Raw genomic sequence first — 57,671 nt, forward strand, 5'->3', positions numbered from 1 at the left:
TGCCGTAGCGCGCCAACGCGGTCTCAATCCGGACGGGCGGCTCATGGTCGTTGAGATGGCCGTCGATCACCGCGTCCCGGTACGAGTAGGTGAAGATCGGCTCGCCAAAGATCTCGGTGGTGTGCAGCGCGGGCGTGGCGGTCAGGCCGATTTTCACCGCGTCGAAGTAGTCGAGCACGCGCCGGTACTTCGAGACGTAGTCGGCCTCGTCGCGGAAGCTCAACTCGGCGTCGGAGAGTTCGCGGTCGAGCAGGTAGCCACGGTGGCATTCGTCTACTACGATCAGATCATATTGGTCGATGGCGGGGGCCTGCGCCGGGTCGTCGGTGAGCAGGACGCGCTTCACCAACCCTTGGATCGTGCAGATGTGCAGCTTCGTGTCGGCGTCGGGCACTACGTCTCTGAGACCCTTCAAACCGAAGATGTCAGAGAAGGTCTTGCCGGTAACAACCTTTGTGGTCGAGAATTCGCCCTCGGTCTGGTCGCCCAGCGCCGAGCGGTCCACGACGAAGCAGACGCGGTGGAAGCGCTTGGTCGAGAGCAGGCGGTACAGTAGCGCGATGGCGAGCTTGGTCTTGCCTGAGCCGGTCGCCATCGCCACCAGCATCGTGCGCTGATCCGCCTCAAGGCTCTCTTCGACCTTAGCGACGGCCGCCTTCTGGTAGTCGCGTAACGGGAAGCCGAACACCATCGGCTGGTCCTTGAGCGCCTGGGTCGCCGCCTCGACATCAACGCTGAGCTTGCCTAGCAGGCCCTCCGGCGTTGGCCAGTCCACGAGCGCGCGGCGCAGGTTGGACGGACGGCGCACGTCGCGGAACCACACGCCGCTCTGCGTCTCGATCTGTCTAAGGTACACGCGGCCGTTGGCGGCGAACACGAAGGGCACCCGGTAAGCGTGCGGCCCGTCCTGCCACGGCGCGCCATCGACGAGGGTGATCTCGCCAGTCTCCTGGATGTCGCGGGCGTAACGCTCCGCCTGATCGATGGCGCTCGACACGCTGATGTTCTTGCGTTTGGCCTCGACCACCCCGACCGGCGTTAAGCCAACGAACAGCGCGTAGTCGGCCCGTCCTTTGACGATGGGCCACTCGGCAATGGCCATGTTGCGGCCTTTAACGGGCCGGGTGCCCTCGCTCCAGCGCAACCGCTGCGTGTCGGCCTCCCAGCCGTTGTCTTTAAGCTGCCTGTCAATCAGAGCGCGGGTGTCGGCCTCGTCGAGGTCGATCTTCTCGGCCGCCTTCTCGCCGGATATGACGAGGGCCTGAAGGGTCGCAACAGGGGTCTTTTCTGCCTGAGACTGAAGGGCCACGAGCCTGGAGGCCAACTCGGCCTTCTCGATCTCGCCTTCTTGGGCGAGCGCCTCCCAGACTGCTCGATCCTCGCTCTCGCGACGCAGGCGCTCAGACAGGCTCTCACGCTCACGCGCCTCTTGCTCGGCGAGAAGCCGGGCTGCCTCTGCTGCGCCCTCGCTATTGGCGAGGCTCAACCGCAGTGCGGCGATCTCCTCGCGCAGGGTCGCGGAAGCATCGACCGGCGGTGGCGGCGGCAGAAACGGGCCGGGCTTGAAGTCGGGCTGCTTGCCGTAAGTGCGGTGGAACCAGATCGCGATCTGACGGGCGAATTTTAGGCCCGACAGCGCCTCGGCGTGCGTGCCTTTGACCTCATGGGCCGCGTCATTTCCGAGCTTACGCAGGCCGTGGAACAGGTCCGCGGTCTCGTGGGGCAGGACACGCTCGTAGGACAGGCGCGACAGAATGGACTCAAAGCTGTCGCGACGCTCGGGCTGGTACAGGCCCTGGCGGGCGGCGATCTCCTTGGCCAGGAGTTCGGCGAACTGCCGCAGCTTGATAAGGGCCGTCGAGGGATCAGTTCGGAAATAGCTCTCCGCGAGCGCGGGCAGCGCCTCAAGGTTTTGCCCGTACCCTCCCATGAAGCCGAAGTTGGCGGTGCTGGCCATCGCGCCCTATTGCCGATCCCGATTGGTTGGCACCGTAGGCAACCCATGGCGGCCCCTTCAACGTGTGGTTGGTGCTGCTTGTGCGATTGACGGGCAAGCGAGGCTTCTCTGTAACGGTGGTGGGCAACCCGCCATTTCAGTACGCACACCCGCCATGCGTCGTTCGCTGAGCGGGCGCACTTTGCTCCGGTGACTATGGTGCCGATGCGACGCTGTGACGAGGTTTCTATTGTCAGCGAGGACGGCGTAGAAGTGGGGCCAAGGCTCCACCATGCGCAAGCCGCGTTCGCCGCCCAGGTGGCGCGCGAGGCGGCGCTTACCGTTGTTGCCCGCGCCGCTGAGTGCGACTGCGATCTTTTTTAGCCGACCCGCATTTTGAACCAGAAAGCTTCGTACCAATCAGAAAAGATGAACATTGGTGCCGCGGGTAGCTCGTCGTGATTGGCACTCGTATCAATCCGCCAAGCCCAAAGGTGCCCGGCTTTGTGATCGACATGCTTGCGGCACCACTTCTCGCCCTCGTCCAGCAAGCGCTGCATAGGGCCCGGCTCAAGCCGAACGGCATGCCCGCCAGGGATCGTCCACACGGGATCGCCGGGCTGCCTCGCTGCCTGCGCTTCAGCTTCGATGCCAGCCATGAGCCGGTCCAAGAATGCCGGGCGCATCATTGCCGCACCTCCTGTAGGCCGCGTCGTGCGATCAGCGCCTTGTGACCACCCCGTCGGTCTAGCTCGCCGCAGACCAGCGACAGATCGTAGTCCCCGCAGTCAGTCAGCCCTTCCGTTGACCCGAGGGCACGGAGCATGTGGTCTCGTACATCGCGGCCGAGGACGCATGGCGGGAATGGCGTGAGCCGCACGCCATGGACGTCGGCGTAGGTGAGTTCGGAAACCGAGCCAAGGTACACGATACCCAACAGATTGGCAGTCCAAACCCCCTGAGATACCCCCTCGGATTGTACGACGAATGCCGGCATCCAAGCCGCGTAGGACCACATCTCGCCCCAGCGCTCATCGGCCCGCTGTCGGTGGTCGCACGCTCGCGTTGCGGCGCGTCGGATGCGGTGGACCTCATCGTATAGCTCGCCGGGCGCTCCGCATGCCCGTGTGACGGCTTCGACGCGCCGCAGCCGGTGCGACGTCAGGCACCCATCGGTCCAGGTACCCAGCCCATCAGCGATGCGTCGAGCCCGGTAGCGCCGGCAGCGATCGCACGCGGGTGATCCACACCACACTCGACGTCCCGTCGCTATCTGTGTTCCGCAAGTTTCGAGTTTCGTCCGCAGATGGTTATTCGTGTACTCAGACTTCAAAATTCGTTGTGTCAAGCCCGTCATAAATATCCTTGATGATGCGGAAAGTGTCTTAGGATACTTACCTTCCGCTCAGAAGGACATTTATATCATGAAAATACGAGATATCATAAACGTCGTTGATATCGACAGTTGCCCGGCGGATGTATTCATTGCCATGCTTCGAGATATGCAAGCAATGCCAGAGATCGAGACTCTGGCTGATCGCGAGGCGTTCATGGCGATCATGTACGGCGACGAGGCCGAGGATCTGCGGATTGAGCAACAGCGCGAGGATCTGCGAAAAACCCGTGCCCAGGCCGACAAACTGCGAGCAGATGCCGACCGCGCCCGTGCAGAAGCCGATGCACGGCGTGCCGGCGGATGATGACATATAAAACCGATCCTTTCGGGGCCGGGTTGTTGTGCTGAGCAGTTAGGATATGAAGTCGGTCAAGAACCGTCGCGAGAGGTTTTCATGTCTGCCAAAGAACCGCACTATGCAGTTAAGTTTGCTGAACGATACGGGTCAGCCACGGATGCCTATCTAAATGCTCAAACGGCTCTAGCGCGGTTAGAAGAACTGATTGAGGACGCAACTGATCTCAAGGGCAATTTCGACAAATGGGTCCCAACAGATACACGATGGGCTCCGTGGGTTGGCGGTGAAATTATTTCTTATTACTGGGTAGGATTTGTGACATGTCTTGAATGGCATGCACGATCCAGGTTGGTCGATTTACTTACATTCAAGCCTTCAGCCGCTAAAACAGACGATCTAAGGGTTATCAAAGAAAAAGTAGTCATCGAAATGTTCGCTGCGAATGTGACTTTGCCATCAATCGTCGGCGCCGTCACTAACGTGTCAAATTTTGATGATTACATGAATATCTTTTCTAGAATTTTCAAGTCATTTGATGAAAATACGAATGCTTGGGATGCGCTTAAAGCTCAACGTCAAAATACAGGCGCACCGTGGGTGGATGAAAGTGAGTTTGATGATCTTGTCAACCTGTACTTTTCGCGCAATGATCTGGTGCATGAGATAGGCATTACTAGGTTAGGTCATATTAACGTCAGGGATCGGTTAGATCCAGATGAGGCTATCAGACTCGGGAAACTTGTGCAGCGTACTATGCTTGCCATAGAAGCTTTGATCACAGCTAAACTGCCTCCGGAATTTCCTAACCTTTTAGACTCATCAGGTAACCCTACGGATGTACTGGTTCGGATAGAGCAAGAAATAGTAAAATATGAGGATAGAATTGGTCGTTTGACGACTGCTTTTACGGACAGTCCAGTAGATAAAGATGAAAATTGGGAGCCGGCGAAATCAGCTTCTGCGGAATATATCATCAAAGAAAAGACATTTCTTGATAATGCCCAGATTTTACATAATCGGTATGTGGAAATGCGCGAGCCTCTGAAACTTGCTCTCGTTAGGGCAAGGCATGCTTATTTGAAACAAGTTGTTGACATGGTTGGTGAAGTTTGGGATGTGGACGATGCGTCGGGAGGAAATCCTTAGCAAAATTCAGAAGACGGGCACCAACCGCATCAACTGATTGCCCCGACCAATCGCCCGATGTCCCGCGTTGTACGTCGTATCTCGGGTCCGTAGGTAATACCCCAGCGTGTGGTACGTCGGATCGTAGACTCGGGTGGTGTCGCCTTCTTCGCGCAGGTGGGCGACAACGCGGCCCTGGTGATCCCGGATCGTCGTGGTGCTGCTCATGCCGCCCACCGTGCAAGGGCAGCCTCAGCCTCGGCCCTGTTGTCCCGGATGCGATAGATTGTCTGCCGCGTCAGACTCGTGGCCTTGGCGATCGCCTGGACGGCCTCGCCCATTTCGAGACGGGCAACGACGTCGCTGAACTGCGATCGGCTATAGGAGGGCTTGCGGCCGAGGTAGGCGTCATCTCGCTCCTTGGCATAGGCGATGCCGGCTTTTTGCGCTTCTCGTGTTGCCTCGGCCTGGGCCTGCGCAGTTGCGGCCATGAAGCCAATCAGCGCGTCCCGGACAGCCATCTGTACGGGATCAGTGGTGCTGCCGTCGAACGTCATCCCATTGATGACGGTCTTAACAATGACGCCGCGGTCCATGAACTCACGGATCACCGACGTCACATCCTGGTAGTTGCGGCCGAGCCTGTCGACCCAACGACACAAAAGCACGTCGCCTGCCCGAAGCATGTCGAACAGGCGCCGGCCCTGCGGGCGTTCGGCCAGGACAGTCGAGACGCCCGAAACCCCTTCATCCGATACAACCACATCGATCTTGAAGCCTGCGGCCTCAGCCTGCTTACGCTGGTGTGCGATCGTCTGATCGGCAACACTCACGCGGGCGTAGAGGACGGTCTGCATCGGGCTAATTCTCGTCCGTTGATACGATGTCCGTATAGATGCATGTACGTTAGAGGAAAGCAACCCATACGGACGCTATTTCTCGACAGAACACCGTGTACGCTACGGCATACCCCTACCGACAAACGTGCCCATGCGTGAGGTGCAGGTTTTGAAAGGTCGTTCATGCGCGAGGACATCGACGATCCGCTTGCGCGTCTACGTGAACTAAGCAGTGATACCTACAAGCCCCCACCTGCTCCAACGATCGATTTCGACAAGGAACCGCTATTCGCCGCACTCTCGCGTGCGACCCTGGAAGGTCCTGAGTACGAGCTTCTACCTGGGTTGTTCCTTCGACCTACATACGCTCATATTTTTGCCCCCCCAATGGTCGCCGTAGCCGCTCCACCACGATCAGAGAGCCATAACCCGGGTCCCTGGTATGCTCTACAGAACGAATACGCAGCCGAAACCGCTCAGATACAGGTCTCGCTCGCAGTAGGAGCGCGGCCCCTCGGCATGCCAAGACTTGAAATTCTGAAGCTGACCGTGGCTGCAATTCGACTTGTCTCAAGCCAACCAGTTTGTTTGCCAATCTTGGCGAATGTACCTTTCGAGGAAGCCCGTCAGCCGTCTGGACCAGTTCATGTTTGGAGGTTCGAGCGGCCACTGGCCATTTCCGGTCAGCCTGTAAATCTTACCCCGTCGTTCAATAAGTCGCTGGCTGGCTTCCTCCCCAATCTTACCGTGGTCCAGTCAGATCCAGACCTAGAGCGAGCCTTCATCTTGGCTGATGGCCTTTGGTGGCTTCCGACCCCCGAAGCACAGTTGATTACGATCTGGACTGTCATCGAAATGTTGATGCGGCCTGGGCGTCGAGATACCACAAAGAGCCTCGCTCGGGCGGTTCGCGCATACGTCGGCCGAGATCGAGCATCCGGCGATCGCTTGTACCAGGACGTTGCCCGGCTTTATCGGGCAAGAGGAAGCTCCGTGCATGCCGGCCTGGGAGCGACAATGTACGACGTACGCGACTCGTACATGATCCTGCGCGAGATCCTACTTCGCGCGTTTCTCTCTCGGCAGAGGCCCCCCAGGCCTGCGGACATTACCCCACTTTGGTGATGCCTCCGTAGTAGCTCACGTTCCAAATCCCAAGATCAGCCGATAGGAATAACTTCCCGGGTGATCTGGAACATCCCGCATGGGCAAGTTCATGCCGGTACGATTGCAGCAGCGTAGTGTGCCAGTACAGGCACACATAATCAGCTTGCGTATTCGTCGACATCGTATTGCTTTTGATCTCATTGACACTTTGCAATCGTTCTTATGGAATGCAAGCGAAGCAAGGAGACTTTGAATGTCAAACGACGCTTATGACGATGATCCTTTTGATGATCCTGTTCGCGAATTGAAAGTACAGTTCGCGCTTGTGTTTGTGGGTTGTTTGATATCGAATGGATGTTCGTTCGAGGTATAGGAGGCTTCGAAGATACGGAATTGGGAATGACAAACTACATCATTTTCCTGGTTCATGGAGGAAAATTCAATTTTATCGGGTTTATACTGAAAGCCCTTATACCAACTGGTGGTTTTGGATGGTTAATCGGCATGCTTGCGATATTCGGGCGCATGGCCTTTAAGCTTTTCACCCACAGATAGGTCCCGGCATACATGAGGTGGTACTGCCGAAATACTTCGGCAGCATCAATGCTCCGTTGGCCAATCGTACGGCGTGACGGCTAGCAGCTTCTCGACGCGGGCACGCACCAGAACCGCAGCCTCGGGGTGCCGACTACCGTCAGACGCCCCGCCGAGAGGGTGACGACGACTTCCGCGGGCCATGCTCTGATCACAACCGCGTCGTGCTCGTCGTCGTAGCGGTAGCGTTAGGAGACACCCTCGGCGGGGCCATCCGCGCTCCAGTCCGCCAGCAGGTTTAGGATGCGCTCCCGCCACGCGGGATCGACAGGGGTGAGCGGTACGAAACCGGGAGCGTGCGTGCATCCAAGCTATCCGATCGCGCTAGCCTGCCAAACAATTCCACCTGGGAGCAGCCCGAGGCATAGCGAGAGCCTGTCGGCCCCCGCCACTTGCGCCTGTAGCTCGTGTTCCCGGCTGGTAGCCTCGTCGAAGACGCGGGCGAGTCGCGCGCGGGTCGCCACCTCGCCCACTAGACGGTCAGCGCGTTCGCATTCTTCGACCCGCTCAGAACGCTCTGGTTCGACGTCCGCGCGAAGCTCCGCGGCCCGGGTTTCCAGCGCTTGGATCTGGATTGGGAGAGCCGCTGCCATCTCATGCCGATGGCTGGTGCGCACTGGCTACTTTCCGCGGCCGACCTCGGCCTCGATAGGTCCCCGCCTCCATCTTCTTAGCTTGGTCCTCAGTACGCCGACGACGCCCGCGTTCGACCTCTGCAAGGCGAAGACGCTCAGCGCGCTCGTCCGCCGTCTCGTTAATTGTGGCATTCTCGGATTTCCTGGCGCGCCCCGCACTCTTGCGCTTGACGTCCATGACGCCAGCTTCGAACACCGGCACCAGCATCACGTCGGTGAAGCCACCTGCAAGCATTCGGGCTCGCAGGCGCTCAGCCTGCCCGTCATCGTAGACGTGAATTTCGTAGCGCCCACTGTATTCCGGGTCTCGGATTGCGCCACGAGTAACCATCTGGAAAATGTCCTCGTCTTCGCGAGCCGCGCGGACGGCTTCGCGGTCGAGGTTTAGAGCCTCAATGAGCGCCGTGTCAGCGGGTGTGGCTTTGCACGAGTAGACGACGGCGCACTCCTCGAACTCGCGCAGAACGTTCGTTCCAGCGGTCTTAGGCCTGACCTCCAGTCCGGCGAACCGATGTCGCAGGTACGGCGCCGCCATCTGGTTCGCTGTCCAGTAGCCCTGAAAATTTATGGTACTGAGGTGCTGCGCGATAGCCGCGATGCAGGCGCTGCCTTCGCTCCTCTCCCACCAATTCGTAGAGCCCGAATGGCGGGTGTAGTAGCGGATCTCAATCTGCGGCTGACCGATGCGCCGATTGCCCACGGGAACCGTGTTGATGTGAACGCCACCTGCCCGGCGTGTGGCGTAGTCGAGCAGGCTTCCGGTGTACCCCGTTGCGGCGATTGTCACAGAGCGAGCACCTTGAAGCTCGGCCAGCGTCCAGATCGATCGCCACCGGACGCGACGCTTCGAGACCCCAGCGTCCGCCCAGACGGCGATATTGACCTCGACGATGCGGCCGCGCGAGGCAGCCAACCGGTGCAATTCGACGAGTTCGCGACCGACATCGCCTCGCACCTGCCGGATACCGACGCGCTGGACGTCCTTGCGAGGAGCCAGCCTGTACCATCCGTCTTCGCTGCTCGGGACGAGGTCGTAAAATGCCGCGAGGGCGGGCCAAGAGGCGCCGAGACCAATCTCGCCGGACATGATCGCCGTATCAATGATCTCGTCGACGCAGACGTGCCAGCCCGCGATGTCGCTCCGCTCCAAGCCAAGCAACCCAGCGTGCGTCGTGACGATGATCGTGTGCGGGCTCGCGGCTCGTGCCAGGGCATCTCGCAGGCGGCGATCGACGCCCGAGCGGTTCCGGGGCTGATCAGAATGAATAGTCTCAATCGTCAGGGTCTTGCCATGGGCCGCTGCCAGTTCCCGGAGGTGTGCTGCATGTTCCTCCGTAAGATCGATCCGCGGCGTCGCCAGAACGTAGAGCGCGGGCGCAGCGACCATCTCCCGGTTCCGTCTTGATGACTTCCCGCAGCCGGGCGCTCCAGTGTAGTTCGTGAAGGTAGTCTCGCCCACTTGTGGTGGGCGATCGATGAAAGAAAAATCCGTCCGGTGCATGTCTCTTAAATGAAAACGTGGATCGATTAAATCTAACACGTCATGCAAGGGCAGCGTATATCAATGAATTATTGACTTGTAAGAAGGCGCGAAGCGCTCGCGCGCCGTGTTTGTCGGGTACGGGCTTTGCCCGTGCCCGCGAGGACGAGTGCGCACAGCGGCGGGACGCGGTACGCGTCTCCGCCCTGTTCGAAAGCTAATCCGTCATGCCGGGATCAATCCCGCGGCGGCGCAGCTTGCGCCGCAACGGGATCTCAAGCCGCATCGCTTGTCACGACCGGGGCTGCTGCCCCGATCGGTCTGCGCTCGCGGCGGCGCCCGGGGCGAGTTGAATTCAGCAGTCCGATTCCCTGTCTGGATCTCGCCTCCTTCGTCCAACTCGTTCCCTCGTCGAGATCCCCCCTCTTCGATGACACGCGCTGCGCGCGCTTGAGGTACGCAACGGACGAAATTCTCGTCGTCCAAGTTACTGTGGTGTTTCGACTATCGTGCACCCGACGCCCCAAGTAAATGAGCCATGCTCGTGAGCCGAAGCGCTCGCACGTACTTTCAAGAATGTTGTGGAATACCCATTAGGATTCACGAGATCTGTAGTCCGCCACTGCCGAGCGCACCCGTGGCCGAAGCACGTTGACAAAGGTATTCACTCGTTCGGCAAGCCAAGCGAAGGCAATTCGTCTTACATCCGCTTGATCCAGGAAGCCTGTACTCAAGGTATCTGTTACTGTGTCGCGACCGTCTCGCGTGCTCGTCAATTTGGCCGTACCACCTAGCAGCAACCGAATGTCATCCCATTGTTCCGCAACGGCCTGCATAGCATACGATCCGGCGGTGTTCCGATGAGAGGACAGGAAAAGACCAATCTCGCGCCGATTAAAATCTCGGTAGACGGTTAGCCACGACGAGCCACTTGGCGCCGGCATCATGAACCCGAGGTAGCCTTGGCGGGCGGGCCTCGGGATCTGTTGCTCGGGATCGTCGAGCTTGAGAACTTGCAAAAATTCCGACCAAAAACGTTGCTGAGCGTCGGACAAAGCGGTTCGCTCAGGATCCGCGATCGAGCTTTCGGAGCTTAGATCTTCTTGGCTTCGGACCATGTACCCTTCAGGAACATCGATCACGGTTCTAATCACGTTAACAGTGCGAGCGAGAACGCGTGGTACAACGATGCGGTCGCCACTAGGTAGCACATAGAAAGGCAACTCGACGAGGCCCATCGTAAAATGCAAACCAGCATGGTCTTGGAGATACTCGGCTATAGCCTCGACTCCCTCGCGGATGCCGTCGCCAACGATCAGCAACAGAAATCGGCCGCGCCGCAGGTTCGCAGTCAGCGCATCATTGAATGCCGTTTCATCCACTAAAGGGTATTGGGCTTGTACGCGTTCGAGCAGAGGGTTTTTCGAATGCCCGAGCCTCTGCCTAACGACCCTTTGGAGGTCGGCGGATGACCACCGGCAGAGTTCCTTGGCGTAATCGAGGATCTGCGCAACGACCTCGCGTCGCCCTTCCGGATTTTTCCAAAGCTTGCACTCTACTATTACGGGTAGACCAGTAGAAGTTACGAGAAGGTTGTCGATCAATCCTGCTGACGTGCTCAGTTCCGTGCAGATCGGAATTGGGTCGGCAAAGATCGGATCGATCTCTCTGATAGGCAGTACGGCCGGATGCGCTTGGACCAGCGCCTGAATGTCAGCCTCGCTGAGCCTTCGATTCGGATCATCTTGCCTCAGCGGCAATAGTGGCACAGCACCACCGCCGCTAGAAGTTAGAAGAAGCGGTACGCATTGTTGTCTTGTCAAGGCTACCTCTACCAGCGCGTTAGAACGCAGCGCCTGACTTGTTAGAGCTACGACGTTGCTGTGCTGCTATCGACTACAAAGGCGAAGAAGCTTCTACTCCCTCGCGGCATTGAGCGTCATCTCCTGAGAGAACCGTTCCATCGTTTCGGTGAGAAGGCGCCGGGCAACCGGCTCACCAGGAGTCGCTCGGGCATGCTCCTCCATCAAGCGTTGAAGGAAGATCTGAGCCGCGGCCTTCCTGCTCGTTTTCGCGCTCCGCCGAACATGAACCCAGCCCCGCCGGAACCTCACCCACCAAACGTCACCCCGCGGATTTACGCCCTGCGGCGCACTACCCTCGCGCCGAACGGCGCAGAGGAACAGACTGGCATGGATCAAAAAACCCTGGAGCGAACGTGCGCGCGCACGCGCGAGCCGCCTCCAGCGTCAGACGCAGGACGGGAACGTGGCCATCAACGCCTCCTGGAATTTGGAGAACATTCAGCAAGCTAATGTCGCATCGCATCGAACTCGGGCGGCGCATTCATATCTGTCAGCGTCGTAGAAGCCGCAGGCGCCCCGGTCTCCACACTGCTGAAGCGATACTCATTCGCCATTCGGCCACGCCGAAATTCCAAAGGTGCACGTGTGCCGCGCGCAGAAAGCAACCCGCGCAACTGCTTACCGAAAGCGTCAGCAGTCAACTCGCCCTTCGAACCGAGATTGATCGCCGCGTAGTGCTTGTAGCAGTAAAGGTACAAGTCCGTGGCCCGGATCCAGCCGTTGGCATCCTTGCGCCGTGCGTAAGCCGAATCAGTCGGAGCAAAATTGTCGAGCCATTGTTCGACGGGCCCACGGAGACGTGTTGCTTCCTGCCGGTCTCGCAGCTTGGCCGCGAAGCCCAATCTGTCGATCGGGCGTGACCCCCATGGATCGACCGAGCGCCAAATCATGATCATGTCCGCGTGATCGAGCGCTGTAATTGCCGCGGGGTCGGCCGGCGTCTCTCGCGCATGGAGTTCTGCGAATCGTCTCATCGAGTACGTGTCGGGCATTATTTCCCAAATGCGATGGTGCGTAGACCCGACGATCGTCGCGTTGTTAGAAACAATGCCAATGTTTCCGGTGCCGAGGGTGCGATTCACCCATTCTTGTTGCGTGATGCAGCGCCGGAATTGGCCTCGCTGCTTGGCGGCCGACTCGTCGACGTCGTCCAAATTGATGACATATCTGTCCCACACCGCCCTGGTCCGACTGTCTAGCATCTCGTCGAGCTTGATGTTCACGCATAGTGTGGCCAGTGGGCGGAACAGTGCCTTGATGAACTCCGACTTGCCAGAGCCACCTGTGCTGCTGTGAATCATCAACACCAGATGGTGGTCGATCGGTTCGCCCAACAGCTTGCGCTTAACTTGGTGCATGATTGTCAGGATGACAGCCGCAGAAAAATCTGGGTCGTCGTCGAGTCTCTGGCGGCAAAGGTCTACCAGTGCCTTTCTACCTTGCTCCTCTTCTTCGGCTGATACTGAAGCGCCTACACGGCTGATCGTAGTGAAAACCTGTCTGGCGTCGACTCGCCGTTGGTCAATCTGCCAGTCGGCAAATACGGCAGAGGCGAGCCACAGCGGAATTTTTTGGCCGTCGCGCCTAGCTTCGATGGTCAAGGCCCGCAGAACACGATCCATTGTCAGTGACTGTCGTCCGACGTTCCAAAGCGGGTCCACTGGGTTGATTTGGTCGCGTCGCCAGGAAATGCGCTGATCGTAGGTGCAGCAGACGCGCTCGCGCTTGAGCCAATCAAGGATGTAGTCTTCTTCCTCGGAGCCTACCACGCCGAGGTCGGCGCCCGGCGCGTGGTCCACGGCATCCACGCCGTCCGCAGGCTCCACGCCGTCCGCACGCTCCACGCCGTCCGCACGCTCCACGCCGCTGACGGCTGCCGATGACGCGAGGCCCTTAGCGGCGAGCCCTTCTTTGCGCAGATACTCGTGCAGATCTTCCCAGGCATGGCGTTGGCCGCTCAATGCGGCCGCAGACTGATCAGGCAAGCGTCCGGCCTTCTCGGCGGTCAATCCCTTCGTCTTCACCAGACTCCTCCTCTTCACGTCGGATATCCTGTTGACGACGTGTCGTGGTTTCGCATACATGGCGGAGTCGGCGGAGGCAAGCATGAGCGTGGAAAAAATCGATTCGGACGAGATGCGGCGGTTGTTGGAAGGTTTGATCGGTGCGCTCGATGTGTTTCGCGGCCACAGCGCGCGGATATCGGTCGCTCAGATCCAAGCTGCCCTGCTCACGGCTTTGATGACCATGGACGTAGAGCAAGGCGATCGACTGCCAACCGTGGCTGACATCGCCCAGCACCTCGGCCTAACTCCGTCCGGAGCCAGCCGCCTTATGGGTCATCTCAGCGAGCCGCTTTCCGATGGCCGGGCTTCTCTAGTCATGAGCGATCGTGGTCCGATGGGCATGCGCTCAGGAGCGTTCGTCCTATCCGACGAGGGCCGCAAGGCGGTGGTGCGCGCAGTCGAAGCGCTCACCGGTCGTACGGTTGAGAATTTTACGACCCACGACTTTTTATCTTTTGCTGTAGCGCGTCATGGTCAGAAGCAGTCGGGCGACCTGGAAGTGACACCAATAGGGTCTCGTATACTTTTACTACGCCCTCATCGCGATGCGCTGGCGCGAGAAATTCTCGACTGGTGCACCGATAACCTGAGCGCCAAGCCAGACATTAAGATGACCGACAAGGGTGTCGAGATCACTTTCGAGACCGGGGATCAAGCATCGGCGTTCAGGCTTGTGTGGGGCTGATGCGATATTTGTTTATAAGCAAATCACTCGTCCGCCACTATAGGTCTCCTTTCCCCCTTTTCGTCTTACTCTCTCGTATCGAAACCCGAGTACATTTCAATAATATAACTCTGGAGAATTCTCGATGTTATGACCCATCCGGGTCTGATCGCGCTGTTACGTACGGTCGAACCTTCAAGCCTGAACATGATCGATTTCGACCCCCTGCAACAAGAGACTTGGCCTTTTCTTCTTACAGTTGTGCAAGTCGCGGCCATTATCGGCTGCGACATTTCCAAGGTCTACGACATGCTGCGGATGCCGCCAGATAGAGGAGGGATCGTGCCTCGCCTGATGGGTGACGGGCCGCGTCCCCGGAAACGCGTCCACCGCGATGATCTGATCCTGTGGCTGCAACGGCTCCCAGATTCTCCCCCACAGCCCGCGTCCTTCGTCCCGCTTGGTCGTCCCGGCAGACCAAAGGCTGCGGCTCACAATGCTCCGCGGAGCTTCGCGGAGCGATTCGGCCGAAGAAAACACTAGAGGAGATCACGAGATGGCGTTCTACCAGCACGGGCGATGGTACACAGAGTTCAAGGCCGGCGATTATCGCGAGACCAAGCCCACCGATATCATTGCTAACACACCGGCAGGAAAATCGAAGGCCAAAAAGATCCAGGCGGAACGCAAGGCGCTTTTCAAAGCCCTGGCCGCTGAGGTCGAGAAGCTTAACGTTCGCGACAAGCGCGGGAAGATCGTGGACCAGCCGGTCTGCGACGCGTTCTCGGCATACTGGGAGAACCATGCTCAGCACGCTAGAGGCGCGAAAAACATCTTCCGCGAGTTGGCCTACGCCGAGGCGTTCTTCGGCCCGGAGATGCCGATCAGCCATATCGACGCTGAGGCAATGATTAGGCTTCGCGAGAAGCGCCGCCGCGACACGTCTAAGCGAACGAAGAGACCGACTCCGATCTCAAACCGGGCCGTGAACATCACGTGCGAAGCGGTCAAGTTCGCGCTGGCGTGGCTTCGGAAGAACGGGCGGACGGTGTGCGAGATTGACTGGAGCGTGGTGCTCCTGGAGGTCCAGGACCGAGTGACTGAGTTCAAGCCGTCCCACGAGGCGGTGGTGCTGAATGAGTTCCGGCCGGACTATCTCCCATGCCTTCTCTTCATGCTGGAGTGCGGCTCTCGGAAGGCTCAAGCGGTCAGCCTACAGTGGACGGACGTGAACTGGGAGTCGTGGTCGATCACCCTCAAGAAGCAGAAGAAGCGCGGATCCCGCCGGTCCCCGAAGCCGCACCTGATCCCAATCAGTAAGGAGATCGAGGCACTCCTCCTCGCCCAGACCGACCCCGACACGCGCGAGCCCTACCACCCCGAGTTCGTGTGGACCTATGTGGCCGAGAGGACGCGAACAGAGGTCAAGTCAGGCCGGGAGATCGTCGCGGGCCAGCGCTACCCGATCACCTACGAGGGCCTGTCAAGCTACTGGGTGCGGTTCAAGGCGAACCACGGCTTCAAGGATGTCCGGATCCACGATCTGCGCCATGCGGCCGGGACTCGGATCTACCGACAGAGCAAAAACCCGCTCGCGACCCGAGACCTCCTGGGCCACTCGAACCTTTCCGTGACCGAGCGATATATGCACTCGACGCACGAGGACCTCCGCGAGGCGATGAACCGCCGGTTCGGAGACGGCGGAGCCCGCGTAAACTCACAACAATAGTCACAACAGGCCGTGCGATGCACATCTAAAGCGATAGAGAATAATGGTTATTTGCACTAGCACGTCTAGTTCCCAAGCTGAATGTCGTCGGTTCGATCCCGATCGCCCGCTCCACCTAACCGTCCCAAATTGTTATGGAAAAGTGCCTCCCGGAGGGCGCTGATCCGCTCCTCGATACCCGGTCAAACCCGGGTGGGGGGGCGTTTTCCCCGTGCATTCCCCCCTCAAAGTCCCGCTCACGGCCATGCTACCAGCCGGCCGAGCGGGCCGGCCTACCTCGTTTGGCGGAATCGGCCGGGCGGTGGGCTCGGTTAGAGTTCCCGTCTGTACGGAGCCGCTGGCGCGGAGCGCTCGGAAACTCTGGGGCTGGGTGCGATGGCGGTTCGGCGAGACATGGCGGGCTTCGGGCCGGGGGGGGCCGCGTTGGCGGCCTGGCTTCCGCTCGATGGCCCTGGCGACATCTCCGGCCGGCAGGCGGCCCGTCCCGCGCGGCGGCGCCGTCGCGCGGAGACACTTCCGCGGCTCGGGGCCTCGGCGATCCCCTGGATCCTGCTGATCATGCTGGCGCCGGTGAGCGGCGAGCAGGTCCAGCTTCCGGGGCTCGATAAGGCGATCTGGATGGGCGCCGATCTGGCGGCCCTCGCCTTCCTGGTCCTGCGGCGCGATCTCGCCAGCACCCTGTTCGGGAGCCGGCCGATCATCCTGCTCTGGCCCGCGCTCGCCATCCTGTCGGCGGCTTGGTCCCTGACCCCGGGCATCTCGGCCTATCATGGCCTCCAGCTGCTCGCCACGATCGTGGCCGGGATCGCCCTGCGCGCCACGGTGGGACTGTCCGGCGTCGTCCGGATCGTGTTTCTCGGGCTCCTGGGCGGCCAGATCCTGTCGGTCGTGCTGGGGGTGGCCGCGCCTGGCATGACCCGCGGCCTCAGCGGGGAATGGTCGGGGGTCTACTCGCACAAGAACGTGCTCGGGGGCCTGATGAGCCTCCAGCTGCTCTGCGCCGCCTCCCTGTTCCTGCAGGGCTGGAACCGGGTTCTGACGGGCGTGGCCTTCCTCGGGGCTCTGGCGCTGCTCGCCTCGTCCCATTCCGCGACCGCCCTGATGGCCGGCGTCCTCGGGCTTGCACCGCTCAGCGTCATCATGGCGTGGCGCCAGGGAAACCTGGTCACGGGCTTCTGCCTGGGCGTCGCCATCGCGCTCGCCGGCATCGGCGTCCTGGTCGGCGCGAGCTACGGGGCGGATCTGTCCGCCAGCCTGCTCTCCGATCTCGGCAAGGACACGACGCTCACCGGCCGCACGATCCTCTGGCAGTTCGGCATCGACCAGTTCTGGCGGGAGCCCGTCATCGGCATCGGCTACAAGGCCTATTGGGAGAGCCCGATCACGACCGCGCCCTACCTGCACTTCACCACGAAGCAGAAGGTCTGGTTCTTCCATAACAACTTCATCGACATCGCGGTCGCGTTCGGAACCGTCGGCCTGCTCGTCTTTTCTGGCGTGATGCTCGATACGGCGCGCCGGGTCATCCTGCACTTCGCCCGATCGCCGGGCTATATCGAGGCGTGGCCGATCCTGTTCCTGGCACAGCTCAGCGTCCTCATCTGTTTCGAATGCCCGCTCTTCGTGAATCACGGGCTGCATCAATTCTTGTTGGCGGCGATCCTACCGGTCCTGCGGACCCGGCCGGAGACCTGACGGCGCGCCGATCCGACACCGGTTCTCGAGGCTGCGCCGGCAAGATCTGTTTTGCACACGCATCCGGGCCAGGCGCTGGATTTTGCAAGAGAAGACCGCTTTTTGTGTTGACCGGATCCTGTCGCCGGCACGGCGTCAGCACGAAGACAATCGCATTTCAAACAATCCGACCCCAAACCTGCCGATTCGGCAGATCCGGATTGGAAACTATCGATACCGCATCGGCATACCGGTCGATACCGGACAGGCAATTTCGATGTATGATGATTACTGATTTTTCGCGCTAAAATATCTTGCAAAATTGTTAACTTCTGCACAATATCGTCCATCGAAGGTTGGTGCGATGTGCTGCATTGCAATATCCGTCCCGCGGTTCCGCGAGAGACATGCCTATATTACCCGGCATCTCCACACGATCTGGGGGCCGGACTTCGAGGTCCTGGGCATCGACGGGACGGTGGCCGGTCGGGACGCCGCGCCGGATTCCGGCCTGAGCCCAGGCCAGGTCGGTTGCGCCCTCTCCCACCTGGCGGCCTATGAGTCGATGATCGCCCGCAAGCTGCCCTGGGGGCTCATCGTCGCGGACGACGCGGTGCTTCCGCCCGACATCCACGACATCCTGGTTCGGGTCGAGGCGACCCTGCGCCGGGGCGACGTCGTCCTGCTCCACAATCGGCCGCAGCATCGCGCCGCGTTCAGCACCGTGGATGCGGTCTCGATCGGCGATTACCGGCTGTGCCTGCCGATGAGCATGGGCGGGCTCGGCGCGAATGCGGCCTACGTGATCACCCGGCAGGCGGCGGAAGGCATCCTGGCGGCGAACCGTCCGGTGGTTGCGGCCGCGAACGATTGGGGCTTCTTCTACCAGCGTCAGGCGATCAGCCGGGCACGGGTGATGTCACCGAACCCCGTCGCGCTCAAAGCCTTCGAAACCCCGATCTTCTCATCCGGATCGAAAGGCGGCCGCGGCCTCATGGCCGGCAGCCGATTGCTCCAGCCGCTCTGGGTCGCCAGCCGCAAATTCATGAGCGCGCGGATTACGGGCAAAACGACCTTCGTGGACGAAGCCTCGCCTTACGGGACCATGTCGCCGCAATAGCGGACAGAGCCGGTGAGAGTCTGGTTGACGCGTCTTTCCGACCCTCGACCTCATCCTGAGGAACCAGCGCCAGCGGGACTCAAAGGAGCCCTCCAGAGGCTACCGCGATCCCTGGCGGGCTCCTGCGAGGCCGAGCGATCTTCGATCGCCCGGCACCTCTGAGGGGAGTGATTCGGAGATCCGTGGCTCCGAACCGTCTTCCGACCGAGATCGAGACGTCAAACACGCTCTGAAACGCGCCGCCTCAGTTCAGCTTCTTGGTCAGCCGCAGGCAGAGGATGCCGGGCTTGTCCGAACCCGGAAACGGGTGCCGGTCGGTCAGGCTGCCGTAGACGTTGTGGTCGTCCCGGATCCCGAACACCTCGCTCCGCTCTACGGAAAACCCGTCGAACTTGTCGACGATGTCCAGGCCCAGCAGGTGCGGCTCGGTGACGGTCGGCGGATGGTTGATCTCGACGATCAGCAGGATCGTCCCGCCCGGTGCGCAGACACGCTTCAGCTCGCCGATCGTCTGGTCGACATCCTCGACGTGATCGAGGGCGTTGAACATGGTCACCACATCGAAGCGGCCGTTCGGGAACGGGATGCTCTCGCTCGGCGCCGCGACGTAGCGCATCTGATGGCGCCCGCGATTGAGCTTCACGTAGGAATCGGCCAGCGGGTCGAGGCCGACGCGCTCCAGGGCCTCGGTCGCCCATTCCAGGCTGCCGACCGGGCCGCAGCCCACGTCGAGAACCCGTTTGCCGGCGTAGAACCCTTGGTCCAGGCCGAAGAACGACGTGTAGAACGGGACCAGGTGGGCATTGTAGAAGCGCCCCTTCGACTTCCACAGGGTCTTGCGCCAGAAGGCTAGTTCCACGAGTTCCTTGATGGACGACCGCAGGGCAGGTCGATGGGCCAGAAACCGGCCCGCGCTCTGCTTGATGACCAGCATTCCGTATCCTCCTGCCTTGAAATCTCTTGGTTCCAAAAGTTTTGCGGGTGCGAAACCGGAGCGATCGTTTGCGATCGTCCGAGGCCGCCGTCGTCATGGTCAGCGGATCGCAAGCGTGATCGCGCATTCCCGACGCACATGGCCCGTCACTGACCATGAGAGCGTGCCGAGCCAATCTCGCAGGACTCCCCTCGGCCGCGCAGGCTATCCATTCGGATGAGCGCGGCGAGACTGACGAGGTAGCCCAAGCCAGCCGCGTGGCGGCCAGGAGCAATCCGTTTCGAAGCCGGATTTGCCGGAGCGGGGACATCGGCTCGAAGCACCCGCCGCAACCGAAAGGCGTACCCCGCCTCCTCCGACTTTGCCCGTGGGCCGGCCGCGAACCATGGCAATTTGGCTGCCGACATGCGGACGGGTCGGGACCGGCCCGACGGTCCAGCCGTCACGGCGTCCGCCGCGATCCCCTGGCAGCGAAGAGTGACGATGATCCGATCGCTTTCGAGTTCAGCTCCGAACGGAACGCTCTCGCTCCAGGAGGCCCGGCCGGCCGGCCCGGTCTCGTTCGCGGTCGTGCGGCCGTATCTCATCGTGCTCGCGCAGACCATCGCGCTGCTGATGGTGCTCAAGCTGTCCCGGGTCATCGACGAGCGGAACAACTTCTACATCATCGTGCTCCCGCTGCTGCTGTCCGCCGCGATGGTGCGCCGGACCTATGCCGCCTCCGACCGAGCCGCCATCCGGCTGCTGCAGCTGATCGGCGTGATCTCGGGGGCCTATGCGCTCGTTCACTACCCGCTCTTCCCGGTGGTCGAGCAGGGCTTCAAGGCGACGATGACGCTTTGGGCCATCGTGGTCCTCTGGGTCGCCGCCGTGGCGTCCGGGATCCTGTGCCTGCGCTGGCCGTCGCTCGGCGCCGTGGGAGCGTCATATCTGGTCTGGAGCAAGCTTGCCGTCATCCGGGTGACCGGGCTCTGGCACGGGCACATCATCGACGTCGTGCCCCTCGCCGAGGTCAGCTTCTGCCTGCTCGCCGGCCTCGCCATCATCGCGCTGACGGAGCGCGTGAGCGCCCGGCCGGGCCTGGGCGGCTCCGCGACGAGCGACACGGCGATCGCGAGCGCGCTGTTCTCCAAAATCCTGATCGCGGCGGCGATCAGCATCCATCTCGGGAACTACTATTCGTCCTTCCTGGCCAAGGTGACGCTGGATGCCGGCCCGACTTCCTGGCTGCTGACGAACGACCCCGGCAAGCTGTTCAGCGTCGGCCTCGACAACAACCACGTGTTCTACGCGAGCTGGTCCTGGCTGGTGGCGGGCATGCGGGCGATCCTGAGCCATGCCGGGCCGGTGACGAACGCGTTCATCCTGCTCGGACAGGGCGCGGCGCTGGTGGGCATCCTGATGCCGCGACGCTGGCTCGTGGTCCTGCTGCTCGGCTTCGACGCGATGCACCTGTCCATCGTGGCCGTCATGGGGGCCAACTTCGCCCCGTGGATCCTGCTGAACCTGGCGATCGGCGCCGTGGTGGTCAGCCGCCACTACCAGCGGCCGCCGCTCTTGGTCGGGCTCTTCTCGGTGCTGTTCATCCTCACCGACAACAGCTTCATGACCCAGGCGCGGCTCGGCTGGTACGACACCGCCGCGAACAACAAGATGTACTTCCAGGCGGTCGATAAGGACGGTGGCCGGCATTACGTCCCGACGAATTTCTTCACCTTCTACTCGTATCCCTTCGCCCACATGGCCTATGGGTCACCGGACGCCGAGACCGCCTTCGCCCTCGACAACCCGAATGGCGGAACCCAGGTCTACCGCAAGGTGCTGGCCTCGCAGACCTGCGACGTGCCGGTCCTGACCGCCCGGGACGAGGCCGGGCAGGAACTGTCCAAAAACGAGATCGACCGGCCCGCGGTGGACGCCTATATCCGCGGCTATCACGGCCTGGTCAGCCGGATCGCCGACACGCTCGGGTCGTTTCCCCACGCCTTCTATCCGCACCACTTCTTCGTGCCGCTCCAGCACGGCGCGAGCTTCGACGGCGTGCCCCTGCGCGATGTCGTCGCCTATATCTACCGCCGCGAATCCGTCTGTCTGAGCCTGCAGGACGGTCTGCCGGTCCGCCGGGTGGTGTCGGAAGCCGAGCACCGGATCGATCTGAAGCCATGACCGACGCTGCCCTCACGGTCGTCTATGACGGCGAATGCCCGTTCTGCAGCAACTACGTGCGCCTGATGGCTCTGCGCCGCTCGGTCGGCGCGGTGGCGCTGATCGATGCGCGGGAGGGCGGCCCCGTGGTCGAGGATCTTGCCCGGCGCGGCTATGACCTCAACAACGGCATGGTCGTGCGCCACGGCCAGACCCTGTATTACGGCGCGGATGCCCTCGTGCTGCTCTCGACCCTCAGCGAGGACCGGGGCGCGATCGGCCGAACCCTGGCGCGACTGCTGCGTGACCCGTCCCGCGCCCGCCTGCTCTATCCGGTGATGAAGCTCGGACGCCGCGCGACCCTCGCCCTGCTGGGCCGCAAGCTCATCGCGCAGGCGGATCCCGGGCTGCCTCGATAGGCGGACGGCTGCGGCGCTGGCGCAGGCGACAGGATTTGCCCAAGCGCGTTCGGCGACGGGCACTCGCCCTCCCCCGCAGAGGCTACGATGTTCACACATAGACTTGCGAAAGCCGCCACGCACCCCCTCTCCCGTGCGGGAGAGGGTTGGGGTGAGGGACCAGGTCTGTCCGGAAAGCGCGCATCCCTCACCCTGTCCCTCTCCCGCACGGGAGAGGGGACCCGCGCCACATCCGGGGATAGGTGAATCCGATAGTCCGCAGAGGGGAGAGGGAAAGCGCGCGTCACCGACCGTTGTCCTCTTCCGTCGAAGGTGCGTGGACATCGTTGCGCGCACAAGCAGCCTGCCGCACCTGTCGCGCCGCCGACACAGCGCTCTCGACTTCCGATCGTAGGCGGTGTGGAAAGAACCGATTCGGTCGCCATGCAATCCGGGCGGCGGCGCAGCAGGAAGGGGACGAGTCCGTTGGCCAGCGTGGACCTGAACTCCGATCTCGGCGAGGGCTACGGCGCCTACGCCTGCGGCGACGATGCCGCGATCCTCGGCATCGTCACCTCCGCCAACGTCGCCTGCGGCCTACATGCGGGCGATCCCGAGATCATGGCGAGCACCTTCGCGCTGGCGAAAGACCGCGGCGTGGCGGTCGGCGCCCATCCGGGCTTCCCCGATCTCTGGGGCTTCGGACGCCGCCGCATGCCGTTCACCCCGCCCGAGATCGAGCGGCTGGTCGCCTACCAGATCGGCGCCGCCCAGGCGCTCGCAACGTACGCCGGCCACCGAATCACCTACGTGAAGGCCCACGGGGCACTCGCCAACCTCGCCGCCGAGGATCGTGCGGTGGCCGACGCCATCGCCAAGGCGGTCCGGGCAGTCGACCGCGACCTGGCCCTGCTCGCCATCGCGCTCACCGCGCAAGTTGCGGCCGGCGAGGCTTGCGGCCTGGAAGTCCACCAGGAGATTTTCGCCGACCGCGGCTACACCGAAGAGGGGCTGCTGATCCCGCGCGACCAGCCCGGCGCCCTGATCACCGAGGCCGACGCGGCCGCCGAGCGGGTGCTGCGCATGGTTGAGGGCGGGGCGATCCTCACCGCGTCGGGCCAAGCGCTGCCGACCCCGATCCGCTCGATCTGCGTCCACGGCGATTCCGCCCACGCGGGCGCGCACCGCCCGGGCGGTGCGCGCCCGCCTGGAGGGCGCCGGCGTTACGCTGGCGCCATTCCGGACATGAGCGAGGGCGAGCCCCGGCTGCTCGATTCCGGCGAGGCGGCCCTGGTGGTGGAGTTCGGCAGCACCGTCGATCCCGCGATCAGCGACCGGGTCCTGGCGCTCGACGACGCCCTCGGCGTCGATCCGCCCGAGGGCCTGCGCGAGCGCGTGCCAACCTACCGCTCCCTGATGCTCCACTACGATCCGCTGGTGCTCGACCGGGAGGCGCTGGCCGCGCGGGTCCGGACGCTGGTCGCCGGGGCCGTGGCGCGGGCCGGCACGCCGACCCTGTGGACCCTGCCCTGCTGCTACGACGCCCCGCACGGGGAGGACATCGCCCAGGTCGCCGAGCGCACCGGCCTGTCCCCCGAGGCGATCGTGGCGACCCATGCCGGGGCCACCTACCGGGTCTACATGTACGGATTCGCGCCGGGCTTCGCCTATCTCGGCGGCTTGCCCAAGACCCTGGCGGTGCCCCGGCGCGCGAGCCCCCGGCCGCCGCATCCGCGCAATGCCGTGGTGATCGGCGGCGGTCTCGCCGCGGTGGCGACGGTACCGATGCCGACCGGCTGGTACGTCTTCGGCGCGACCCCGGCCCGGCTCTACGCCCCGGAGCGCGAAGAGAGTTTCTTCATCGGCGCCGGCGACCTGATCCGGTTCGAGCCGGTGGACGTCGCGACCTTCGACGCCCTGACGGCCCGGGAGGCGGCCGGCGAGCCTATCGCCCGCCGCGAAGAGGCCGTCCGATGACCGCCCTCGTCATCGAATCCGCCGGGCCCGGTGTCACGCTGCAGGATGGCGGCCGGCACGGCTACCTGCGCTACGGCATCACGGCGGCGGGTCCGATGGATCCGCTGATGCACGCCACCGCCAACCGGGCGGCGGGCAATCCCCTCGACGCCACCGCCATCGAGGTCTCCACCGGCGGCCTCACGGTCACGGCCGAGGGCGGGCCGCTCGGGATCGCCATGGTCTCCCGAAGCTTCCGGATCACCCTCGACGGGGCCGCCCTGCCTGACGCGGTCGCGCTGACCCTGGAGCCCGGCCGGACCCTGACGGTGCGCGCGGGCGCATCCGGCGCCTGGGGCTACTTGGCCGTGCAGGGACGCATCGACGTGGCGCCGGTCCTCGGATCGACCGCGACCCACACCCGCTCCGGCCTCGGCGGCCTGGATGGGCGGGGGCTGGCTGCCGGCGACCGCCTCCCGATCGCCGAGCCCCGCGCCGGCGAGGTCTCGCCGCACCGCCTGATCGTCCCCTGGCTCGACCGGAATCCCGAAACAATCCGGGTCGTGCTCGGCCCGCAGGACGATTATTTCGCCGCCGACCAGATCGATGCCTTCCTGGCCGGCCCCTGGACCGTCTCGCCCCGCGGCGACCGCATGGCCTGCTTCCTGGACGGGACGCCGCTCAAGCACGCCAAGGGCCACGACATCGTCTCCGACGGCGTGGCGATGGGGGCGATTCAGGTGCCCGGCAACGGCCTGCCGATCATCCTGATGGCCGACCGGCAATCCACCGGCGGCTATCCGAAGATCGCCACGGTGATCGGGCCGGATCTCGGGCGGCTCGCCCAGGCGCAGGGCGGGACGCGGTTGTCGTTTCGGAGCGTCACGGTTGCCGAGGCGGTGGCGGCCCGCCGGGCCGAGCGCGACGCCCTGCGGGATCCGGTGCCGCGCGATCCTGTGGTGCGCACGGATTTCGCCTCGGATTTCCTGCTCGCGCTCAACCTCGTCGATGGCGTCACCGACGGACGCGCCTGACAGTCTGCACGCAGGGGTAGTCCGCTGCGCCGCGCAACCGCGTAAGATGCCGGGCCGCCTGATTCCGGCGGCCAAGATTCCAACCAAGAGAAAGCCTTCCCGCATGGCGCACGCCGTCACCGCTTCGGGCACGCCCCCCGTCCGCAGCAATGAGCCCCTGAACGCGGACGGCGTCCGCCGCGCCCGTGTCGATCTGGCCGCCTGCCTGCGCTGGGCCGCGCGCAACGGCCTCGAAGAGGGGATCTGCAACCACTTCTCGGCGGTGCTGCCCGAGCGGCCGGACCTGTTCCTGGTCAATCCCTACGGTCTGGCCTTCGCCGAGGTGACCGCATCGAGCCTTCTGCTGTGCGACTTCCACGGCAACGTGGTGGAGGGCAACGGCCAGCCGGAGGCGACCGCCTTCCACATCCATGCCGAGCTGCACCGGCTGAAGCCCAACGCCCGAGCCGCCTTCCACACCCACATGCCCTACGCGACGGCGCTCGCCATGCTCGAAGGGCAGCCGCTGCTCTGGGCCGGGCAGACCGCCCTGCGCTTCTACGGCCGCATCGCCGTGGACGAGGATTACAACGGGCTGGCGCTCGATTCCCGCGAGGGCGAGCGGATCGCCCGGAGTGCCGGCGAGGCCGATATCGTGTTCCTGAAGAACCACGGGGTCATGGTCCTGGGCGAAACCATCGCGGAGGCCTGGGACGACCTCTACTATCTGGAGCGCGCCGCCCAGGCGCAGGTGCTCGCCATGAGCACGGGCCGCACCCTGAAGGTCGTCCCCGAGGAGATCGTGAAGCACGTGGCCGCCCAGGAAGCCGCCGGCCGCGCCGAGAGCGCGCGCCTGCACCTCGAGAGCGTCAAGCGCGTGCTCGCCCGGGACGAGCCGGCCTTCCTGGCCTGATCACGGCGCCGTTCGGATGCGGTCCAGCAACGCCGCGTCGGCGTAGCCATCCGCCGGCAATCCCTGCGTGCCCTGGTAGGCCCGCAGGGCCGCCCGGGTCTTCGGGCCGATCTTGCCATCGACGCCGCCGGTGGCGTAGCCGCGCTCGGTCAGCCGGGTCTGGAGGTCGCGGCGCTCGTCACCGGTGAGCGGCCGGTCGCCCCGCGGCCAGTCCCGCGACAGACCCGGATCGCCGCGCAGGCGGTCCGAGAGCTGCGCCACGGTCAGGGCATAGGCGAGCGCCGTGTTGTAGCGCAGGATCACCGCAAAGTTCGGCCGGAGCAGGAAGGCGGGTCCGCGGATCCCCGCGGGCAGGATCAGGGTCGCCTGCGCGGTCTCATCCGGGATCGGACGGTCGCGGGCGGGCTTCACGCCGAGGTCCCGCCAGGCGGCGAGACTGCGCGGCGTGGTCTCGTCGGCGAGTGCGGCGTCGAACCCCTCCGGCAGGACCGCCTCGTAGCCCCAGCCCTCGCCGGGCCGCCAGCCATGGGCACGCAGGTAATTCGCCGTGGAGGCGAGCGCGTCCGTAGCCGAGGTCCAGATGTCCCGCTTGCCGTCGCCGTCGAAATCGACCGCGTGCTGCTGGTAGACGGTGGGCATGAATTGGGTGTGGCCCATGGCGCCGGCCCAGGATCCGGTCAGTCCGCCGGGCATCTTGTCGAGGGGCGCCTCGTCGCGGGCGAGGATCTGCAGGGCGGCGGTCAGCTCGTCGCGCCAGTAGGCGGCGCGGGTGGGATCGCCGCAGCTCAGGGTCGCGAGCGAGCGCACCACCGGCTTCACCACAGACAGATTGTCGAGCACGGTGCCGTAGGTCGATTCCACCCCCCAGAAGGCGACGAGGGTGTAGCGATCGACGCCGTACTGAGCCTCGATCGCCGCAAGTGGCGTCGCCAGCTCGGCGAGCTTGCGCTGCCCGGCCTCGATCCGGGCCGGCGTGATGCTGGCCTCGATATAGTCCCAGATCGGCCGGACGAACTCGCCCTGGTTCCGGGTCGCGGCCAGCACGTCCGGATCGGGCTCCAGGCCGCCCAGCTGCGCCTGCGCGACGGCCTGCGGCACGTCATGCGCCGCGGCCCAGGCGATCAGATCGGTGCGGCATGTCTCGAAGGACGGGGCCAGCGCTACCTCCGGCGCCGCGACGGCCAGCCCCGGAGCCAGCGCCAGGGCTGCGATCCCGAGCCTGAGGGCGCGAAGCCCCGCACCCCTGCCTTCGCGCGATTTAGGAGTCGACATGATGCGATCGTCCATCAGCGTCTCCGGCTCCAAGCCTGACATGCGGTTTCTGGTCGAAGCGCGCCGCACCGTCATTGCAAGCGTAGCGAAGCAACCTAGGGAAACGCGACATTCGGGGATCGCGCGCAGCCCTGGGTTGCTTCGCTACGCTCGCAATGACGGCGAAAGGTCGAGCGGCCGAGCGATCGACCTTTCGCCGTCTTACCGGCTGAGCCCGGCGGTTTCCAGGGATCGGCTGCCGGAGCCCGGATGGGTTTCCTCCAACAGGCGCCCTACTTCCGTTCGGCGACATCCGGCGGAGACCCCAACGTGAAGCAACCCGCCCCTGCAGCCCTCGGCATCGCAGCGTTATTCATCGCCAGCCCGGCCTGCGCCCTGGAAGTCACCCGCAGCCGGGACATCCCGGCGCCGCCCGCGGCGGTCTGGGCGCTGATCGGCGATTTCTGCGCCATCGGGCTGTGGCATCCGCAGGTCGAACGCTGCGTCCTGTCGCGCGAGGACGACGATGACGGTATCCGGGCGCAGATTCGGGGCGTCGTGGCGAAGGGTGGCCTCGGAACGATCGTGGAGGTCGAAACCGCCCGCGACGAGGCGGGCATGAGCTACAGCTACAGCTTCATCCAGGGTCCGCTGCCGGTGCGGGCCTACAACGCCACGCTGGCGGTCCGCCCGAACGGCGCGAGCTCCACGGTGGTCTGGACCGCGACCTTCGACGCCGAGGGCATGAGCGACGCCGACGCCCTCGCGGACATCACCGGCGTCTACGACGCGGGCCTCGCCGGCATTGCCCGCGAGGTCGCCAAATAGGCGGCGGAGTAGGCGGCCCGCCCGCACGGCGAATCGCGCGCCTCGCAAAAAAAGCTCGCCTCGGCGCGCATCCTTACCAATGTGGGGGCCGTCGGCGGGCCCGATCGGCCGGCCGATTCCCGGAGGTCGTGTTCATGGCAGAGCCCCGCATGCGCCGTCACCGCCACGCCAAGATCGTCGCCACCGTCGGTCCCGCGAGTTCCGCGCCCGACCGGCTGCGCGCCCTGTTCCTCGCCGGGGTCGACACCTTCCGGCTCAACTTCAGCCACGGCGTGCAGGAGGACCACGCCAAGGTCCATGCTTCGATCCGCGCCCTGGAGCGGGAGGTCGGCCGCCCGATCGGGATCCTGCAGGATCTGCAAGGTCCGAAGATCCGGATCGGCACGCTGCAGGGCGGGCGCCTGGATCTCGTGGCCGGGGAGACGATCCGCTTCGTGCTGGAGGGGTCCGAGGGCGACAAGCAGGCGATCCCGCTGCACCACCCGGAGATCTTCGCCGCGGTGGTGCCGGGTCAGGAGCTCCTGATCGACGACGGGCGGGTGCGGGTGCGGGTCGTGGGGCCGGACCGGAATTCGATCACCGCCGAGGTGGTGACCGGCGGCCCGATCTCGAACCGCAAGGGCGTCAACCTGCCGGGCACCTTGCTCGACCTGTCGCCGCTCACCGACAAGGACCGGGCCGACCTCGCCTTCGGGCTCGAGCTCGGCGTCGACTGGGTCGCCCTATCCTTCGTCCAGAAGCCGTCGGACCTGATCGAGGCCCGCGGGATCATCGGCGACCGGGCCGGCATCATGTCGAAGATCGAGAAGCCGCAGGCCCTGGAGCGGATCGACGACATCATCCGGCTCTCCGACGCCGTGATGGTCGCCCGCGGCGATCTCGGCGTCGAGATCCCGCATGAGGACGTGCCTGGGCGGCAGAAGGAGCTGATCCGCGCCTGCCGGCTCGCGGTGAAGCCGGTGATCGTCGCGACCCAGATGCTCGACTCGATGGTCAACGCGCCCGCCCCGACCCGCGCGGAGGCGTCCGACGTCGCCACCGCGATCTACGACGGCGCCGACGCCGTGATGCTGTCAGCGGAATCGGCCACGGGGCAGTACCCGGTCGAGGCCGTGTCGATGATGGACCGAATCATCCGCAGCGTGGAGGGCCACAAGCTCTACCACTCGATCGTGGCCGCCTCGGAGCCCGGCGAGGAGGAGACGCCGCCCCACGCGGTCGCCACCGCCACGGCCGATCTGGCCGAGGCCGTGCGCGCCGCCGCGATCGTGACCTACACGACCAGCGGGACCACGGCCGCCCGGGTCGCCCGCAAGCGCCCCGCCGCATCGATCCTGGCACTGACCCCGAGCCTCGCCACGTCGCGGCGCCTGTGCCTGCTCTGGGGTGCCCACAGCGTCCACACGGACGATGTCGATTCCTACGAGGAGATGACCGCCAAGGCCTGCCAGCACGCACAGGACGAGGGCTTCGCCCGGCCGAACGACATCATCGTCGTCACCGCCGGCATCCCGTTCCACACCATGGGGAACACCAACAACATCCGGCTGATGCAGATCTGACGCCGCGAGCCGCGGAACGTCGGCCGCGCATCGCCCGTTAATGGGCAAGCTGCGCCGTTTTGGCGCGAACGCGCGGAGGGACCCATGAGCCTGATCGGACGCATCGTCACCAAGCTTCTCGGCAACGAGAACCGCCCCATCGACCGCGACGACCGGAACGCCAGCACCGCGACGCCGATCGGCCGCTTGGTCACCAAGATCCTGGGCAAGTAACTCGCCCGATCGCCGCGCCCCCATTCGGGGCGCGGCGCTGAAGCCTCAGACAATCAATTTGCGACGGCTGCCGCAGTCTGCTTGAGCGTCGGCGCGGCCGGCACCGTGTGCTGCCAGAACGTCCCGGTCTGGCCCTTCTCCAGGCCCGCCTGGTAGAGCGCCCGCATGTATCCGGTATCGAAGCCCTTGGCGGCGGAGGCCTTCGGGCCGTTCTCGTCGATATAGGTCAGGTTGAAGCCCATGCCGTTGCCGCGTGCCAGGGCGTAGGTCGCCGTCAGGGTGGCACGCGAGCGGGCGCGGCTCGCCGTCGTGAACGAGCGCTCGACGATCGACAGGGTGTTGTCCTTCGTCACCTCGAAATCCGGCTCCAGGCGGCCGTTGATCACCACGTAGATGTTGGCTTTGCCGCCGGTGCGGATCTTGCCGTCGCGGAGCAGCAGCGTCTGCGGCAGGGTGAAGACCGGCGTGACCACCGAGCCGTCGACGTGCATCTCCTGGAAGCGGGCGTCGGCGGCGGTCACGTCGATCATCTGCGGCGGGAACACCGCCGGGATGCTGGCCGAGGCGGCCAGCACGTCGCGGAACAGCTCCAGGGCATTCGGCGCGCCGCTCGACGCGATGACGCCCATGTTCCAGATCACCGCGCGCTGGGAATCGAGATTGGTCGTCACGACCATGAGGCGACGGCCCTTGGCATGCTCCTCCGCGATGGCGGTGAGCAGCTCCGGGGTCACGTAGCGGGCGATCAGGTTGCGCAGGCGCCCATCCCCGAACAGGCCGGAGCCGAACAGGACGTTGGCGATGTTGGGCGAGGTCACCAGTTCGCCGGCGACGCCGCTGGTGTAGAACTCGGTGAGGTACGGATCGTAGGCCGGCCCCAGGAACGCGAAGGGCGCGATCAGCGCGCCGGTGGACACGCCCGAGACCAGGCTGAATTCCGGGCGGGTGCCGGAGGCCGTCCAGCCATTGAGCACGCCGGCCCCGTAGGCGCCGTCGCCGCCGCCGCCCGACAGGGCCAGGTAGTTGAAGCCGGCGGAGCGGCGCTGCGGATTGCCGGCGAGTTCCGCGATCGTGTCCACCGACGCGTCGGCATAGACCCGCGCACCCGGGATGCCGGGTACGCTGGCGAACGCGGCCTGCTCGGCCGTGTAGGCGGTGCGTGGGACGCTGCCGCAGGCCGCCACCTGGCCGGCCAGCCCGAGCGCGACCAGCACGCGCAGCCCCCCCTGACGGTAACCCATCGTCCTCACCTCGGATAACAGCAACGCTCGCCCCTTTTGCCACACGGAAGCAGCTTGGCCGTAACGGCGTTCCCGCCGAGCTTAGCATTCGGCACGATTGTGATGCGATTGCGCCGGCCTGTGACGCCGGCGACACGCCGTCCCGGGATCGCTCTGCGCTTTCGGCGCCGGTAACCACCTTCTCGGACGAGGGAGCCATTGCCGGTGGACAGGGCGGGTCTCCGTCTCCGGGGCGCCCTTGCAAGCGTCGCGAACGCCGCGCTAGGGTCCAGCCGTGGCCTGACGAGACAGGGTGTCGCACGCGGTGCGGCATCCGACGCGCATGGGTGACGCGCACGGGTGCGGTTCGCACCGGCAGGACGGCCGGGCGGGTCTGTATGATCCGGAACGCACCCCGTCACGCGGGTATAGCGCGGGCCGCAGGGGGCGGAGGGGGACTATGGAAGCGGGCCTGAGCTGGACAGATGATCGTGTGGCGCTCCTGCGCCGGCTGTGGGAAGACGGGCAAAGCGCGAGCAAGATCGCGGCGCAGCTCGGCGGCGTCACCCGCAACGCGGTGATCGGCAAGGTGCATCGTCTCGGCCTGGGCGGCCGCGCCCGGGGCGGCGAGGAGGCTCCCGCCGCAGCGCAAACCGCAAAGGCCGTGGAGATCGAGACCGCCATCGCGGTGGTCGAAACCCAGGCGCCCGAGCCGGTGGCGATCCTGTCGCATCGGCCCACGCCGGTCTTCCCGGCACCAGCCCCAGCGGCCCCCGAGCCGGTGGCGCTGTCGGTGTCGCAGCGGGTCACGATCATGGACCTGCGGGAATCCATGTGCCGCTGGCCGCTGGGCGACCCGACCACGCCGGAATTCCGGTTCTGCGGCGCCCGCTCGATCACCGGGCTGCCCTACTGCACCCACCACGCCGAGATCGCCTACCAGCCGGCCGCGGAGCGCAAGCGCGACCGGCGCGTCGCCTCGTTCCGCTAGCCCCCCTGCAGGCTCAGCGGACGACGACACCGGTCTCGCCGAGATAGCGACGCGTGCCGGGGTTGAGCTGCGTCGCCGGCACAAGTCCGGACAGGTTCTTCGGATGGCTATCCGCGCCCTGCGGATGGCGGGCGACCATATCGGCCCGGGCCAGGGCCCGGACGATCCGATACGCCGTGTCGGCCTCGAAGCCGGGCCGCGCGAGCACGAGGCTCCAGGAGCCCACCGTCTCGATCGCGGCGGACTGACCGGGGAAGCTGCCGGGCGGCACGATCAGGCGCTGAAGCGCCGCGCCGGGCTGCGCCAGTCGCGCGATGCCGGCCTCCGACGGCCCGAAGAACCGGGCGCCGCCCGGCACTTGCGCCATCGCGAGGAAACCCGGCCAGCCGAGGCCGCCGCCCCAGAGAGCGTCGGCGTGGCCATCGCGCACCATGGGCGGCCCGTCGCCGGCCTGGTCGAGCAGGATCGGGCGGATGTCGCGCTCGGGATCGAGCCCCGAAGCTTGGAGTGCGCTACGGCCCATCACGGTGAGACCGGACTTATGCGTGCCCAACACCACCGTCCGCCCGCGCAAATCCTCGACTGCGCGAATCGGGCTCGCCGCCGGAACGGCGAACAGGCCGGGCGAGGGGTACATCGGCGCCAGAACCGTGAGGCCGCCCGGCTCAGCCAGGGCTGGATAGGCGTATTCTCCCTGGACCAGGGCCAGGTCGACCCGGCCGGCGCGCAACAGCCCGATATTCTCGGCCGAGCCGCCGCTGGCGCACGTTTCAATGGCGAGTTCGGGATCCGCCGCCCGGATCGCCGCCGCGAAGGCATCCCCGAAGGCCGGGAAGCCGCCACCCGGTGTCGCGGTGGCGAGAACGACGCGCGTCGGCTCCGCAGCATAGGTCGACCGTACGAGAACGAGGCCTAAGGCGGCCAGCAGACCGGCGCGGCGAGTCGGGCCGGCGGCAGCGAGTGGACGGCGTTTCATCGGTCATCCCTCGTCGGAAGCCATCCGCGGCGCGGCGTATCGCATCGGGCGAGAGAACGATATTCCACAAAGCGACCGCGCATCAGCCGCCTTCTTCCATAATCGGGAATATTCCCCACCGCTGGCAAAAAGAACTTTCGTACAGGACACTTAGCCCGATTGCCCCCGGTTCGGCGACGCGATATCGCAGCCTCCTGTCCGCCGGCCGGCCGAGGCTCCCCTTGGCACGGACCGCCCGGACCCGACATCCGTTCGACTTGAGACCTGCAGGAGTTCCGCGATGGCCGATTCCCTCAACGCGCCGGCGAAGGTCGGCCACGGCCGTGTCTACGGCTCGATCACCGAGACCATCGGCAACACCCCGCTGGTGCGCCTCAACCGCTTGCCCAAAGAGCACGGTGTCGATGCCGAGATCCTGCTGAAGCTCGAATTCTTCAACCCGATCGCCAGCGTAAAGGACCGTATCGGCGTCAACATGATCGACGCCCTGGAGGCCGCGGGCCAGCTGCAGCCCGGCGGCACGCTGGTCGAGCCGACCTCCGGCAACACCGGGATCGCGCTGGCCTTCGTGGCCGCGGCGCGGGGCTACCGGCTGATCCTGGTGATGCCCGAGACGATGTCCATCGAGCGGCGCAAGATGCTGGCCTTCCTGGGCGCCGAGCTAGCGCTCACCCCCGGCGCACAGGGCATGAAGGGCGCCATCGCGAAGGCCGAGGAACTGCTCAAGGAGATTCCGGGCTCGGTGATGCCGCAGCAATTCTCGAACCCGGCCAATCCCGAGATCCACCGCAAGACCACGGCTGAGGAAATCTGGACCGATACCGGCGGCCAGCTCGATGCCTTCGTGGCCGGCGTCGGCACCGGCGGCACCGTGACCGGCGTCGGCGAAGTCCTGAAGCCGCGGCTGCCCAACCTCAAGGTCTTCGCGGTAGAGCCGGTGGATTCCCCGGTGATCTCCGGCGGCCAGCCCGGCCCACACAAGATCCAGGGCATCGGCGCGGGCTTCATCCCCGGGAACCTGCACACCGACATCCTCGACGGCGTGCTCAAGGTTTCCAACGAAACCGCCTTCGAGACCTCGCGGGCGCTCGCCCGGCTTGAGGGCATCCCGGGCGGCATCTCCACCGGCGGCAATGTCGCGGCGGCGCTGGAACTGGCCAAGCGGCCGGAATTCCAGGGCAAGCGGATCGTCACGATCGCCTGCTCGTTCGCAGAGCGCTATATCTCGTCGGCCCTGTTCGACGGGATTGGCTAGCACCGGGCGGGGCAGCGCCACGCCCCGACACTGACGATGACCTCTCAAGCCGCGCCAGTTCTCTTGGAGCCGGCGCGGCTTTGGCGTAAAGGAACGATAGCGGCTGCCTATTCCACAACCTATGCCGTCCGAATTATTGCGTTGAAGTACCAACTGTCGCGAGCAATAGATTAGCCTCAATGCTCGACGACTTCGATCGGGTGGCGCCTCTCATCAATCCTGTCGATTTGTCCCGGTTCATAACCAGTATCCTTCAGCATCATCCGTGATCTGCGCGCTGCGCGACGACACGTCGAGACCCGAATCTTGGAAAACCTTCGCGCATCGGTCATGTGAGTCCCGGGCCTTCGCCCCGCCGACGATCCAAGACCGGACGGACATTCCCGCATGCGCTGGCTTCTCGTTCTCCTCGGCTGCTTCATCGCCCAGGCCGCGCAGGCGCAGGGCTTCGCCAGCCACGACCTCACGGGATTCGTGGATCGGGTCCGGATCGCGATCGACACTAAGGCCTCGGTGCAGGCGACCCCGCTGACCCTGACCGTGACCTGCGCCCCGTGCCGGGGTTCTCCCGTGGCCGATATCGAGCTCGGACGCCTGAACGACGGAACCGAGAAGCGGGTGCGATCCGGGGCGACCACCTTCGCCAAGCTCGAATCGCTGTGCATCCAGCAGAACCCGGATTGCCGCCTCTCGGCCCTGCCGGTGAGCCCGGCCATCGGGTGGATCACCGTCTATGGGCTGGGGAATGGCGGTGGGTCGACCGCGGTGATCCTGCGCGACGGCGACCTGCTGATGATCCAGGCCAAGGCCGACAGCCCCGGGCACGCCGAGGATTCGGTGCGGGCCCTGGTGCAGAACCTTGCCCCCAGGATCGTCGGCCCCTGAATGTGATTCACCGCCGGCAGCCCGCGGACCGGACGGCTCCGAGGGATCACCGGCGCTGACGCAACCCTGGTCTCCCGCTCCCGTTGTCCCGCCACAGCGCACAGCAGAAGAGGCAGGAGCCATGGCAGAGCAGACGACACGGCCGTCGTTGAAGGACTTCAACGCCAATGCCGACCGCAATGGTCAGGATCTCGGTCAGGATTCGCCCCTCGACGTGGGTCTGCCCGCCAACACGCAGGCCGACCTGAAGCGCGATCCGGCGGGCGACGCCCAGGCGGCGCGGATCGCCTCCGGCACCCCGGGCTCGGACGCAACCGACGCCACCGAGGCGGAGACGCCGCCCGAGAACCTGAAGAAGCTCCAGGGCGAGTTCGGCAAGGCTTCGGACAAGGGCTCGCGCCTGGGCGAGGCGATCGACCGGGCCACCGCCGCAGTCGGCCAGGACGATGGGAAACGCTGATGGGCAGGCTCACCAGCGATTCCGGAACCGTCACCCGCAAGCCCGACGACACGGTCGGCTCGAAGGGCGAGCCTCCGGCGGGCGGCGGTCACCAGACCCCCGAACAGGCAGCGATCACCGATATGGGTTCGGGCGAGGCGGCCAAGACCGAGGCCAAGGAGGGGTGGGGCCAATCCGGCGAGGCCGGACGCTCACCCCCCGCCGTGGGCGGCTCGTCGGGCGGCCATTCGGACCAGACAGCGTCGCGGGGCCCGGCCGCCGACCAAAAAGTGGCCGACGGACACTATCGCGTCGAGCAGGAGGATAAAAAGTGAGCGAGCGCGAAGATCCGAAGCCGGAGAAGCCGGCCAACGTCGCGCCCGATGCGGTGAAGGACCCGAACGAGAAGACCGACGGCAAGCCCGGGATGGGTCCGCAGGGCGACAAGAGCCAGAACGACGAGACTGACCCCGGCGGCAGCTGAGGTCTCTTTTCGAGATGGCCGCAGACCTTGGGGCATGAGCCTCAAGGTCGATGCGGGGTTCTAATCGCTTGGGATACGCGCTCAGGTAAGCCGGACGCGGATCGGCTCGACAGCCAGCGCGACCTCGTCCGGACGGCAACCGGTCTCGACGCAGGCGTAGCGGATCGCGTCCTGGCGGGTCCGAAACAGGCCCCCTGCCCTACCGCCGGTCTCGACGGCGACCCAATGGCCTTCGCCATCCTGGCCGACGAGATACGGAGCGGCTGCCGGGGCCGAGCGGGCCGGCAGGTTGGCGTTCAAGGCGACGGGCATCGGGGTCACGAGGTTTTATGCGGCCCGCTCGGGCCGTCCCGCCGAGCTGGAATGCTCGGCGGGACGGCTCGATAGGTCAACCGGGGAGCAGAATGAAGTCCCCATCGACAACCGGGCCTGAGCGCCCGGTTGCCCGGCATTCAGCTCAGGCGGCAGTGTCCTTCGACGAGCGCTCGACGCGCTTGCGGTCGTTCGGATCCAGCACGGTCTTGCGCAGACGGATCGACTTCGGCGTGACCTCGACCAGCTCGTCGTCCTGGATCCAGGCCAGCGAGCGCTCCAGGGTCATCCGGATCGGCGGCGTCAGGCGCACGGCCTCGTCCTTCGAGGTGGTGCGGATGTTGGTGAGCTTCTTGCCCTTGAGCACGTTCACCTCGAGATCGTTCTCGCGGTTGTGCTCGCCGATGATCATGCCCTGGTAGACCTTCCAGCCGGGCTCGATCATCATCGGGCCGCGGTCTTCGAGGTTCCACATGGCGTAGGCCACGGCCTCGCCCTTGTCGTTGGAGATCAGCACACCGTTGCGGCGGCCCGCGATCTCGCCCTTGAACGGCTCGTAAGCCTTGAACAGGCGGTTCATGATCGCCGTGCCGCGGGTGTCGGTGAGCAGCTCGCCCTGGTAGCCGATCAGGCCGCGGGTCGGGGCGTGGAACACGAGGCGCAGGCGATCGCCGCCCGAAGGCCGCATCTCCAGCATCTCGGCCTTACGCTCGGACATCTTCTGGACGACGACGCCCGAATGCTCCTCGTCGACGTCGATCACGACCTCTTCGATCGGCTCGAGAAGTTCGCCATTCTCGTCCTTCTCGTAGACGACCCGCGGGCGAGAGACCGCGATCTCGAAGCCCTCGCGGCGCATGGTCTCGATCAGGATGGCGAGCTGCAATTCACCGCGACCGGACACATAGAAAGAATCCTTGTCGGACGCTTCCTCGATCTTGAGCGTGACGTTGCCTTCGCCCTCCTTGAACAGGCGGTCGCGGATCATCCGGCTGGTGACCTTGTCGCCCTCGGTGCCGGCGAGCGGCGAGTCGTTGACGATGAACGACATGGTCACGGTCGGCGGATCGATCGGCTGGGCCTGGATCGGGGTGTCGACCTGCGGGTCGCAGAACGTGTCGGCCACGGTGCCCTTGATCAGGCCGGCGATAGAGACGATGTCGCCCGCCTCGCCGATATCGATCGGCGCGCGCTCCAGGCCCCGGAAGGCCAGGATCTTCGAGACGCGACCGGTCTCGACCACCTTGCCATCCCGCGACAGCACCTTGATCTGCTGGTTGGGCTTGACAGTGCCCGACGCGATGCGGCCGGTGATGATCCGGCCCAGGAACGGGTTGGCCTCGAGGAGGGTGCCCAGCATCCGGAACGGACCCTCTTCAACCTTGGCCGGCGGCACGTGCTTCAACACGAGCTCGAACAGCGGCTTGAGGCCCACCGACGGGTCGGCCTCGGGGCTGTCGGCCATCCAGCCGTTGCGGCCGGAGCCGTACAGGATCGGGAAGTCGAGCTGATCATCGGTGGCGTCGAGCGCCGCGAACAGGTCGAACACCTCGTTCACGACCTCGGTGATGCGCGCGTCCGGACGGTCGACCTTGTTGATCGCCACGATCGGGCGCAGGCCGATCTTGAGCGCCTTGCCGACCACGAACTTGGTCTGGGGCATCGGCCCCTCGGCGGCATCCACCAGCACGATCACGCCGTCGACCATCGACAGGATGCGCTCGACCTCGCCGCCGAAATCGGCGTGGCCGGGGGTGTCGACGATGTTGACCCGGGTGTCGTCCCAGACGACCGAAGTCGCCTTGGCCAGGATCGTGATGCCACGCTCCTTCTCCAGGTCGTTGGAGTCCATTGCCCGCTCCTCGACCCGCTGATTCTCGCGGAAGGTGCCGGACTGGGCCAGCAGCTTGTCGACGAGCGTCGTCTTGCCGTGGTCGACGTGGGCAATGATGGCGATGTTGCGCAGATTCATGGCGGCCCGAAACGGGTTGTGCCGGCTCCCTGGCGGCCGCGCGGCGCGGCCGTCCGCGCCGGGTGAGGTACGGTCGAGGTGGTTGCGTCGCAATATAAGCCCGCGGGCCCCGCGGCAAGGCCGGCGGATGCATGCCGGTACGCCGTTGCGCGCGGCGTCCCCCGCTAAACCACACGTGGTGCCAGCAAATTTCGGGCTCGCAGCGGCAGCGATGCACGCCATCGCACGCCGTGGTCTCCTCGGTTCGGCTGCGAAGTCCGTTCCGCCCGACCGCTCGCGTACCGTAAACCGGTCCGGCTTGCCGGCGGTGGCGATTCGTCGCCCCTGCGCCTGCGGCAGACCCGGCACGATCACCGGACGAGAGCGGAGCGGACGATTATGGGCGACAGGGTGGCTCTCGTGACGGCGGGCGGCAGCGGCATGGGCGCGGCCGCCGCCCAAAAGCTCGCCGCCGACGGTTTCGCGGTCGGCATCCTGTCGTCGTCCGGCAAAGGCGAGGCGTTGGGTCAGGAACTGGGCGGGTTCGGCGTGACCGGCTCGAACCAGTCCAACGAGGACCTGCAGCGCCTGGTCGACGGCGCGATGGCCCGCTGGGGCCGGATCGATGTCCTGGTCAACAGCGCCGGCCACGGCCCTCGGGCGCCCCTGCTCGACATCACCGACGCGCAGTGGCACGCCGGCCTAGACACCTATCTGATGAACGTGGTGCGGGCGGCGCGCCTGGTGACGCCGATCATGCAGGCGCAGCGCGCCGGCGCGATCATCAACATCTCGACCGCCTGGGCCTTCGAGCCGAGCCCGATGTTCCCGACCTCGGCGGTGTTCCGGGCCGGGCTCGCGGCCTACACGAAGCTGTTCGCCGACACCTACGCGGCCGACAATGTCCGCATGAACAACGTGTTGCCGGGCTGGATCGACAGCCTGCCCGCCGCGGAGGAGCGCCGGAAGAGCGTCCCGATGGGCCGCTACGGCCGCACCGACGAGATCGCCGCCACGGTCGCGTTCCTCGCCTCGGACGGCGCGGCCTACATCACCGGGCAGAACCTGCGCGTCGATGGCGGCGTGACCCGCTCCATCTGAACCGTCGCACCACGCCCTGCGGTACGCACAGCGCAGCACGCCAATCCGTGATCGGATGGTGCCGCCGTGCGCCCGGCATGCCCTATATGACGGCGCGATGACACGACGGCCGTGCAGCGGGACCGCGCGGTCGCACCAACGGGACCGGCGGCCTGCGTCCGGTGCCGCCAAGCTTACGCAATGGAACCGCATCGTTCGATGACGTTTTCGCTCAGATCTGTGCGTGGGCGCACACCGAGCCGGCATCGTTTTCGCCAGGAGAGACCTTTGCCGGACGTTCCCGATGCGCGAGCTTGAGCCGCGGCTCTTTCCCTACATCTGGCGCTACTCCAAGGCCGAGCAGCTCAAGATCTGCGCCGTGGTGCTGGCCTCGCTGCCGTTCTACTTCGCGTCCCTCGACCTGCCGAAGCGCATCGTCAACGATGCCATAACCGGCAAGGCCTTCGCGCATGGCGAGGCCACCGCCCCCTTCCTCGACGTGACGATCCATTGGCCGGACCTGCTGGGGGGCGGCACGACGCGGGTGTTCGAAGGTTTCCAGTTCGACCGGTTCGAGCTGCTGCTCGGGCTCTCGACCCTGTTCCTGGTGCTCGTGCTGATCAACGGCGCGTTCAAGTTCTACATCAACCTGCAGAAGGGGATCCTCGGCGAGCGGATGCTGCGCCGGCTGCGCTACCAGCTGTTCTCCCTGATGCTGCGCTTCACCCCGGAGGCGCAGCGCGAGGTGAAATCCTCCGAGACGGCGACGATCATCCGCGACGAGGTCGAGCCGATCGGCTCGTTCATCGGCGACGCGATCGTGGTGCCGGTCTTCCTCGGCACCCAGGCAGCGACCGCGCTCGCCTTCATCATGATGCAGAACATCTGGCTCGGCCTCGCGGCCGGCGGGATGGTGGCGGTGCAGATGACCGTGATCCCGCGGCTGCGGCGGCAGATCATCCTGCTCAGCCGCCAGCGCCAGATCGCCTCGCGCAACCTCGCCGGCCGGGTCGCCGAGGTGCTCGATGGGCTGCAGGCCGTGACGCTCAACGACACCGGCCGCTGGGAGCGGGCCGAGATCGGCGGCCGGCTCTACAGCCTGTACGACCTGCGCCTGCGCATCTACCGGCGGAAATTCGCGGTCAAATACCTCAACAACCTGCTCGCGCAGATCACGCCGTTCCTGTTCTACGCGATCGGCGGCGTGTTCGCCCTCAAGGGCGAGCTCGATATCGGTCAGCTCGTGGCGGTGCTCGCGGCCTATCGCGACCTGCCGCCGCCCCTGAAGGAGTTGATCGACTGGGACCAGCAGCGCCTCGACGTCGAGGTGAAGTACGAGACCGTGGCGGCGCATTTCGGGCCGCAGCGCCTCCTGCCCGCCGAGCGGGAGAAGCAGGGGACGCCGCCGCTGCTCGGCAGCCCGCTGCGCGCCGAAGCCCTGGCGCTGCGCGATCCCCAGGGGGGCCTGCCGATCGAGATCGGCGATGTCCAGGCCGCGCTGCCGGGCCGGTTCGCCCTGGTCCCCCCCGGCCCGATCGCGCAGGAATTCGCCCGGACGCTCGCGGGCCTGCGGGTTCCGACCAGCGGTTCGATCCGGATCGGCGACCACGACCTGTCGACCCTGCCGCGATCGACCCGTGCCCGGCGCATCGCCTTCGCCGATCTCGAACCGGTCCTGTTCCCCGGGACGGTGCGCGACAACCTCCTCTACGGACTGCGGGTCAAACCCCTGCGGACGACGAGCCTCGACCTGAGCAAAGCGCGGATCAACGAGGCGGTGAAGACCGGCAATCCCGCCGACAGCATCGACGATCCGTGGATCGACTACGCCAAGTTCGGCGTCCGCGATGCCCGGGAACTCGACGAGCGCCTGCTCGACCTGCTCTTCCGGCTCGATCTCGGCGACGACCTGTACCGGTTCGGCCTCGGCGCGCTCAGCACGGTGGTCCACGACACGCCGGCGGGCCAGCGCATGATCGCCGCCCGGGAGCATCTGCGCGAGCATTTCGCCCAGAGCGGGCTCGCCGATCTGGTGATCCCGTTCTCGCGTGGCAGCTACAACGTCCAGGCGACCGTGGCGGAGAACCTGATGTTCGGGGTGCCGCGCGACCCGACCCTGACGGATCCGCGGCGGCTTGCGGGCGTGCGGCTGTTCCGGGAGGCGCTGGAGCGGGCCAAGCTCCTGGACGATCTCGACCGGATGGGCGTGGCGATCGCCCAGAACCTTAAGGACATCTTCGCCGACGTGCCGCCGGGCCACCCCTTGTTCCGGCGCTTCTCGCTGATCACCCCGGACGCCCTGCCCGAGTATCTGCGCCGGCTCGCCCGCCTGCCCGCGGAGGGCCGGCTGGACGAGGCGGACAGCGTGGCGTTCCTGGCGCTGGCGCTCGCCTATGTCGAGCCGCGGATGCGCTTCGGCCTGCTCGACCAGCCGCTCAAGCTCCGGATCGTGGGCGCGCGGGGCGTGGTGCAGGCGTTCATGCACGGCCATGACGGCTGCGACATCGAATCCTACGACCCGAACCGGATCAATCCGCGCAGCACCGTCCTCGACAACCTGCTGTTCGGCCGCATCGACACGGCGCGGATGCATGGCGAGCAGATCGTCCAGCGCGAGGCCCGGGCGGTATTCCGCCAGTTCGACCTGGAGCGCCCGGTTCAACGGCGCGGCCTCGACCAGCAGGTCGGCAATCGCGGCCAGCTTCTCACCGACCGCGTGCGCGTCCGGATCGGCCTGGCCCGGGCGCTGCTGCGCGACCCGGAGATCCTCGTGGTCGACCGGGTCAGCGAGCAGCTCGAGCGCGGCGTGGAAACGCTGCTCGACGTGACGGCGGCGGTGCTGCCCAAAGGCAGTCTCGTGGCGAGCGTATCCAGCGAGGCAGAGGCCGCGCGCTTCCAGACACGGCTGGCGCTCCGCCCCACCGAATCCCGTCTGCGCAACGCCGCCGAGTGAAGCGAACGCGGCGGTGCCGTGACGCACGACCCGGTCCGGCCGGCGGTTTACACTGCAGCCCGTCTCCGGCACAGGTTGGCCCAACATGGCTGTATTGACCGACGCGATCGCGAGTTCGGACCGGACGAAGCCGAGCCTCGCCGGCCTGCCGCGCTTGGTGCCGCCGCACCCGGCCCTGGCGGAGCGCGAGCTGCCGCTCTCGGCCTATTTGCGCTCGATCCGCGACAACGGCCTGGCCGGTTTCCCCCGGCGCGCCTTCGAGGAGCCGATCACCCGCCGCAGCCTATTGGGGCGGTCGAGCTACGTCCTGAACGACCCAGAGGCGATCCGCCATTTCCTGGTGGAGAACCAGGCCAACTACGCCCGCACCACTGGCACGGTGCGGATCCTGCGCCCGATCCTGGGCGACGGCCTGCTGATCAGCGAGGGCTCGGCCTGGCGCCACCAGCGCCGCACCCTGGCGCCGGCCTTCACGCCCCGGGCGATCGACGGGCTGGTGCCCCACATCGCCGCCGCCGTGGATGACGGGATGGCGCGGATCGTCGCCGATGCGGCCGAGGGTCCGATTGACCTGTTCACGGCCTTCCACCGGTTGGCGCTGGAAATCGCTGGCCGCAGCATGTTCTCGGTCGGAATGGACCAGTACGGCGAGGAACTGCGCGACTTCATCGCCGAGTACAGCGTCAAGATAGGCCGGCCGCACCTCCTCGATATCGTGATCCCGCCGGGCTGGCCGGTGCCGCTCGACTGGTCCCGGGCGCGGTTCCGGCGGCGCTGGATCCCGTTTCTCGACCGGATCATCGCGGCGCGCCAGGCCGCGACGCGGGAGGCGGGCCATTCCGGCGACCTGCTCGACCTGCTCGCCACAGCCCGCAATCCGGATACCGGCGCCCCGTTCAGCGCCGAGGAACTGCGCGACCAGGTCGCCACCATGATCCTGGCCGGCCACGAGACCACGGCCGGCACGCTGTTCTGGGCCGCCTACATGCTGGCGCTCGCCCCCGAGTTGCAGGAGCGCTTGGCTGCCGAAGCCCGGACGGCCGACCTCACCAACCCGACTGGTTGCCAGAGCGACGGCCGGCTGCCGCTGATCCGGGCGACGGTGGACGAGACCCTGCGCCTCTATCCGGCAGCCTTCGTCATCGTCCGCCGGGCGCTCGGCCCGGACACGATCGCGGGCCATCCGGTGACGAAGGGCGATATCGTGATGGTGAGCCCCTGGGTGCTCCATCGGCACCGGGGGCTCTGGCCGGATCCGGAAGCCTTCGACCCGGGCCGGTTCCTGCCCGGCGCGAAGCCGCCGGCCCGGTTCTCCTACCTGCCGTTCGGGGCGGGCCCGCGGGTCTGCATCGGCGCGCAATTCGCGCTGATCGAGACGGTGCTGTCGCTGGCACGGTTGCTCGCCCGGTTCCGGCTGGTCCTGGAGGATCGCGAACCGATCCTGCCGCATGCGGTGGTCACCACCCAGCCGCAGCGTTTCGCCAAGTTCCGGCTCATCCCGCGGGAACCGGCTGGCGCCTGATCCCGGTTCTCGCCCGGACGCGTAAGGTCCGACGAAATCGCGGCTCAATTCTCAAAAAAAAGCCGCACCCGGCTCAGCGGGCGCGGCTTGCGCAGGTTCGTGCCGGCGGTGACGATCCCGGCCCGGCTCAAGCGGCCTTCTTGGCTGCCAGCTTCCGCCCGGCCTTGTTCGCCGCGACCTCGGCGAGCTTGGCCGCCAGCTTCGCATCGAGCTTGGCCGAGACACCGAGCGGCAGCTCGATGTCGAGACCCAGCGTCGAGACGCCCTCGCCGCGCTCCAGGGTGACCTTCACCTTGTCGGCTTCCACCGACACGTGGTTGGCGATCACCGCCAGGATCTCGTCGCGGAGCTGCATCACCAGGTCGGGGCGACCCGACTCGGCGCGCTCATGGGCGAGGATCAGCTGCAGGCGGTCGCGGGCGACCGCGCCGGAATTGCGCTTCTGGAAGATGCCCAGGATGCTCATGCCGCCCTCCGCATGAACAGCTTGTCGAGGAAGGACTTGCGCTCGGTCGGCATGCTCATCGGCACGGCCTCGCCCTTCAGCCGGCGCGCCGCATCGGCGTAGGCCCGCGCCGGGGCGCAGAGGGGGTTGTTGAGGGTGACCGGGCAGCCGAGGTTCGAGGCGCGCAGCACCTCCTGGCTCTCGGGGATGATCGCCAGCAGCGGGATCGACAGGATGTCGAGCACGTCCTCGGTCTTGAGCATGTCGCCGCGGTCGGCCCGCATTGGGTCGTAGCGGGTGAGGATCAGGTGCTTCTCCATCTCCTCGCCCTTCTCCGCCTTGGCGGTCTTGGAATCGAGGAGGCCGATGATCCGGTCGGAGTCGCGCACCGAGGAGACCTCGGGGTTGGTCACGACCACGGCCACGTCGGCGTGGTGCATGGCGAGCTGGGCGCCGCGCTCGATGCCGGCGGGCGAGTCGCACACCACCCAGTCGAACCGCTCGCGCAGCTCTTCCATCACCCGGGCGACGCCGACATCGGTGAGCGCGTCCTTGTCGCGGGTCTGCGAGGCCGGCAGCAGGAACAGGGTGTCGAGGCGCTTGTCCTTGATCAGCGCCTGCGGCAGCTTGGCGTCGCCGTTGACCACGTTGATGAGGTCGTAGACCACCCGGCGCTCGGCGCCCATGACCAGGTCGAGGTTGCGCAGGCCGACGTCGAAATCGACGACGCACACGCTCTGCCCGCCCTGCGCCAGGGCCGCTCCGAGGGCCGCGGTCGTCGTCGTCTTGCCGACGCCGCCCTTGCCCGATGTGACGACGAGAACCTTTGCCACGCGTCGATCTCCCTGATTTCTAAGCTTGCGTTAGTCTAAGCTTGCCATTCGGATGTTGCCGCCATCGAGCCAGACCTGAGCGGCCTTGCCGCGCAGGGCCGTGCCCATGTCCTCCGCCGTCCGCACGAGGCGGTCGATCCCCAGCAACTCGGGCTCGAATTTGCGGCAGTAGATGCGGGCCCGCGGGTTGCGCGCCGCACCGGCGATCGCGCGGCCCCGCAGGGCGCCGTAGACGTGGATCGAGCCGCCCGCCAGGATCTCCGCCCCCGAGGAGACGGACCCCATCACGGTGACGTCGCCGGTGGGGTTGATCACGCTCTGTCCGGAGCGGACCGAGCCCTCGACGGTGATCGAGGTCACCACCTGCGGCTCCGGCTCGGCGGGGGCGGCCGGGATCTCGACCCGGTCCGACGGACGCCCCTGCACCAGCAGCGGCGGCAACCCGGACCCGATGGTCTCGAGGCCCTCGATCCCCAGGACCGCGATGCCGCGGGCCTTGAGCTCGGCCATTAACGCTTCGAGCGCGTCCGGCTCGGGCTTGAGCTGGGCGCAGTCCAGGATCACGGCCCGGCCTTTCAGCAGGGTCGGCGAGCGCTTGAGCGCCGCGTCGAGGCCCGCAAGCCACTCGGGCAGCGGCGGCTCGGGGGTGAGGGCCAGGCCCTTGAACGCCCGCCCGCGAAGGCTGAGCGGCCGGGGCGCAGGAGCCGCCGCTGGGGCGGTCTCCGGGTCGTCGATCGGCTCGGGGAGGGTTTCGCTCATGTCGGCCCGTTAAGAGTCCTTACCGGACCATTGACGGCGGGCATGGTTACCGAAGGGTTAAGTTTTGGATCCAGTCGGCAAATTCTGCCGGGATCCTGGTATCGGTGGAGCCTGGGGCCTGCGCAGCCAGGACGCCGGGGTCGCCCTACAACCGCAAGCATCGGGGCCGGCCGGCACCAACCGATCTTGAGAACGCGCAGCGCCGATCCGCGCTAAGGCTTTATCAAATATCAAATTTCTCAATATGATGCGGTCGAACGCGCCGCCGCGTCGATCTGAGGATTCGGATCGACCGCCGGCTAAAAGGCAACGCGCGGCTCGCCTTCTACGGTAAAAAATTTGAATCGATGACTTGCGAGATCGATCCGCGATGATCGGTCGGAACCCGAAATTCGAACACACCGTCTACGGCAGCGGTCGATGTCCGGTGCTTACCATTACGGTCGCGAGGCGCACTCGTCGATCATCGAGAGAGCCCAATACACGCACAAGAGAGCACTGAGCCGTTCGAAGTCGCCCAGTGCCGCCCGAGTGAAAACGACTCGTGGTATGCCGGTGTGGGCAGCTCACGCTCAGTGCCACAACTGGCGAGCCGCGTTTCGCCCCCCTCGGCCGTCGCGTGCAGCTTCATGGGGATGGACTTGCTTGCGTCCAGACTCGCGACCTCGTTCGCCGGCCTGACAGTGCTTAGAGTGATCCTCACAATCCGCCTTGTTTGACCGTAGCCCGGGGGCTACATTTCGACATGCTCACTGTCCGCCGCACCGAGGTTTTCGCCGGGTGGCTGAAGAGTCTCCGGGATGATCGGGCGAAGGCGCGGATAGCAAATCGCATAGACCGCTTGGCGAACGGCAACTTCGGGGATGTGAAGTCCGTCGGTGCTGGCGTGAGTGAACTGCGGATCGATTACGGTCCCGGGTATCGCGTGTACTTCGTTCGGCGAGGCGCGACCCTGCTTGTGCTCTTATGCGGCGGCGACAAAAGCAGCCAGAACCGGGATATCGACCGCGCGAAAATCTTAGCTCTGACATCCTCAGGAGAGACCGATGACTGAGACCGCACCTTACGACTCGGCAGAATTCCTGGATTCAGACGAGGCTATCGCGGAGTATCTTGCGGCAGCTGTTGAGGAGGGCGATCCGGCCCTGTTTCGCCACGCGCTGGGTGTCGTGGCACGCGCACGCGGCATGACACAGATCGCCCGGGAAGCCGGCCTCTCGCGCGAAAGCCTGTATCGGGCCCTCTCTCCCGAGGGAAATCCGAGCCTGGATACCGCTATGCGGGTGATGAAGGCCCTCAACGTGCGGCTGACTGCCGTCCCCATCGAGACCGAACCGGCCCTGCCCGGTTGAGGGCGGCCCATCGGATGTTCCATCCTGAATAGCTGACGGCCACCACGGAGTGCCGGAACTTCGGCTTGAGGGTCGCTTCCCTTACCCCCGCTCGAACAAACCCAGCTTGATCGCGTCCTCCACCAGTCGCACCTCCACGGCCTGGCCCCGGAAGGCCGGGTCGAGATCATCGGCGGCGCGGTAGAGGCCGTCGATCGCCACCAGTTCCGGCTCGAAGCGGCGGCACCAGATCCGGGCGCTCGGGTTGCCGGCCGCGCCCGCCACCGCCCGGCCGCGCAGGGCGCCGTAGACGTGGATCGAGCCGCCGGCGATCACCTCGGCGCCCGAGGCTACGGCGCCCAGCACGGTCACGTCGCCTTCGAGATGCAACACGGTCTGGCCCGAGCGCACCGGCGCGTCGAGGATCAGCGAGCGCGCGGCGCTCTCTTTGGGTGCCGGCTCGGGCGTCGCATCCGCGTCCGGGGTGGCGACCTCGCCGACCGGGCGGCCCCCCGACAGGGCCGGCGGCAGTTCGGGGGTGAGGATCGACGGCGGCGCACCCTCGATGCCGAGGATCGCGATCCTGCGGGCGGCGAGTTCTGCGAGCAACCCGTCGAGATCCTCGCGGGTGAGCTTCAGGCCGGCGAGATCGAGGATCACCGGCCGGCCGGCGAAGAAATTGGGCGCGCGCCGGTTCAGGGCGTCGAGATCGCCGAACCACTCGGCCACCGGCGGCACGGGGGCGAGGACGGTGGCCATGAAGGAGCGGCCCCGGAAGCGGATCGGCGGGCGCGCCGGCTCGGATGTCGGCTGGGTCACGGGCGTTTTCGGTGTCGCGAGGAGGTCTGATGCATCCATGCGGCGCGACCGCGCCCGGGGCAATCCCGCAACGCCCGGTGTGACGCCTTGCTCGGCCCGCAGGCGGGTTTCTGTTGTAGAGAGGTGCCGCAGCCGAGCCGGATGAGACCGTTGAGCAGCGCCCCAATCGCAAACCCCTTCGTCGTCGACGACTTGACCCAGGCCAACCAGCGCCGGGCGGCCGATCCGCGGGCCTCGGCCTGGGTCTCGGCCAATGCCGGAGCCGGCAAGACCAAGGTACTCACCGACCGGGTGGTGCGGCTGCTCCTCGACGGCGCGCCTCCTGGCCGGATCCTGTGCCTGACCTTCACCAAGGCGGCGGCCGCCAACATGGCGATCCGGGTCTTTCGGCTGCTCGGCCGCTGGGTGACCCTGGACGACGCGGCGCTGGCTGCCGAACTCGCGGCGCTGACCGGCGAGCGGGCCGACGCGGAGCGTCTGCGCATGGCCCGGCGCCTGTTCGCCCGGGCGGTGGAGACGCCGGGCGGCCTGAAGATCGAGACCCTGCACGCGCTGTGCGAGCGGTTGCTGCACATGTTCCCGTTCGAGGCGAACGTGCCGGCCCGCTTCGTGGTGCTCGACGAGACCAAGGCCCGGGAGATTTTCGACATCGAGATGGCCAACGTCCTGGCCGACGCGGTCTCGAACGGCGACACGCCGCTCAGCACCGCCCTCGCCCGGGTCACCCCCGAAGCCACGGGCGACACCCTGCGGGCGGCGATCCGTTCGGCGTTGCGGGCGCGGAGTTTGATCGGCGACCGGGCTCGGATGGACGCATCCTTCGCGCAATTGCACGGGGCGCTGGGGCTTGCCGCCGAAGAGACTGCGGAGGCCATCGAGGCCGCGATCCTGGATGGCGGCCCGGGCTGCCGCCGCGAGGATCGGGCGGCCTTGATCGAAGCCCTGCGCACCGGCAAGGCCAACGACGAGAAGCTAGCCGACGCCCTGGCGGCAGCCGAGGTCGAGCGGGCGCGGTCGGAGGGTCTGCCGGACCGGTCCGAGGCGCTCGATCTCTACCGGGCGGTGTTCTTCACCCAGAAGGATGAGCCGAAAGCCGATAGCAGCCTCGGCACCAAGAGCGTCCCGGCATCGGCAAAGGAAAGCCTGATCGCCGAGCGCGACCGGCTGGAGCCGCTGTTCGATCGCTTGCGCGCCGCACGGGCCCATGCCCGGACGCAGGCCCTGTTCCAGCTCGCCGCCGAGATCCACCGGCGGGTCGAGGCTCAGAAGGCCCGGCTCGGGGCGCTGGATTTCGACGACCTGATTCACAAGGCGCTCGACCTGCTGGCCCGGGTCGGGGCCGGCTGGGTGCTGTACAAGCTCGACCGCGGCATCGACCACGTTCTGGTCGACGAGGCGCAGGATACCAACCCGGAGCAGTGGGAGATCCTGCGGGCGATCACCCAGGAATTCGCCGCCGGCGAGGGCGCCCGGGCCGGAACCCGGACCCGCTTCGCGGTGGGTGACCCGAAGCAGTCGATCTACGGTTTCCAGGGCGCCGAGCCCCGGGAATTCGCCCTCACCCGGGCGGCCTGGATCCAGGAATCGCGCGCCGCCGGCCTCACCTTCGAGGACGTGCCGCTGACCCTCTCGTTCCGCTCCACCGGCCTGGTTCTCCAGGCGGTCGACGCGGTGTTCGCCCTCGACGCGCACAACGAGGGGCTGGCGTTCGAGGACACCGCCCGCAGGACCGTCCATGCCAGCGCCCGGCCCGGGGCGCCCGGCGCCGTCGAGCTGTGGCCGATCGCCGAGCCCGAGCCGACGCCCGAGCCGGATGCCTGGACGGCGCCGGTGGACGCCCCCGAGACCAGCGCCCCGGCGATCGTCACCGCCCGCCGCGTGGCGCAGGCGGTGCGGACCTGGACGACCACCGGCGACGCCACCGGCCGGGTCTGGCGCCCGGGCGACGTGCTGATCCTCGTGCGCAAGCGCGGGCCGGCCTTCGAGGAGGTGATCCGCGCCCTGAAGAATCTCGGCGTCCCGGTGGCCGGCCAGGACCGGCTGGAGGTCTCGGCCCATATCGCGGTGGCCGATCTCGTCGCCGCCGGGCGCGCCGGGCTGCTGCCGGCCGACGATCTGACGCTCGCCACCGCGCTCAAAACGCCGCTGGTCGGGCTCACCGACGAGGATCTGGTGCGGCTCGCCGCCCGCCGCGACCTGTCGGAGACCCTGGAGGATTCCCTGCACCGCCACGCCGAGGCCGGCGATCCCGCGGCGATCCGTGGGCTGGCGGCGCTCTCGGACTGGATCGCGCTCGCGGGGCTCCATGGTCCGTTCGGCTTCTACGCCCGGCTCCTCGGGCCGCAGGGCGGACGGGCGAAGCTGGTCGCCCGGCTCGGCGGCGAGGCGGGGGACGCCATCGACGTCTTCCTGGCCGCCGCCGCCCAGGCCGAGACCGGCGAGGATGCGCCCTCGCTCGGCGGCTTCCTGGCCCGCTATGTCGGCACCGAGGCCGGCCACACGGTCAAGCGCGACATGGAATCGGGCCGCGACGAGGTGCGGGTGATGACCGTGCACGGGGCCAAGGGCCTCGAGGCGCCGGTGGTCGTGGTCATGGACGGCTGCGAGCCCCTCGGGCGTAACGACCCGCCGCTGCTACCGCTGGCTGGCAACGGCACGGCGCTGCCGCCGGTCTGGTCCAGCGGGAAGACGCAGGATTGCGCGGCCACCGGCGAGGCCCGGGCGGCGCTGCTGGCCCGGGCGCGGCAGGAGCACAATCGCCTGCTCTACGTCGCCATGACCCGGGCGGCCGACCGGCTAATCGTCGCGCCGTTCCGCGGCCACGAGCGCGAGAGCGAGGCGGCCTGGTGCCGGATGGTCCGGGCCGGCCTGGAGGCCGCCCTCGGCGCGGGCCAAGCGCTGGACCTGCCTTACGGACCCGCGACGCTGTGGCGGGACGGCACCGAGACGCTCCGCCCACCGGTGATTCCGTCACCACCTCTCGCCCGCGAGCCGGAGCCGGACTGGCTGCGCAGCCCCGTGCCGCCGGAGCCGGAGATCCCGGTCCTCAACCCGTCCGGCGCCCTCCAGGCGGCCGACGGCTCGCGGGTGCCGCCGCCCCGGCTGGCGGATGCCCAGGCGCGCCGCCGAGGCATCCTGATCCATTCCCTGCTGCAGCATCTGCCGCGGATCGAGCCCGAGCGCCGGGAGGCGGCCGGCCTCGCCTTCGTGCGGGCGCGCGCGCCCGGCATTCCGCGCCCGGCGACTTACGGCATCGTCCGCTCGGTGCTGCGCCTGATCGACGATCCCGACCTCGCCCCCCTGTTCGCCCCCGACGCCCGCGCCGAGGTGAACCTCACGGGCCGCGTCCGGGCCGGCGGCGCCGAGCGGGTGGTGCAGGGCCGCGTCGACCGCCTCGCGGTCGCGGCCGACACGATCCGGATCGCCGACTTCAAGACCGGCCGCCCCCCGGCCGAGGACGAGCCGCTGCCTCCCGCGGAAGCCGGCCAGATCGCCCTCTACGCGCAGCTCCTCGGCCAGATCTATCCGGACCGGACGATTCGGCCGATGCTGATCTGGACCTCCGGCCCGGTGATCCGGACCTTGAGCGGCGACGACATCCGGGCGGCGCTGGGCCAGGCGGGCATCGAGGGCTGACGGGCGCCTTTTTGGGTGGGCGGGTGCAGTGGACAGTTCCTGGCCGAATCATCCGCGCCTCACGCCGTCATTACGAGCGCAGCGAAGCAACCTAGGGCGGCGCGCGATCTTCAAACGTGGCGCATCACTGGGTTGCTTCGCTGCGCTCGCAATGACGGTGGGCGAGGGTGTCGAGGAAGAAAGCTGCAACGCGGCGGCATCCGCTGGAAGGGTCTTCTCCCGCGTCCTTCCCCACCCGACATGCGCCAGCGCACATCGCAATGCGCCCTTGGAGACGCCCCCATGCATCGGCGGGCGGACTGCTTGACCGGGCGCCGGCCCGTCGCCAATTCTCATCGAACCGCGCGGGCCCCTGCCCGTCCGAGGCCGCCTCACCGGCGGCCACTTCCGAAAGGTGACGTTATGGCGACGGTGAAAGTAACCGACGCGAGCTTCGAGCAGGACGTTCTCAAGTCCGCCGAGCCCGTCGTGGTGGATTTCTGGGCGGAATGGTGCGGCCCCTGCCGCCAGATCGGCCCGGCGCTCGAAGAGATCGCCAGCGATCTCCAGGGCAAGGTGAAGATCGCCAAGGTCAACGTCGACGAGAACCCGCAGATCGCCGCCCAGTACGGCATCCGCTCGATCCCGACGCTGCTGCTGTTCAAGAACGGCACCGAGGTCGACAAGAAGGTCGGCGCCGCCCCGAAGGGCGACCTGTCCCGCTGGATCGGCACACAGGTCGCGTGACCAATGCCCGGCTAGGGCCGGGACTGCGCTCGGCTTTCCTATCGAAGGCCGAGCGTACCAAAATCTGCGGTGGTGATCGGCCGGCGCGGCAACGCACAGGTTTCTAGCCTGTTTGACCGCGTTCCTCTCACCCTCGCCCTCCTCCTGAGAGCCTACGAGGCCTTCAGATCGGTCGCCCGCCAGTCAGCGATGAGACGAACGCGGGGGCGGCCAGGGACGGGCCTACGCCCGAGGATGAGGCGCAGGTCCCCTCTCCCGTGCGGGAGAGGGACAGGGTGAGGGATGCGAGCTTTCCGGAAAGACCTGGTCCCTCACCCCAACCCTCTCCCGCACGGGAGAGGGGGGCTGTCGCGCCTCGTCATTGGCCTTTGGAGACCTGTGGAGCCAGCGACCTGCTCCGAAAAGGAAGCGCCTCGCGCCCGTTCAGGAAACGTCTCGAAGAGCGCGGCACCGTCCGCCGCACGTTGAAGAACCGAAAAACTCACCGCCTCTGAGGCGCCCGCGCCGGCGGGCCTCGAAGGACCGAACCGGCTTTAGCCGGCTTCGCGAACCTGCGTCAGGAAGGTCACGACCTCCTGGCGCAGCTCGGTGGACTTGCCCTGCAGGACGAGGGCAGCGGAACTCACCACCTTGGCGGCCTGGCCCGTCCCGTCGGCGGATTTCGAGACATCCGAGATGCTGGTCGAGACGTCCCGCGTGCCGGCGGAGGCGTTCTGGATATTCAGGGCGATCTCGCGCACGGCCAAGCCCTGGTGGTCCGCCGCCTCGCGGATCGACAGGGTGACTTCGCTGATCTTCTCGATGACATCCGAGATGGTCAGGATCGCCTGGACGGCATCCTTCGTCCCCGATTGGACCGCCTCGATCTGCTGCGCGATCTCCTCCGTCGCGCGCGCCGTCTGCCCGGCGAGGTCCTTGACCTCCGTGGCGACGATCGCGAAGCCCCGCCCGGCCTCGCCGGCGCGCGCCGCTTCGATCGTCGCGTTGAGGGCGAGCAGGTTGGTCCGCCCGGCGATGCCCTTGATCAGCTGGATGACCTCCTCGATGCGATGGGCGGCATCGGCCAAGCCGCCAACCTTGCCGTTCGCCTCCCGCGCCTGGTTCACCGCGTCCCCGGTGATCTCAGCCGATAGGCCGACCTGGCGGCCGATCTCGTTGACCGAGGCCAGCAATTCCTCGGCCGCCGCCGCGATCGTCCCGACATTGGCGGAGGCCTGCTCCGAGGCGGCCGCGACTGAGACGCTGCGCTCGCTGGTCGACTGCGCCTGCTTCGACAGGTCGGAGGAGGCCGCATCGAGATCGGTGACGAGGCCGAGCACCGTGTCGGTGAGCGCCGTGATGCGGCGATCGAACGTCTCGGAATGCTGCTGGATCAGCGCCATGCGGGCCTCCTGCCTGCGCTGAAGCGCCTCCTGCTCGGCCTTCAGCCGTTCCGTCTCCCGCGCCGTGTCCCGGAACAGCGCCAGCGCCCGGCTGATCGCGCCGATCTCGTCCCGCCGCTCCGTGTTCGGGACCACGACGTCGTACTGGCGCCCGATCAGGGCCTCCACGATCCGGGCCGCTTCGGCTAAGGGCTTGGTCACGAGGAGGCGTGTCGTCAGGACGACCACGAGCAGGACCGCCGCCAGCAGGACGCATCCGCGCAGGACGATTTCCCTTCGGTCCTCCTCGACGGGTTCGGACAGGACGGTCGCCGGCACATCGACGGCCAGCGCCCACATCGTGTTCATGTTCGGCACGGTGAACGGGTAGATCAGCCGCAGCGCGCCGCCGAGCCCGTCAGTGACCACGCGCATCCGCCCGTCCGCGAGGGCGGCCTTCAGCTCGCTCGCGCCGGCGCCGTCATACGCCTTGGTCTCGAGATCCTGGCTCGGCGGAACGAGCCAGTTGCCGGCACCCGAGAGCAGAGTCACCCGGCCGCTGCCGAACGGGTGAAAGCTGCCGAACATTTCCTGGAGCCGGCTGAGCTTGATATCGAGGCCGGCCAAGCCCACGACCCGGCCCTCCGCGCGGAGCGGTACCGAGACGGAGGTGATGAGATCACCCGTGCTGCTCCGATACGGCTCGGTGAGGAGGCTCTTGCCGCTCGCGAGGGGCGCGGCATACCAGGGCTCCTCGGACACGATCTCGAAGGTGCTGAATTCGATCGCATCCGCCTTGGTCTTAGTCCAGTACGGCGTGAACAAGCCGGTCTTGTTGACAGCCTCCTGGCCGGAGATCTTCGAGGCCAGGGGCCGGTCGGTCGTTTCGGAGACCCAGGAGCCGAAGGCGACCGGATAGCTCTGCAGGACGGCTTTGGTGACGGCGAGGATGTCGGAGCGCTTCGCCGCGCCGCCCTCAATCAGGGCCGAGAGGCTGGCCGTCATGCTGACGGCCGCGGAGACCGGCTCGGCGAGCTCGGTCGAGACCCGTCCGGCGAACCCGGCGGCTTTCTCCGTCGCCTGGGCCGTGAAGTCCGCCCGGATGCGCGCATTGGCGTTCCATCCCGAGATGACCAGCAGGCCGAGGATGACCAGCGCCACTGCGCCGCCCGTCGCGATCGCGAGCTGATTGCCCACGCTTGTCCGGAACGTCATGCCGGCCCCTGCCTCGATATCGATCCCACGTCCGGAATTTTATAAACTTCAGCTAGAAAAGGTCAAAAGTCGGAGCCGGTCGCACGGAAGAATATCCTCAAATTCAGGTATTTCTATTCGGGCATTGAAATTAGATCAGAAGGATTAGATACAGATATATTCTGTTTAGCTGTTTCCAGTCAGAGACATTGCTATATTTTATCGAAGTCTTCGCAATATGTCGGTTTTGGTAAAAAAAATATCCCGGGCCGAGGCCCGGGATTCTGGTTCGATCTTGGAGTCTTTCACAAAAAACCCGCCGCACGGGGCCGTGCGGCGGGGGTCTCTCGCGAGAGAAAGCTTTGTGAGAAAGCTCTTAGTACGAGCCGAACTTGTAGTTCAGGCCGGCGCGGACGACGGCGAAGTCGTTCGTGTTGCGGCTGGTGTTGCCGGTGACGGCGTAGACCGGCAGGACGGCGCCGGAGTTGAGGGCAGCGCCGACCAGCGGGAGGCCGGTGCGGTTGCGGTCCAGGCTCACGTACAGACCTTCGACCTTGAACGTCACCGCCGACGAGCGGAAGAAGTTCAGGAACGAGTCGGTGGGGAGCGCGAACTCGGCGCCGCCGCCGACGGTGTAGCCGGTCTTGAAGTCGTCGCGACGGCCAGCGAAGTTCTGGAAGGCGACGCCCTGGGTGCCCTGGTCACCGGTGGCGTAAGCGAAACCGCCGGTGGCGTACACGAGGGTCTTGTCAAAGGCGTAGCCGAGGCGGCCGCGCACGGTGCCGAAGAAGTCCAGCGTGTTCAGGGTGCCGTTGACCGGGATGAAGCCCGGATTGATGGCGGCGGCGTTCGTGGCGTAGCGCGGACGACCACCGAAATCGAGGTACTGTGCGTCGGCCTCGAAGCCGATCACGACGCCCGAGCCCGGGGTGAACTGGTAGTTGTAGCCGATCTGACCACCGCCGGAGAAGCCTTCGCGGTTGTTCCGGTTGTAGATCAGCGACGAGCCGAGCGGCGCCAGAGCGCGGTACGGCACGAGGCCGTTGGCGCCCAGCACGGCCGGGCTGCCGGCGGTCTGCACAAAGCCGCGGTTGCTGTCGGTGTCGCTGGCATCGAACGCGTAGCCGGCGTTGATACCGAAGTAGAAGCCGGTCCAGGTGAACACCGGAACGGGGGTGAACACCGGCGGCGGCGCAGCGCGACGCGGCAGGTCGGCGGCGGAAGCGGCGGCGGTAAGCGCGGTGAATGCCGCGAGAGAGGTGAGAAGCGTCTTCATTCCAGTGATCCCCAGCACAAGCCCGATCGACGCCGAAGTTATGGGATCGGACCTGCCGGGGATGTAGCTTCGCTGCCACAGCAAGGGGAAAGCGTGGCCATTCGAGTCATTTCGCGGGGTCGAATGCGGCGAATCAACGGCGATTAGCGGGCCGTTAACCCAACTTTTCAAAAAAGCCAGCGCCCAAGACAAAGACGCGCTGCGACTCAGACCGGCGGCGTATCATTGGCGGCGAGCACAAGACCGGCCAAGTAGAGCGAGCCGCAGATCAGGATGCGGGGCGGCTGCTCGAAGGCGATGTCCTTCACCTTCGCCAGCGCCGCCTCGATGCTCGGGGCGGTCCGGGTCGAGAGACCGACGCCCTCACCGATCCGCGCCACCTCCTCGGCCGGCCGGGCGGCCATCGAGGTGGTGATCGGGACCGCGATGAGCGCCCGAGCCAGGCCGACGAAGTTGCGCAGGAAGCCATCGGCGTCCTTGGTGCTGAGCAGGCCGACGATCAGCACCAGCGGCACGTCGCTGCGCTCGCCGAGATCGGCCATGGCGGCGGCGAGGATCCGGCCGCCGTCGATATTGTGGCCGCCGTCGAGCCACAGCTCGGCCCCGGGATCGAGCTGCGCGGCCAGTCGCCCGCGGCCGAGGCGTTGCAGCCGCCCGGGCCAGTCGACCTCGACGAGGCCCCGCTCCAGGGCGGCGTTGCCGATATCGCCGAACCCGGCCGCCCGCAGGGCCGTGATCGCGGTGGCGGCGTTGACCAATTGATGGCGCCCGGCCAGCCGCGGCCTGGGCAGATCGAACAGGTCGGTCTCGTCCTGGTAGACCATGCGGCCGCGCTCGTCGTGCGCGGAGAAATCCTGGTTGCCGATCAGGACCGGGGTCGCGCCCACGGCTTCGGCGTGCCGGCACAGAACGGCGTCGGCCTCGGCGTAATCCTGCGCGGCGATCACCGCTGGGCAGCCGCGCTTGAAGATCCCGGCCTTCTCGGCGGCCACCGACTCGACCGTGTCGCCGAGATACTCGGCATGGTCACGCCCGATCGGCGTCACGACCGCGCAGGCCGGCTGGGCGATGACGTTGGTGGCATCGAGCCGTCCGCCCAGACCGACTTCCAGCAGCAGCACGTCGGCCCGGCTTTCCGAGAACAGCAGCAACGCCGCCGCCGTGGTGATCTCGAACATCGTGATTGGCTCGCCGGCATTGGCGGCCTCGCAGCGCGAGAACGCGTCGGCCAGCCGGTCCTCGTCCACGAACTGCCCGCCGCCGATGCCGCCGAGCCGGATCCGCTCGTGGAACCGGACGAGGTGGGGCGAGGTGTAGACGTGGGCGGCCAGGCTCCCGGCTTCGAGGATCGCCCGCATGAACGCGATGGTCGATCCCTTGCCGTTGGTCCCGGCGACATGGATCACCGGCGGCAGGCGCCGCTCCGGGTGGTTCAGCCGGCCCAGCAACCGCTCGATCCGGCCCAGCGACAGGTCGATGGTG

48 protein-coding genes and 1 pseudogene (1 of these 49 running past the window's edge) are annotated in these 57,671 nt (G+C 66.3%); 29 read left to right on the forward strand and 20 right to left on the reverse strand.

Features of this window, described 5'->3' with window-relative positions; translation table 11 throughout:
- Together hsdR and MKK67_RS19495 are read right to left on the reverse strand one after the other, a co-directional pair.
- Nucleotides 1-1,957 (reverse strand): type I restriction-modification system endonuclease (gene hsdR / locus MKK67_RS19490; RefSeq protein ID WP_243968459.1); only part of this gene is annotated, 1,957 nt, incomplete at its 3' end.
- Between the two features lie 359 nt (nt 1,958-2,316).
- Nucleotides 2,317-2,595 (reverse strand): hypothetical protein, encoded by a 279-nt coding sequence (locus MKK67_RS19495; protein WP_243968461.1) that lies wholly within the window; start codon nt 2,593-2,595, stop codon nt 2,317-2,319.
- A gap of 657 nt (nt 2,596-3,252) precedes the next feature.
- Between MKK67_RS19495 and MKK67_RS19500 the strand changes: the two genes are divergently transcribed.
- Together MKK67_RS19500 and MKK67_RS19505 are read left to right on the forward strand one after the other, a co-directional pair.
- Entirely contained in the window at nt 3,253-3,636 is a 384-nt protein-coding gene (locus MKK67_RS19500) for a hypothetical protein (protein WP_243968463.1), read from the forward strand.
- Between the two features lie 90 nt (nt 3,637-3,726).
- Complete coding sequence (locus MKK67_RS19505; protein ID WP_243968465.1) at nt 3,727-4,776, forward strand: hypothetical protein; 1,050 nt, start codon at nt 3,727-3,729, stop codon at nt 4,774-4,776.
- A gap of 6 nt (nt 4,777-4,782) precedes the next feature.
- Here the strand turns inward: MKK67_RS19505 and MKK67_RS19510 are convergent, their stop codons facing one another.
- From MKK67_RS19510 to MKK67_RS19530, 5 genes are all read right to left on the reverse strand, one after another.
- Nucleotides 4,783-4,983: a hypothetical protein gene (locus tag MKK67_RS19510; protein ID WP_243968467.1), complete on the reverse strand. Its 201-nt coding sequence runs from the start codon at nt 4,981-4,983 to the stop codon at nt 4,783-4,785.
- Nucleotides 4,980-5,612 carry a recombinase family protein gene (locus MKK67_RS19515; RefSeq protein WP_243968469.1) on the reverse strand — a complete coding sequence of 211 codons (633 nt, stop codon included), beginning with the start codon at nt 5,610-5,612 and terminating at the stop codon, nt 4,980-4,982. The genes MKK67_RS19510 and MKK67_RS19515 overlap by 4 nt, the downstream gene beginning before the upstream one ends.
- Nucleotides 5,613-7,889: 2,277 nt before the next feature.
- Entirely contained in the window at nt 7,890-9,317 is a 1,428-nt protein-coding gene (locus tag MKK67_RS19520; RefSeq protein ID WP_243968472.1) for a hypothetical protein, read from the reverse strand.
- 686 nt (nt 9,318-10,003) lie between these two features.
- Entirely contained in the window at nt 10,004-11,179 is a 1,176-nt protein-coding gene (locus MKK67_RS19525; protein WP_243968474.1) for a hypothetical protein, read from the reverse strand.
- Between the two features lie 542 nt (nt 11,180-11,721).
- Nucleotides 11,722-13,299 (reverse strand): hypothetical protein, encoded by a 1,578-nt coding sequence (locus MKK67_RS19530; protein WP_243968476.1) that lies wholly within the window; start codon nt 13,297-13,299, stop codon nt 11,722-11,724.
- Nucleotides 13,300-13,381: 82 nt separating this feature from the next.
- Here MKK67_RS19530 and MKK67_RS19535 point away from each other — a divergent pair, with 82 nt between their 5' ends.
- From MKK67_RS19535 to MKK67_RS19555, 5 genes are all read left to right on the forward strand, one after another.
- Nucleotides 13,382-14,026 (forward strand): hypothetical protein, encoded by a 645-nt coding sequence (locus tag MKK67_RS19535; RefSeq protein WP_243968478.1) that lies wholly within the window; start codon nt 13,382-13,384, stop codon nt 14,024-14,026.
- Between the two features lie 535 nt (nt 14,027-14,561).
- Nucleotides 14,562-15,734 (forward strand): tyrosine-type recombinase/integrase, encoded by a 1,173-nt coding sequence (locus MKK67_RS19540; RefSeq protein WP_243968480.1) that lies wholly within the window; start codon nt 14,562-14,564, stop codon nt 15,732-15,734.
- Between the two features lie 375 nt (nt 15,735-16,109).
- Nucleotides 16,110-17,429, forward strand: a complete 1,320-nt coding sequence (locus tag MKK67_RS19545; RefSeq protein WP_243968482.1) for an O-antigen ligase family protein — start codon at nt 16,110-16,112, stop codon at nt 17,427-17,429.
- 82 nt (nt 17,430-17,511) lie between these two features.
- Nucleotides 17,512-17,703 (forward strand): hypothetical protein, encoded by a 192-nt coding sequence (locus tag MKK67_RS19550; protein ID WP_243968484.1) that lies wholly within the window; start codon nt 17,512-17,514, stop codon nt 17,701-17,703.
- A 69-nt stretch (nt 17,704-17,772) separates the two neighbouring features.
- Complete coding sequence (locus MKK67_RS19555; RefSeq protein ID WP_243968486.1) at nt 17,773-18,528, forward strand: glycosyltransferase family 25 protein; 756 nt, start codon at nt 17,773-17,775, stop codon at nt 18,526-18,528.
- A 244-nt stretch (nt 18,529-18,772) separates the two neighbouring features.
- Here the strand turns inward: MKK67_RS19555 and MKK67_RS19560 are convergent, their stop codons facing one another.
- Nucleotides 18,773-19,462 carry a class I SAM-dependent methyltransferase gene (locus tag MKK67_RS19560; protein ID WP_243968488.1) on the reverse strand — a complete coding sequence of 230 codons (690 nt, stop codon included), beginning with the start codon at nt 19,460-19,462 and terminating at the stop codon, nt 18,773-18,775.
- Between the two features lie 483 nt (nt 19,463-19,945).
- On the opposite strand from MKK67_RS19560, the gene MKK67_RS19565 reads away from it, so the two are divergent.
- The 6 genes and pseudogenes from MKK67_RS19565 (at nt 19,946) to MKK67_RS19590 (ending at nt 25,887) form a co-directional block, all read left to right on the forward strand.
- Entirely contained in the window at nt 19,946-21,628 is a 1,683-nt protein-coding gene (locus MKK67_RS19565; protein WP_243968490.1) for a hypothetical protein, read from the forward strand.
- Complete coding sequence (locus MKK67_RS19570; protein ID WP_243968492.1) at nt 21,625-22,026, forward strand: DCC1-like thiol-disulfide oxidoreductase family protein; 402 nt, start codon at nt 21,625-21,627, stop codon at nt 22,024-22,026. The genes MKK67_RS19565 and MKK67_RS19570 overlap by 4 nt, the downstream gene beginning before the upstream one ends.
- Before the next feature lie 465 nt (nt 22,027-22,491).
- Nucleotides 22,492-23,254, forward strand: a pseudogene (locus MKK67_RS19575) (LamB/YcsF family protein).
- The gene (locus MKK67_RS19580) at nt 23,251-23,982 is read left to right on the forward strand and encodes a 5-oxoprolinase subunit B family protein (RefSeq protein WP_243968494.1); all 732 of its coding nucleotides are present in this window, start codon (nt 23,251-23,253) and stop codon (nt 23,980-23,982) included. The pseudogene MKK67_RS19575 and the gene MKK67_RS19580 overlap by 4 nt, the downstream one beginning before the upstream one ends.
- A complete protein-coding gene (locus MKK67_RS19585) occupies nt 23,979-24,995 on the forward strand; it encodes a biotin-dependent carboxyltransferase family protein (protein WP_243968497.1) in 1,017 nt (338 codons plus the stop codon). The genes MKK67_RS19580 and MKK67_RS19585 overlap by 4 nt, the downstream gene beginning before the upstream one ends.
- 103 nt (nt 24,996-25,098) lie before the next feature.
- Complete coding sequence (locus tag MKK67_RS19590) at nt 25,099-25,887, forward strand: aldolase (protein WP_243968499.1); 789 nt, start codon at nt 25,099-25,101, stop codon at nt 25,885-25,887.
- Here the strand turns inward: MKK67_RS19590 and MKK67_RS19595 are convergent, their stop codons facing one another.
- A complete protein-coding gene (locus MKK67_RS19595; RefSeq protein ID WP_243968501.1) occupies nt 25,888-27,174 on the reverse strand; it encodes a lytic murein transglycosylase in 1,287 nt (428 codons plus the stop codon).
- Nucleotides 27,175-27,468: 294 nt separating this feature from the next.
- On the opposite strand from MKK67_RS19595, the gene MKK67_RS19600 reads away from it, so the two are divergent.
- From MKK67_RS19600 to MKK67_RS19610, 3 genes are all read left to right on the forward strand, one after another.
- On the forward strand, nt 27,469-27,966 hold the full coding sequence (locus MKK67_RS19600) for an SRPBCC family protein (RefSeq protein WP_243968503.1): 498 nt from the start codon (nt 27,469-27,471) through the stop codon (nt 27,964-27,966).
- A gap of 149 nt (nt 27,967-28,115) precedes the next feature.
- Entirely contained in the window at nt 28,116-29,528 is a 1,413-nt protein-coding gene (gene pyk / locus MKK67_RS19605; protein WP_243968617.1) for a pyruvate kinase, read from the forward strand.
- An 84-nt stretch (nt 29,529-29,612) separates the two neighbouring features.
- On the forward strand, nt 29,613-29,741 hold the full coding sequence (locus MKK67_RS19610) for a hypothetical protein (protein ID WP_007561257.1): 129 nt from the start codon (nt 29,613-29,615) through the stop codon (nt 29,739-29,741).
- 53 nt (nt 29,742-29,794) lie between these two features.
- Here MKK67_RS19610 and MKK67_RS19615 read toward each other — a convergent pair whose 3' ends face one another.
- Nucleotides 29,795-30,982: a patatin-like phospholipase family protein gene (locus MKK67_RS19615; RefSeq protein WP_243968505.1), complete on the reverse strand. Its 1,188-nt coding sequence runs from the start codon at nt 30,980-30,982 to the stop codon at nt 29,795-29,797.
- A 439-nt stretch (nt 30,983-31,421) separates the two neighbouring features.
- Here MKK67_RS19615 and MKK67_RS19620 point away from each other — a divergent pair, with 439 nt between their 5' ends.
- Complete coding sequence (locus MKK67_RS19620; RefSeq protein ID WP_243968507.1) at nt 31,422-31,952, forward strand: GcrA family cell cycle regulator; 531 nt, start codon at nt 31,422-31,424, stop codon at nt 31,950-31,952.
- A 13-nt stretch (nt 31,953-31,965) separates the two neighbouring features.
- Here MKK67_RS19620 and MKK67_RS19625 read toward each other — a convergent pair whose 3' ends face one another.
- A complete protein-coding gene (locus MKK67_RS19625) occupies nt 31,966-32,928 on the reverse strand; it encodes a TAXI family TRAP transporter solute-binding subunit (RefSeq protein ID WP_243968509.1) in 963 nt (320 codons plus the stop codon).
- 280 nt (nt 32,929-33,208) lie between these two features.
- On the opposite strand from MKK67_RS19625, the gene cysK reads away from it, so the two are divergent.
- From cysK to MKK67_RS19650, 5 genes are all read left to right on the forward strand, one after another.
- Nucleotides 33,209-34,183 (forward strand): cysteine synthase A, encoded by a 975-nt coding sequence (cysK, locus tag MKK67_RS19630; protein WP_243968511.1) that lies wholly within the window; start codon nt 33,209-33,211, stop codon nt 34,181-34,183.
- 387 nt (nt 34,184-34,570) lie between these two features.
- A complete protein-coding gene (locus tag MKK67_RS19635) occupies nt 34,571-35,068 on the forward strand; it encodes a hypothetical protein (protein WP_243968514.1) in 498 nt (165 codons plus the stop codon).
- Between the two features lie 121 nt (nt 35,069-35,189).
- Nucleotides 35,190-35,528 carry a hypothetical protein gene (locus tag MKK67_RS19640; protein ID WP_243968516.1) on the forward strand — a complete coding sequence of 113 codons (339 nt, stop codon included), beginning with the start codon at nt 35,190-35,192 and terminating at the stop codon, nt 35,526-35,528.
- Complete coding sequence (locus MKK67_RS19645) at nt 35,528-35,842, forward strand: hypothetical protein (protein ID WP_243968518.1); 315 nt, start codon at nt 35,528-35,530, stop codon at nt 35,840-35,842. The genes MKK67_RS19640 and MKK67_RS19645 overlap by 1 nt, the downstream gene beginning before the upstream one ends.
- Complete coding sequence (locus MKK67_RS19650; protein ID WP_167367748.1) at nt 35,839-35,991, forward strand: hypothetical protein; 153 nt, start codon at nt 35,839-35,841, stop codon at nt 35,989-35,991. Before MKK67_RS19645 ends, MKK67_RS19650 begins: the two co-directional genes overlap by 4 nt.
- A gap of 81 nt (nt 35,992-36,072) precedes the next feature.
- Here MKK67_RS19650 and MKK67_RS19655 read toward each other — a convergent pair whose 3' ends face one another.
- Nucleotides 36,073-36,303 (reverse strand): RAG2 PHD domain containing protein, encoded by a 231-nt coding sequence (locus MKK67_RS19655; protein WP_243968520.1) that lies wholly within the window; start codon nt 36,301-36,303, stop codon nt 36,073-36,075.
- Nucleotides 36,304-36,448: 145 nt separating this feature from the next.
- Complete coding sequence (gene typA / locus MKK67_RS19660) at nt 36,449-38,275, reverse strand: translational GTPase TypA (RefSeq protein WP_243968522.1); 1,827 nt, start codon at nt 38,273-38,275, stop codon at nt 36,449-36,451.
- A gap of 378 nt (nt 38,276-38,653) precedes the next feature.
- Between typA and MKK67_RS19665 the strand changes: the two genes are divergently transcribed.
- The 3 genes from MKK67_RS19665 (at nt 38,654) to MKK67_RS19675 (ending at nt 43,809) form a co-directional block, all read left to right on the forward strand.
- The gene (locus MKK67_RS19665; protein ID WP_279601723.1) at nt 38,654-39,355 is read left to right on the forward strand and encodes an SDR family oxidoreductase; all 702 of its coding nucleotides are present in this window, start codon (nt 38,654-38,656) and stop codon (nt 39,353-39,355) included.
- A 283-nt stretch (nt 39,356-39,638) separates the two neighbouring features.
- Nucleotides 39,639-42,287, forward strand: coding sequence for an ABC transporter ATP-binding protein (locus MKK67_RS19670; protein WP_243968524.1), 2,649 nt, complete (start codon nt 39,639-39,641; stop codon nt 42,285-42,287).
- Between the two features lie 85 nt (nt 42,288-42,372).
- Nucleotides 42,373-43,809 carry a cytochrome P450 gene (locus tag MKK67_RS19675; protein ID WP_243968527.1) on the forward strand — a complete coding sequence of 479 codons (1,437 nt, stop codon included), beginning with the start codon at nt 42,373-42,375 and terminating at the stop codon, nt 43,807-43,809.
- Between the two features lie 127 nt (nt 43,810-43,936).
- Here the strand turns inward: MKK67_RS19675 and minE are convergent, their stop codons facing one another.
- Genes minE through minC (MKK67_RS19690) form a run of 3 tightly spaced genes read right to left on the reverse strand, consistent with a single transcriptional unit; the run spans nt 43,937 to nt 45,846 of the window.
- Nucleotides 43,937-44,275, reverse strand: a complete 339-nt coding sequence (minE, locus tag MKK67_RS19680) for a cell division topological specificity factor MinE (RefSeq protein ID WP_243968528.1) — start codon at nt 44,273-44,275, stop codon at nt 43,937-43,939.
- The gene (gene minD, locus MKK67_RS19685; protein WP_243968531.1) at nt 44,272-45,087 is read right to left on the reverse strand and encodes a septum site-determining protein MinD; all 816 of its coding nucleotides are present in this window, start codon (nt 45,085-45,087) and stop codon (nt 44,272-44,274) included. Before minD ends, minE begins: the two co-directional genes overlap by 4 nt.
- A 30-nt stretch (nt 45,088-45,117) precedes the next feature.
- Nucleotides 45,118-45,846 (reverse strand): septum site-determining protein MinC, encoded by a 729-nt coding sequence (gene minC / locus MKK67_RS19690; protein ID WP_243968533.1) that lies wholly within the window; start codon nt 45,844-45,846, stop codon nt 45,118-45,120.
- A 745-nt stretch (nt 45,847-46,591) separates the two neighbouring features.
- On the opposite strand from minC (MKK67_RS19690), the gene MKK67_RS19695 reads away from it, so the two are divergent.
- Both MKK67_RS19695 and MKK67_RS19700 read left to right on the forward strand, forming a co-directional pair.
- The gene (locus tag MKK67_RS19695) at nt 46,592-46,900 is read left to right on the forward strand and encodes a type II toxin-antitoxin system RelE/ParE family toxin (RefSeq protein ID WP_243968535.1); all 309 of its coding nucleotides are present in this window, start codon (nt 46,592-46,594) and stop codon (nt 46,898-46,900) included.
- Nucleotides 46,893-47,198 (forward strand): addiction module antidote protein, encoded by a 306-nt coding sequence (locus MKK67_RS19700; RefSeq protein ID WP_243968537.1) that lies wholly within the window; start codon nt 46,893-46,895, stop codon nt 47,196-47,198. The genes MKK67_RS19695 and MKK67_RS19700 overlap by 8 nt, the downstream gene beginning before the upstream one ends.
- Nucleotides 47,199-47,279: 81 nt before the next feature.
- Here MKK67_RS19700 and minC (MKK67_RS19705) read toward each other — a convergent pair whose 3' ends face one another.
- A complete protein-coding gene (minC, locus tag MKK67_RS19705) occupies nt 47,280-48,035 on the reverse strand; it encodes a septum site-determining protein MinC (RefSeq protein ID WP_243968539.1) in 756 nt (251 codons plus the stop codon).
- Between the two features lie 111 nt (nt 48,036-48,146).
- On the opposite strand from minC (MKK67_RS19705), the gene addA reads away from it, so the two are divergent.
- Together addA and trxA are read left to right on the forward strand one after the other, a co-directional pair.
- Nucleotides 48,147-51,632 carry a double-strand break repair helicase AddA gene (gene addA, locus MKK67_RS19710; protein WP_243968541.1) on the forward strand — a complete coding sequence of 1,162 codons (3,486 nt, stop codon included), beginning with the start codon at nt 48,147-48,149 and terminating at the stop codon, nt 51,630-51,632.
- 402 nt (nt 51,633-52,034) lie between these two features.
- Nucleotides 52,035-52,358: a thioredoxin gene (trxA, locus tag MKK67_RS19715; protein WP_243968544.1), complete on the forward strand. Its 324-nt coding sequence runs from the start codon at nt 52,035-52,037 to the stop codon at nt 52,356-52,358.
- A gap of 533 nt (nt 52,359-52,891) precedes the next feature.
- Here trxA and MKK67_RS19720 read toward each other — a convergent pair.
- From MKK67_RS19720 to MKK67_RS19730, 3 genes are all read right to left on the reverse strand, one after another.
- On the reverse strand, nt 52,892-54,934 hold the full coding sequence (locus MKK67_RS19720) for a methyl-accepting chemotaxis protein (RefSeq protein ID WP_243968546.1): 2,043 nt from the start codon (nt 54,932-54,934) through the stop codon (nt 52,892-52,894).
- A gap of 355 nt (nt 54,935-55,289) precedes the next feature.
- Nucleotides 55,290-56,189: an outer membrane protein gene (locus MKK67_RS19725; protein ID WP_243968549.1), complete on the reverse strand. Its 900-nt coding sequence runs from the start codon at nt 56,187-56,189 to the stop codon at nt 55,290-55,292.
- Nucleotides 56,190-56,395: 206 nt separating this feature from the next.
- Nucleotides 56,396-57,671 carry the 3' portion of a bifunctional folylpolyglutamate synthase/dihydrofolate synthase gene (locus tag MKK67_RS19730; RefSeq protein ID WP_243968551.1) on the reverse strand. The gene runs 50 nt beyond the window's last position, so the window shows 1,276 of its 1,326 coding nt (coding positions 51-1,326); the start codon falls outside the window, past its right edge; it ends in the stop codon at nt 56,396-56,398.

Origin of the sequence: Methylobacterium sp. J-072, from assembly GCF_022829425.1 — a bacterium.
In the GTDB taxonomy this organism is placed as follows: Bacteria; Pseudomonadota; Alphaproteobacteria; order Rhizobiales; family Beijerinckiaceae; genus Methylobacterium.

What these genes read in the sequence shown, in the direction of transcription:
- MKK67_RS19620 (WP_243968507.1), top strand. Translation starts at nt 31,422, where the DNA reads ATGGAAGCGGGCCTGAGCTGGACAGATGATCGTGTGGCGCTCCTGCGC.
- MKK67_RS19670 (WP_243968524.1), top strand. Translation starts at nt 39,639, where the DNA reads ATGCGCGAGCTTGAGCCGCGGCTCTTTCCCTACATCTGGCGCTACTCC.
- MKK67_RS19595 (WP_243968501.1), bottom strand. Translation starts at nt 27,174, where the DNA reads ATGGACGATCGCATCATGTCGACTCCTAAATCGCGCGAAGGCAGGGGT.
- MKK67_RS19570 (WP_243968492.1), top strand. Translation starts at nt 21,625, where the DNA reads ATGACCGACGCTGCCCTCACGGTCGTCTATGACGGCGAATGCCCGTTC.
- MKK67_RS19610 (WP_007561257.1), top strand. Translation starts at nt 29,613, where the DNA reads ATGAGCCTGATCGGACGCATCGTCACCAAGCTTCTCGGCAACGAGAAC.
- MKK67_RS19540 (WP_243968480.1), top strand. Translation starts at nt 14,562, where the DNA reads ATGGCGTTCTACCAGCACGGGCGATGGTACACAGAGTTCAAGGCCGGC.
- minC (WP_243968539.1), bottom strand. Translation starts at nt 48,035, where the DNA reads ATGGATGCATCAGACCTCCTCGCGACACCGAAAACGCCCGTGACCCAG.
- MKK67_RS19615 (WP_243968505.1), bottom strand. Translation starts at nt 30,982, where the DNA reads ATGGGTTACCGTCAGGGGGGGCTGCGCGTGCTGGTCGCGCTCGGGCTG.
- pyk (WP_243968617.1), top strand. Translation starts at nt 28,116, where the DNA reads ATGCGCCGTCACCGCCACGCCAAGATCGTCGCCACCGTCGGTCCCGCG.
- MKK67_RS19545 (WP_243968482.1), top strand. Translation starts at nt 16,110, where the DNA reads ATGGCGGTTCGGCGAGACATGGCGGGCTTCGGGCCGGGGGGGGCCGCG.
- MKK67_RS19590 (WP_243968499.1), top strand. Translation starts at nt 25,099, where the DNA reads ATGGCGCACGCCGTCACCGCTTCGGGCACGCCCCCCGTCCGCAGCAAT.
- MKK67_RS19510 (WP_243968467.1), bottom strand. Translation starts at nt 4,983, where the DNA reads ATGAGCAGCACCACGACGATCCGGGATCACCAGGGCCGCGTTGTCGCC.
- MKK67_RS19640 (WP_243968516.1), top strand. Translation starts at nt 35,190, where the DNA reads ATGGCAGAGCAGACGACACGGCCGTCGTTGAAGGACTTCAACGCCAAT.
- typA (WP_243968522.1), bottom strand. Translation starts at nt 38,275, where the DNA reads ATGAATCTGCGCAACATCGCCATCATTGCCCACGTCGACCACGGCAAG.
- MKK67_RS19520 (WP_243968472.1), bottom strand. Translation starts at nt 9,317, where the DNA reads ATGGTCGCTGCGCCCGCGCTCTACGTTCTGGCGACGCCGCGGATCGAT.
- minE (WP_243968528.1), bottom strand. Translation starts at nt 44,275, where the DNA reads ATGAGCATCCTGGGCATCTTCCAGAAGCGCAATTCCGGCGCGGTCGCC.
- MKK67_RS19580 (WP_243968494.1), top strand. Translation starts at nt 23,251, where the DNA reads ATGAGCGAGGGCGAGCCCCGGCTGCTCGATTCCGGCGAGGCGGCCCTG.
- MKK67_RS19505 (WP_243968465.1), top strand. Translation starts at nt 3,727, where the DNA reads ATGTCTGCCAAAGAACCGCACTATGCAGTTAAGTTTGCTGAACGATAC.
- MKK67_RS19585 (WP_243968497.1), top strand. Translation starts at nt 23,979, where the DNA reads ATGACCGCCCTCGTCATCGAATCCGCCGGGCCCGGTGTCACGCTGCAG.
- MKK67_RS19565 (WP_243968490.1), top strand. Translation starts at nt 19,946, where the DNA reads ATGATCCGATCGCTTTCGAGTTCAGCTCCGAACGGAACGCTCTCGCTC.
- MKK67_RS19645 (WP_243968518.1), top strand. Translation starts at nt 35,528, where the DNA reads ATGGGCAGGCTCACCAGCGATTCCGGAACCGTCACCCGCAAGCCCGAC.
- MKK67_RS19625 (WP_243968509.1), bottom strand. Translation starts at nt 32,928, where the DNA reads ATGAAACGCCGTCCACTCGCTGCCGCCGGCCCGACTCGCCGCGCCGGT.
- trxA (WP_243968544.1), top strand. Translation starts at nt 52,035, where the DNA reads ATGGCGACGGTGAAAGTAACCGACGCGAGCTTCGAGCAGGACGTTCTC.
- MKK67_RS19665 (WP_279601723.1), top strand. Translation starts at nt 38,654, where the DNA reads ATGGGCGACAGGGTGGCTCTCGTGACGGCGGGCGGCAGCGGCATGGGC.
- cysK (WP_243968511.1), top strand. Translation starts at nt 33,209, where the DNA reads ATGGCCGATTCCCTCAACGCGCCGGCGAAGGTCGGCCACGGCCGTGTC.
- MKK67_RS19515 (WP_243968469.1), bottom strand. Translation starts at nt 5,612, where the DNA reads ATGCAGACCGTCCTCTACGCCCGCGTGAGTGTTGCCGATCAGACGATC.
- MKK67_RS19560 (WP_243968488.1), bottom strand. Translation starts at nt 19,462, where the DNA reads ATGCTGGTCATCAAGCAGAGCGCGGGCCGGTTTCTGGCCCATCGACCT.
- MKK67_RS19635 (WP_243968514.1), top strand. Translation starts at nt 34,571, where the DNA reads ATGCGCTGGCTTCTCGTTCTCCTCGGCTGCTTCATCGCCCAGGCCGCG.
- MKK67_RS19695 (WP_243968535.1), top strand. Translation starts at nt 46,592, where the DNA reads ATGCTCACTGTCCGCCGCACCGAGGTTTTCGCCGGGTGGCTGAAGAGT.
- MKK67_RS19535 (WP_243968478.1), top strand. Translation starts at nt 13,382, where the DNA reads ATGAGCGTGGAAAAAATCGATTCGGACGAGATGCGGCGGTTGTTGGAA.
- MKK67_RS19725 (WP_243968549.1), bottom strand. Translation starts at nt 56,189, where the DNA reads ATGAAGACGCTTCTCACCTCTCTCGCGGCATTCACCGCGCTTACCGCC.
- MKK67_RS19495 (WP_243968461.1), bottom strand. Translation starts at nt 2,595, where the DNA reads ATGGCTGGCATCGAAGCTGAAGCGCAGGCAGCGAGGCAGCCCGGCGAT.
- MKK67_RS19555 (WP_243968486.1), top strand. Translation starts at nt 17,773, where the DNA reads ATGTGCTGCATTGCAATATCCGTCCCGCGGTTCCGCGAGAGACATGCC.
- minC (WP_243968533.1), bottom strand. Translation starts at nt 45,846, where the DNA reads ATGAGCGAAACCCTCCCCGAGCCGATCGACGACCCGGAGACCGCCCCA.
- MKK67_RS19655 (WP_243968520.1), bottom strand. Translation starts at nt 36,303, where the DNA reads ATGCCCGTCGCCTTGAACGCCAACCTGCCGGCCCGCTCGGCCCCGGCA.
- MKK67_RS19675 (WP_243968527.1), top strand. Translation starts at nt 42,373, where the DNA reads ATGGCTGTATTGACCGACGCGATCGCGAGTTCGGACCGGACGAAGCCG.
- MKK67_RS19700 (WP_243968537.1), top strand. Translation starts at nt 46,893, where the DNA reads ATGACTGAGACCGCACCTTACGACTCGGCAGAATTCCTGGATTCAGAC.
- MKK67_RS19720 (WP_243968546.1), bottom strand. Translation starts at nt 54,934, where the DNA reads ATGACGTTCCGGACAAGCGTGGGCAATCAGCTCGCGATCGCGACGGGC.